This window comes from Belliella kenyensis (genome assembly GCF_022549675.1).
GTDB classification, from domain to species: domain Bacteria; phylum Bacteroidota; class Bacteroidia; order Cytophagales; family Cyclobacteriaceae; genus Belliella; species Belliella kenyensis.
Genome location: NZ_JAKZGR010000017.1, coordinates 1 through 57,671, shown reverse-complemented (window position 1 = coordinate 57,671; position 57,671 = coordinate 1). Strand labels below are relative to the sequence as shown.

General features: G+C 37.8%; 46 protein-coding genes and 1 riboswitch. Of the genes, 16 read left to right on the top strand and 30 right to left on the bottom strand.

What is annotated here, in order from left to right; all coding sequences use genetic code 11:
* Positions 1 to 19 precede the first annotated feature (19 nt).
* Entirely contained in the window at positions 20 to 1,072 is a 1,053-nt protein-coding gene (locus MM214_RS16175) for a M42 family metallopeptidase (protein ID WP_241297007.1), read from the top strand.
* A 408-nt stretch (positions 1,073 to 1,480) separates the two neighbouring features.
* On the opposite strand, the gene MM214_RS16170 is transcribed toward MM214_RS16175, so the two are convergent.
* From MM214_RS16170 to thiS, 10 genes are all read right to left on the bottom strand, one after another.
* Positions 1,481 to 1,687 carry a helix-turn-helix domain-containing protein gene (locus tag MM214_RS16170; protein WP_241297005.1) on the bottom strand — a complete coding sequence of 69 codons (207 nt, stop codon included), beginning with the start codon at positions 1,685 to 1,687 and terminating at the stop codon, positions 1,481 to 1,483.
* Between the two features lie 2 nt (positions 1,688 to 1,689).
* Positions 1,690 to 2,253, bottom strand: a complete 564-nt coding sequence (locus MM214_RS16165; RefSeq protein ID WP_241297003.1) for a DUF2975 domain-containing protein — start codon at positions 2,251 to 2,253, stop codon at positions 1,690 to 1,692.
* 254 nt (positions 2,254 to 2,507) lie between these two features.
* The gene (locus MM214_RS16160; protein WP_241297001.1) at positions 2,508 to 4,265 is read right to left on the bottom strand and encodes a glycoside hydrolase family 9 protein; all 1,758 of its coding nucleotides are present in this window, start codon (positions 4,263 to 4,265) and stop codon (positions 2,508 to 2,510) included.
* A gap of 102 nt (positions 4,266 to 4,367) precedes the next feature.
* Positions 4,368 to 5,420, bottom strand: coding sequence for a HesA/MoeB/ThiF family protein (gene moeB, locus MM214_RS16155; RefSeq protein ID WP_241296999.1), 1,053 nt, complete (start codon positions 5,418 to 5,420; stop codon positions 4,368 to 4,370).
* Positions 5,421 to 5,422: 2 nt separating this feature from the next.
* On the bottom strand, positions 5,423 to 6,547 hold the full coding sequence (gene thiH, locus MM214_RS16150; protein ID WP_241296997.1) for a 2-iminoacetate synthase ThiH: 1,125 nt from the start codon (positions 6,545 to 6,547) through the stop codon (positions 5,423 to 5,425).
* The gene (locus MM214_RS16145) at positions 6,540 to 7,307 is read right to left on the bottom strand and encodes a thiazole synthase (RefSeq protein ID WP_241296995.1); all 768 of its coding nucleotides are present in this window, start codon (positions 7,305 to 7,307) and stop codon (positions 6,540 to 6,542) included. Before MM214_RS16145 ends, thiH begins: the two co-directional genes overlap by 8 nt.
* Positions 7,295 to 7,945 carry a thiamine phosphate synthase gene (locus MM214_RS16140; RefSeq protein ID WP_241296993.1) on the bottom strand — a complete coding sequence of 217 codons (651 nt, stop codon included), beginning with the start codon at positions 7,943 to 7,945 and terminating at the stop codon, positions 7,295 to 7,297. The genes MM214_RS16145 and MM214_RS16140 overlap by 13 nt, the downstream gene beginning before the upstream one ends.
* 142 nt (positions 7,946 to 8,087) lie before the next feature.
* A complete protein-coding gene (locus MM214_RS16135; protein ID WP_241296992.1) occupies positions 8,088 to 8,696 on the bottom strand; it encodes a thiamine phosphate synthase in 609 nt (202 codons plus the stop codon).
* A gap of 1 nt (position 8,697) precedes the next feature.
* On the bottom strand, positions 8,698 to 10,581 hold the full coding sequence (gene thiC / locus MM214_RS16130) for a phosphomethylpyrimidine synthase ThiC (RefSeq protein ID WP_241296990.1): 1,884 nt from the start codon (positions 10,579 to 10,581) through the stop codon (positions 8,698 to 8,700).
* Between the two features lie 95 nt (positions 10,582 to 10,676).
* Positions 10,677 to 10,880, bottom strand: a complete 204-nt coding sequence (gene thiS, locus MM214_RS16125) for a sulfur carrier protein ThiS (protein ID WP_241296988.1) — start codon at positions 10,878 to 10,880, stop codon at positions 10,677 to 10,679.
* 91 nt (positions 10,881 to 10,971) lie between these two features.
* A riboswitch (TPP riboswitch) is annotated at positions 10,972 to 11,064 on the bottom strand.
* Between the two features lie 269 nt (positions 11,065 to 11,333).
* On the opposite strand from thiS, the gene MM214_RS16120 reads away from it, so the two are divergent.
* From MM214_RS16120 to dinB, 3 genes are all read left to right on the top strand, one after another.
* Complete coding sequence (locus tag MM214_RS16120; RefSeq protein WP_241296985.1) at positions 11,334 to 12,056, top strand: YceI family protein; 723 nt, start codon at positions 11,334 to 11,336, stop codon at positions 12,054 to 12,056.
* A 91-nt stretch (positions 12,057 to 12,147) separates the two neighbouring features.
* A complete protein-coding gene (locus tag MM214_RS16115) occupies positions 12,148 to 13,404 on the top strand; it encodes an anthranilate synthase component I family protein (RefSeq protein ID WP_241296983.1) in 1,257 nt (418 codons plus the stop codon).
* Between the two features lie 2 nt (positions 13,405 to 13,406).
* Positions 13,407 to 14,486 (top strand): DNA polymerase IV, encoded by a 1,080-nt coding sequence (gene dinB, locus MM214_RS16110; protein ID WP_241297069.1) that lies wholly within the window; start codon positions 13,407 to 13,409, stop codon positions 14,484 to 14,486.
* A 172-nt stretch (positions 14,487 to 14,658) separates the two neighbouring features.
* Here the strand turns inward: dinB and proC are convergent, their stop codons facing one another.
* The 17 genes from proC to MM214_RS16025 all read right to left on the bottom strand — a co-directional run bounded on the left by proC (position 14,659) and on the right by MM214_RS16025 (position 31,699).
* A complete protein-coding gene (proC, locus tag MM214_RS16105) occupies positions 14,659 to 15,462 on the bottom strand; it encodes a pyrroline-5-carboxylate reductase (RefSeq protein ID WP_241296981.1) in 804 nt (267 codons plus the stop codon).
* A gap of 111 nt (positions 15,463 to 15,573) precedes the next feature.
* Positions 15,574 to 16,791, bottom strand: a complete 1,218-nt coding sequence (locus MM214_RS16100) for an ATP-grasp domain-containing protein (RefSeq protein ID WP_241296979.1) — start codon at positions 16,789 to 16,791, stop codon at positions 15,574 to 15,576.
* Positions 16,792 to 16,794: 3 nt separating this feature from the next.
* On the bottom strand, positions 16,795 to 18,228 hold the full coding sequence (locus MM214_RS16095) for a leucyl aminopeptidase family protein (protein ID WP_241296977.1): 1,434 nt from the start codon (positions 18,226 to 18,228) through the stop codon (positions 16,795 to 16,797).
* 42 nt (positions 18,229 to 18,270) lie between these two features.
* Entirely contained in the window at positions 18,271 to 19,395 is a 1,125-nt protein-coding gene (locus MM214_RS16090; RefSeq protein ID WP_241296975.1) for an alpha/beta hydrolase, read from the bottom strand.
* A 160-nt stretch (positions 19,396 to 19,555) separates the two neighbouring features.
* Complete coding sequence (locus MM214_RS16085; protein WP_241296973.1) at positions 19,556 to 20,047, bottom strand: hypothetical protein; 492 nt, start codon at positions 20,045 to 20,047, stop codon at positions 19,556 to 19,558.
* Positions 20,044 to 20,760, bottom strand: a complete 717-nt coding sequence (locus tag MM214_RS16080) for a 16S rRNA (uracil(1498)-N(3))-methyltransferase (RefSeq protein WP_241296971.1) — start codon at positions 20,758 to 20,760, stop codon at positions 20,044 to 20,046. The genes MM214_RS16085 and MM214_RS16080 overlap by 4 nt, the downstream gene beginning before the upstream one ends.
* A 118-nt stretch (positions 20,761 to 20,878) precedes the next feature.
* Complete coding sequence (locus MM214_RS16075) at positions 20,879 to 22,633, bottom strand: DEAD/DEAH box helicase (RefSeq protein WP_241296969.1); 1,755 nt, start codon at positions 22,631 to 22,633, stop codon at positions 20,879 to 20,881.
* Between the two features lie 204 nt (positions 22,634 to 22,837).
* Positions 22,838 to 23,098 (bottom strand): acyl-CoA-binding protein, encoded by a 261-nt coding sequence (locus tag MM214_RS16070; RefSeq protein ID WP_241296967.1) that lies wholly within the window; start codon positions 23,096 to 23,098, stop codon positions 22,838 to 22,840.
* 129 nt (positions 23,099 to 23,227) lie between these two features.
* Positions 23,228 to 24,517 (bottom strand): citrate synthase, encoded by a 1,290-nt coding sequence (locus tag MM214_RS16065; protein WP_241296963.1) that lies wholly within the window; start codon positions 24,515 to 24,517, stop codon positions 23,228 to 23,230.
* Between the two features lie 301 nt (positions 24,518 to 24,818).
* Positions 24,819 to 25,238: a BrxA/BrxB family bacilliredoxin gene (locus MM214_RS16060; protein ID WP_241296961.1), complete on the bottom strand. Its 420-nt coding sequence runs from the start codon at positions 25,236 to 25,238 to the stop codon at positions 24,819 to 24,821.
* Between the two features lie 28 nt (positions 25,239 to 25,266).
* On the bottom strand, positions 25,267 to 25,605 hold the full coding sequence (locus tag MM214_RS16055; RefSeq protein WP_241296959.1) for a DUF59 domain-containing protein: 339 nt from the start codon (positions 25,603 to 25,605) through the stop codon (positions 25,267 to 25,269).
* Positions 25,606 to 25,618: 13 nt separating this feature from the next.
* The gene (locus MM214_RS16050; RefSeq protein ID WP_241296957.1) at positions 25,619 to 26,047 is read right to left on the bottom strand and encodes a SufE family protein; all 429 of its coding nucleotides are present in this window, start codon (positions 26,045 to 26,047) and stop codon (positions 25,619 to 25,621) included.
* Positions 26,044 to 27,270, bottom strand: coding sequence for a cysteine desulfurase (locus MM214_RS16045; RefSeq protein ID WP_241296955.1), 1,227 nt, complete (start codon positions 27,268 to 27,270; stop codon positions 26,044 to 26,046). Before MM214_RS16045 ends, MM214_RS16050 begins: the two co-directional genes overlap by 4 nt.
* 8 nt (positions 27,271 to 27,278) lie before the next feature.
* On the bottom strand, positions 27,279 to 28,556 hold the full coding sequence (sufD, locus tag MM214_RS16040; protein ID WP_241296953.1) for a Fe-S cluster assembly protein SufD: 1,278 nt from the start codon (positions 28,554 to 28,556) through the stop codon (positions 27,279 to 27,281).
* A gap of 32 nt (positions 28,557 to 28,588) precedes the next feature.
* Positions 28,589 to 29,347: a Fe-S cluster assembly ATPase SufC gene (gene sufC / locus MM214_RS16035; protein WP_241296951.1), complete on the bottom strand. Its 759-nt coding sequence runs from the start codon at positions 29,345 to 29,347 to the stop codon at positions 28,589 to 28,591.
* Positions 29,348 to 29,521: 174 nt separating this feature from the next.
* On the bottom strand, positions 29,522 to 30,967 hold the full coding sequence (gene sufB, locus MM214_RS16030) for a Fe-S cluster assembly protein SufB (protein ID WP_241296949.1): 1,446 nt from the start codon (positions 30,965 to 30,967) through the stop codon (positions 29,522 to 29,524).
* 255 nt (positions 30,968 to 31,222) lie between these two features.
* Entirely contained in the window at positions 31,223 to 31,699 is a 477-nt protein-coding gene (locus MM214_RS16025) for an Lrp/AsnC ligand binding domain-containing protein (protein WP_241296947.1), read from the bottom strand.
* A 691-nt stretch (positions 31,700 to 32,390) separates the two neighbouring features.
* Here MM214_RS16025 and MM214_RS16020 point away from each other — a divergent pair.
* The 4 genes from MM214_RS16020 (at position 32,391) to MM214_RS16005 (ending at position 39,794) form a co-directional block, all read left to right on the top strand.
* Complete coding sequence (locus tag MM214_RS16020; RefSeq protein WP_241296946.1) at positions 32,391 to 32,870, top strand: hypothetical protein; 480 nt, start codon at positions 32,391 to 32,393, stop codon at positions 32,868 to 32,870.
* Between the two features lie 405 nt (positions 32,871 to 33,275).
* Entirely contained in the window at positions 33,276 to 36,113 is a 2,838-nt protein-coding gene (locus MM214_RS16015; protein ID WP_241296945.1) for a S9 family peptidase, read from the top strand.
* A gap of 279 nt (positions 36,114 to 36,392) precedes the next feature.
* Positions 36,393 to 38,036 (top strand): sodium/sugar symporter, encoded by a 1,644-nt coding sequence (locus MM214_RS16010; RefSeq protein WP_241296944.1) that lies wholly within the window; start codon positions 36,393 to 36,395, stop codon positions 38,034 to 38,036.
* A gap of 234 nt (positions 38,037 to 38,270) precedes the next feature.
* Positions 38,271 to 39,794 carry a GH3 family domain-containing protein gene (locus MM214_RS16005; RefSeq protein WP_241296942.1) on the top strand — a complete coding sequence of 508 codons (1,524 nt, stop codon included), beginning with the start codon at positions 38,271 to 38,273 and terminating at the stop codon, positions 39,792 to 39,794.
* Positions 39,795 to 39,796: 2 nt separating this feature from the next.
* Here the strand turns inward: MM214_RS16005 and MM214_RS16000 are convergent, their stop codons facing one another.
* Entirely contained in the window at positions 39,797 to 40,369 is a 573-nt protein-coding gene (locus MM214_RS16000) for a hypothetical protein (RefSeq protein ID WP_241296941.1), read from the bottom strand.
* A gap of 310 nt (positions 40,370 to 40,679) precedes the next feature.
* Between MM214_RS16000 and MM214_RS15995 the strand changes: the two genes are divergently transcribed.
* The 6 genes from MM214_RS15995 to MM214_RS15970 all read left to right on the top strand — a co-directional run bounded on the left by MM214_RS15995 (position 40,680) and on the right by MM214_RS15970 (position 53,101).
* Entirely contained in the window at positions 40,680 to 44,762 is a 4,083-nt protein-coding gene (locus MM214_RS15995) for a hybrid sensor histidine kinase/response regulator transcription factor (RefSeq protein WP_241296940.1), read from the top strand.
* Between the two features lie 202 nt (positions 44,763 to 44,964).
* On the top strand, positions 44,965 to 45,837 hold the full coding sequence (locus MM214_RS15990; protein WP_241296939.1) for a PKD domain-containing protein: 873 nt from the start codon (positions 44,965 to 44,967) through the stop codon (positions 45,835 to 45,837).
* A gap of 72 nt (positions 45,838 to 45,909) precedes the next feature.
* Positions 45,910 to 48,846 (top strand): SusC/RagA family TonB-linked outer membrane protein, encoded by a 2,937-nt coding sequence (locus MM214_RS15985; protein WP_241296938.1) that lies wholly within the window; start codon positions 45,910 to 45,912, stop codon positions 48,844 to 48,846.
* A gap of 12 nt (positions 48,847 to 48,858) precedes the next feature.
* Positions 48,859 to 50,469, top strand: coding sequence for a RagB/SusD family nutrient uptake outer membrane protein (locus MM214_RS15980; protein ID WP_241296937.1), 1,611 nt, complete (start codon positions 48,859 to 48,861; stop codon positions 50,467 to 50,469).
* Between the two features lie 40 nt (positions 50,470 to 50,509).
* Positions 50,510 to 51,598 (top strand): endo-1,4-beta-xylanase, encoded by a 1,089-nt coding sequence (locus MM214_RS15975; protein WP_241296936.1) that lies wholly within the window; start codon positions 50,510 to 50,512, stop codon positions 51,596 to 51,598.
* An 87-nt stretch (positions 51,599 to 51,685) separates the two neighbouring features.
* Entirely contained in the window at positions 51,686 to 53,101 is a 1,416-nt protein-coding gene (locus MM214_RS15970) for a hypothetical protein (RefSeq protein WP_241296934.1), read from the top strand.
* Positions 53,102 to 53,225: 124 nt separating this feature from the next.
* Here MM214_RS15970 and MM214_RS15965 read toward each other — a convergent pair whose 3' ends face one another.
* Both MM214_RS15965 and MM214_RS15960 read right to left on the bottom strand, forming a co-directional pair.
* A complete protein-coding gene (locus MM214_RS15965; protein ID WP_241296933.1) occupies positions 53,226 to 54,299 on the bottom strand; it encodes an endonuclease/exonuclease/phosphatase family protein in 1,074 nt (357 codons plus the stop codon).
* A gap of 127 nt (positions 54,300 to 54,426) precedes the next feature.
* Positions 54,427 to 54,744: a HesB/IscA family protein gene (locus MM214_RS15960; RefSeq protein WP_241296931.1), complete on the bottom strand. Its 318-nt coding sequence runs from the start codon at positions 54,742 to 54,744 to the stop codon at positions 54,427 to 54,429.
* Positions 54,745 to 55,227: 483 nt separating this feature from the next.
* Here MM214_RS15960 and MM214_RS15955 point away from each other — a divergent pair, with 483 nt between their 5' ends.
* Both MM214_RS15955 and MM214_RS15950 read left to right on the top strand, forming a co-directional pair.
* Positions 55,228 to 56,391 (top strand): pyridoxal phosphate-dependent aminotransferase, encoded by a 1,164-nt coding sequence (locus MM214_RS15955; protein ID WP_241296929.1) that lies wholly within the window; start codon positions 55,228 to 55,230, stop codon positions 56,389 to 56,391.
* A 3-nt stretch (positions 56,392 to 56,394) separates the two neighbouring features.
* Positions 56,395 to 57,537 carry an AEC family transporter gene (locus MM214_RS15950; RefSeq protein WP_241296927.1) on the top strand — a complete coding sequence of 381 codons (1,143 nt, stop codon included), beginning with the start codon at positions 56,395 to 56,397 and terminating at the stop codon, positions 57,535 to 57,537.
* Positions 57,538 to 57,671: the final 134 nt, after the last annotated feature.

Sequence of the window (57,671 nt, the reverse complement as noted above, 5' to 3'; positions counted from 1 at the left end):
AAACTTCCTGAAAAATACTATGAATGTAAATATCCCATTATTAAAAAGTATTTGCGAAATCGCTGGAGCACCAGGTTTTGAAAAACGCATTAGAGATTTGGTCATCGAAACAGTTCGCCCTCATGCAGATGAGGTCAAGGTGGACAATATGGGGAATGTGATTGTTGTTAAAAAATCTAAAAAAAATCCTGACCAGAAAAAGATTATGGTGGCCGCCCATATGGATGAGATTGGATTTATTGTAACCCATATTGATGACAATGGATTTGTGAGATTTCATACTTTAGGTGGATTTGATCCAAAGACACTTACAGCTCAACGTGTAATCATACACGGTAAAAAAGATTTGGTAGGAGTGATGGGTTCTAAACCTATTCATGTTATGAGCCAAGAGGAGAGAGGCAAACTTCCAAAGACCACAGATTTCTTTATCGATCTCGGGATGAATAAGGAAGAGGTTCTCCAATATATATCTGTCGGAGATCCTGTAACTAGAGATAGAGAGCTGATAGAAATGGGGGATTGTGTGAACTGCAAATCTATCGATAACCGAGTGGCTGTTTATATTTTGATTGAGACATTGAGGACTATATCTGATCCAGCTTATGATTTGTATGCTGTCTTTACTGTTCAAGAAGAAGTAGGTATAAGGGGTGCAAATGTAGCTGCTCATGGAATCAACCCAGATTTTGGTATTGCTTTAGATACTACTATTGCATTTGATGTGCCGGGGGCTCAGGCTCATGAGAAAGTGACAGAGCTGGGGAAAGGTACAGCAATCAAGATCATGGATGCCATGACTATATGTGATTACAGAATGGTAGATTTTATGAAAAAGACAGCCAATGATCACCAGATTCAATGGCAACCAGAGATATTGACAGCGGGTGGGACGGATACAGCTGGTGTACAGCGAATGGGGAAAAATGGTGCTATCGCAGGAGCCATATCAATCCCGACAAGGCACTTACATCAAGTAATCGAAATGGCGCACAAGAATGATATTGTCGAAAGCATCAAACTTCTCAATGCGTGCATTGAAGATTTGGATCGATACGATTGGAGTCATTGATCGTGTAGATTGATAGAATGAAAGTTGCCTACCAGAAAGTGCTTAATTGTCCTTAATAGGAATAGGCACTTTCTCCTTTTATGGAGTCAGTTTTACAGATTTTTCAAAATCTGTCCACCTTACTATTTTTGTTTCTGATTATACGCTTTTTGCCAGTAATTTCAATTCATTGGCTCAACAGGTTGTTAATGGTCAATATCCATAAGTATCCAATATCAATTTATATCGGAAGTTAGATAAATCGGAATTTTGTAATGTTATTGGCAAAGTTCCGTATATCCAAAAAAAAATAAGCCCAAAGGGGATTTTGAAAGTTACAAGACCCCTCTTGGGCTTAAGTTGTTTATTGGAATAGCCGTGGCAAAACTGCAGAATGGCGAGGAAGTTTGAATTATCAAGATGGAAACTTTAATCTTCCTCAAAAACCAAAATATCTCCTGGTTGGCAATCCAAGGCTTTGCATATAGCTTCCAAAGTCCCAAATCTAATTGCTTTAGCTTTTCCAGTTTTCAAAATCGATAAGTTAGATAAGGTAATGTCTACTTTTTCGGATAGTTCATTCAATGACATTTTCCGTTTTGCCATCATGACATCTAGGTTTACGATTATAGGCATGATTAGACAGTTAGTTCGTTTTCATTTTGGATTTCTATACCTCTCTTGAATACTTGAGCAATCGCTATGATGATAGCACCCATGAAAAGGTACTCAAATCCACCAATAAAGTAAACTTGATGAACAGGCGGTATGTCAAATGCTCGTTTTGCCAACCATTTATAATATGATCCTGAAATGAAAATAGCAATACCTATTTGAAAGGCTACTGAGCTAATGTGCGTAATGATCTTAGCTACTTCTTGACTGAATGGGTGCACCAAATTGATCTTAAGAAATACCCTGATTACCAAGTAAAAAAGGTAAGCTTTGAGCCCCTCAATGCTAAACATCAAGCTTATCACAGCTAGGTAATGCATATAGGATTCGTTCAACAAACCATAGAGATTCAATCCCTCATACAGATCCTTTGCAACTATGGGATTGAAAAGACTGTAGACTGATGTGAACAGCAGAGTTCCAGCTTTTATACAAAGCCCAATAAATATTGACCAAATCACTACAGTGATTAACATTAGACCTGGCTGATTAAGCCATTTTTCTTTCCATTGATTTTTTAGATTCATGATTGTGAAGATTTATTTTTCAAATATTGATAAATATTTATTGTAAAACAATAAAAAAATAATTTTTAACAATAAAAATTTATTGTTGGGTATTTGGCTTTGTTATAAAAAAACGCTTTCATAGCCTTTCTCAAAGGATATTGAGAAGGATAATGAAAGCGTTTAATGATGGTGATTGATCAATTTATCTAAGTAAGACTCATTCTTTTGAGTTTTGCTTTTAGGGATTTATCCTTGGAATAAATGTGTGAAGTTTATTGTTTGTATCCACTAATATGATTCAAAACATTGACCAAGTATACAAATGGTGCGTTCCAATTGATGGCAATTTCATTGGAAGCATAAGAGCATGCATCGTCAACGTAGGATTCATCGGGTACATCACTTGGATAGTCGCATCCATCTTGTTGACCTGGGTTAGGCCCTCCAGCAAGAAATCCTGGAAGTGGTGCTTTTTCTGGTTCTGCCTCCGCAAGTCTATGATGAGGTCTTAGTGGACTATGATGTCCAAATCCTGTCACAAAACTATAGCCTGTGGCATTGATTCCAAGTATATAATTCAAGTTTCCCTGGGCTGCTAAGAGATAGTTCTGATCATTTGTTAGCCTGTAGGCATACAATAGGGCTATACCTTGGTTGGAAACTACTGCATTGCTGCCCCAAACGAAATCTTTGATAGATGATCCCATACTTGTCAGATAAGGATTCTCCAAATAAAATTTCACATATTGACTAGCTTTCTCTAAAAGATTTGCTTTGATAGCGTTGATCAATTTAAGATCAAGTTGGGGTGATTCTTGCTCAAACCTCAATAAGGTATAATAGCCAAGCCAATTTACTTTATTCCAGCTTGGGAGGTTAAAGTTTGTGGGAATATTGATGTATTTCAAATACACCTCATCTTGAGTACTTACAAATAGTTCTGAGGCTGCCCAGACCCATTCATCCTCAAGACTTTCATCTCCATATGCACCAGTTTGTATAGCAGGTTCATATTTTTTATTGAGTTCGTCCTGTCTATAAAATATTTTTGGGTTTGCTTCTGCCCATTTCCAAGCTTTGATACTAGCTTCTAAATAAGCACTAGCTAATTCAGCATTGAAGTTCTTCAAAACTCGGGAAGCCTGTGCCATTACCGCTGCAAAATCTAAAGTTGCCGCAGTACCTTTAGCTACAACATACCTCTTGCTGGTAGCAAACTCTGGTAATACCATGCCTTCAAACGCTGCTGTGGTGAGTTTATGATAAACACCTCCATCGGTCGGATCTTGCATGGTGGCCATCCACTCCAGATTCCAAAGAATTTCATTGAGAAGATCGGGAATATTGTCTCCAGATTCTGGAATATCCAAAGACAATGAAGCACTGAGGTGTGGGTAGTCTTCCAGTAAGGAAAGTAAAGTACCCATCGTAATGCCACTATTTACAATGTATTTATTGTAATCACCAGCATCATACCAACCTTTTGGTGAGCTGATCACAGTTCCCTCGGGGCGAAGCCCACTTGCTGCTGATGCATGAATATATACTTTATCATCGGGGTGCCCTAAGTTTCTAGACCAAATGCCAGCATATTCCTCTGGCATTGATGTAGATGCTCTTTGAAAGTAAAATGCTTTAGCACTGGCTTTCCCTAGTTCTTCGTAAACATTTTTCTTGATTGCGAAAGGAGGGGAATATCCTAGACCTTCTACATAAACGCTGTATTCACCTTCTTGGTGAAAAGCTGAAAAATCAGCTTTTCTAAGCATCTTATCTGAAAAAGGGCTCTTAATTGCAGAACCAATTTCACTGGTATAAACTTCAGAGTTTGTGTTAAGATCGATTAAATGGAAAGAATTTGTGTTAATTTCATCGCTAATTAATGCGACCTTCTGACCTTCTGGAAGATACCCTACTTGATTGACTCGTATGGAAAGGTTGATTTGGTCTTTTATTTCACTGTGTTTATTCTGACAAGATAAGATAAGTGTCAGAAATAGAAGAAATGTGACAAGCGTAAACTTTTGCATGGAGAGGTTAATTAGGTTTTCAAAAATGTTTTGTCAATCAATTTATTCCTACAGGTCAAGTAGACGATGGGAATTCAATTCAGAATATCAGGTTTGATTTTTTTACTCATATATAGCTTCAATGCCCCCCGAAAGGCTGTAAATTTTACCTTGATACATATTGCTGAGAAAGCTAGCAGCTGATCTACTTCTTATGCCTCGCTGACAGTACAAAACGATAGATTTTCCAATAGGGATATCTTTATAGCGTTGTGACAATGAATTCAAAGGGATGTTTATGCCGCCCAAGTTGTGTGCGAGATGTTCATGAGATTCTCTTACATCCACCAACAATATATCCTTAGAAGCATTATTCCTTATCCTGAGAAACTCTTCTGCTTTGATTTCAACATAGGGGGGCTGCTCATCAATATGTGTTTTGATTTCAGATAGGTTATTTTTTTTCTGAATATTGAAAAGAAAATGTTGGTTTTTGAGCGTATTGATTACCAGCAATTTCCCAGAAAGCGTTTCTCCTAATTTACATATCACTTTGATGGCTTCATAGGACATGTACATGCCAATGAGACCAGGTAGTATCCCTATCACACCGATTTCTGAACAATTGGGAACTTCATGCTCAGCTGGTGGGTCTGGAAACAAATCTCTGTACTGGGGACCATTTTGGTAATTGAAAACAGATACCTGGCCTTCAAATTTTAGTATAGAGCCGAATATCAGAGGTTTACCTAAAGCCACACAAGTATCATTGACAAGGTAACGGGTGGTGAAATTGTCAGAGCCATCTATGACTAAGTCATATTTTACAAATATATCTTTTGCATTGTCTTGAGATAACCTGATGCCATGACTATCTATTTTTACAAAAGGGTTTAGTCGGGTCAGTTTTTCTGCTGCTACTACCACTTTGGGTTTTCCTAAATCACTATCATCGTACAATATTTGCCTGTGCAAATTGCTTTCAGATACTTGATCATCATCGACTATACCAATATGACCTACTCCTGAAGAGGTCAGGTATTGGAGAATTGGACAACCAAGTCCTCCAGCTCCAATTATCAGTACTTTAGCATTTTTCAATTGGTGCTGTCCTTCTAGTCCAAATTCTGGCAAAATGATTTGTCGACTATAGCGATTCATTTCAGAAGTTTCCATGTTTAATTAGTTTTAGGATTCAAAATGCTGTCCCAATCTTTCCATACAGGTTCATATCCTTGAGATTTGATCAATTTAGCAATTTGTGATGGACTTCTTTCATCTGAGATTTCAAATTGTTCGAGAGCTTCTGGTTCTACAGCATATCCACCAGGATTTGTTTTGGATCCTGCACTCATGGTTGTGATACCAAGCTTAAGCACATTGTTTCTGAATTTTTCAGATTCTCTAGTTGATAGTGAAAGTTCGACTTCTTCATTGAAGATTCTATAAGCGCAAATAAGTTGGAGAAGCTCACGGTCACTCATATCAACTTTTGGCTCCAGACCTCCAGAAAAAGGCCTAAGCCTAGGGAAAGAAATACTATATTTACTTTGCCAGTATTTTTTCTCTAGATAGGAGAGGTGTAGTGCTGTAAAGAATGAGTCTGTCCGCCAATCTTCTAGACCAATCAATACACCGAGACCCATTTTGTGGATTTTTGCTTTTCCTAACCTGTCTGGGGTATCAAGTCTATAGTCAAAATTTGATTTTTTCCCTTTAGGATGATGTTTTTTGTAGTCTTCTCTATGGTAGGTCTCCTGATATACTAAGACAGCGTGAAGGCCAAGGGGTATTAATGCTTCATACTCTGGCAGATCTAGAGGTTGTACTTCTATAGATACATTTGCGAAGTATGGATTGATCAATTCAATTGCTTTTTTGAAGTAATCGACGTGTACAGTTTGGTTTGCTTCTCCAGTTACCAGCAGAACATGATCATATCCCATACTTTTGATGACTTCGACTTCTTGCAATATCTCACGTTCGGTCAAGGTTTTTCTTCGTACTTTATTATCGAAACTGAATCCGCAATAAGTACAGATATTATTACATTCATTGGAAAGATATAAAGGAGCAAATAGTTGGATAGTATTTCCAAATCGTTTTAAACTGATTTGCTGGCTTAATTTAGCCATTTGTTCAAGATAAGAAGCTGCTGCGGGTGAAATCAATGCTTTAAAATCTTCCAAATCTCTTTTTGACTTTTGCAAAGCGCTGATCACGTCAGCCTCAGTTTTATTGTATATGCTAGCCTTTACATCTTCCCAAGCATAAGTGTCAAATAATTCTTTGAAACTAGTCATCTAAAAACGAGGTTAAGGGACTACTTGCAGAGGCTCCTGTATGTTGAGGAGCTAATTTGGCTTCAAAGGCGATTCTTCCAGCCTCTACGGCTAGCTTGAATGCATTTCCCATGGCTATAGGATCTGGTGATACTGCGATTGCAGTATTGACCAAAACGGCGTCAGCTCCAATTTCCATTGCTTTCGAGGCATCAGATGGAGCTCCTATCCCAGCATCCACAATCACAGGTACATTACTTTGGTCAATGATGATTTCGAGAAAATCTATTGTTTTCAATCCTTTGTTGCTGCCAATTGGAGAGCCTAAAGGCATGACAGCGGCAGTACCGACTTCCTCCAGCCTTTTGCAGAGTACTGGATCGGCATGGATATAAGGAAGTACTACAAATCCTAATTTTGAAAGTTCCTCGGTAGCCCTGAGGGTCTCGATTGGATCTGGCATCAAGTATTTTGGGTCTGGATGAATTTCCAATTTGATCAAATCAATCTCTAAAGCTTCCCTTGCAAGCTGGGCAGCAAAAATAGCTTCTTTTGCATTTCTTACACCAGAAGTATTCGGTAGCAGCTTGATATGTGGGTGGTTGAGTTTATGTAAGAGATTATCCTGTATTTGATTTTTCAAATCTACCCTTTTCAAGGCCACAGTCACTAGCTCTGATCCAGATGCCAGTATGGAATCTTCCATAATAGAAGCGGAGCTATATTTTCCAGTTCCTGTAAAGAGCCTTGATTCAAATATATAATTTCCTATTTTGAGCATTTTTGTATTGATTTTTCGATTTCTTCAATTTTAAGCTTAGGTTTTTCTGCTTGATTGATATCGCTTGATATAGCTACTCCATAGACTCCAGCTTTTATTAAATCCTCAACATCCGTTGATTTGATTCCGCCGACAGCTATGATGGGTATGTTAATATCAAGATTCTTAAGGTCCTGTATTGTCTTTTGATAACTCTCTAGCCCTAGCACTGGACTTAATTTCTTTTTTGTTACTGTAAACCTAAATGGACCTAAGCCTATATAGTCAGGAGCATGATGGGCATGCTGTGAGATCTGTTCTATGGTATTAGCAGTAGCGCCAATGATCTTATCAGCTCCAAGCAGTTTTCGGGCTTCAGACACCCCCATATCCTCCAGTCCTAAATGAACCCCTTCTGCATCGACGGCTTTGGCTATTTTCACATGATCATTGATGATGAGTACAGCTTCATGTACCATGCACATGGCTTTTGCATCTTTGGCGATGTTTAGGATTTCTTCCTCTGGTAGGTCTTTGACTCGAAGTTGTATCCATTTGCATCCACCTAATAGCGCATTTTCAATTGCTTCTTGATGGGTCTTGAATGGATTGACTTGAGAGATGTATTGGAGTTGAGAGATTTTTTTAGTTGCTATCATAATGATTGTTGGTTAGTTTTTTTTAATAAATGCAAAGATGTCTTGCCAGATTTATTTGCTCTATCGCCTAATTGGAAAATAGGCCCTTGACCCTATGTGAAATTTTATAGATTGAGGGAGGTCATCTTCTGAGTCTTTCACTTTAGCTCTGATCATAACAGGCAGTTTGGAGCTTTTGGAATGTGGTAATTCTATCATTGCCATGTTTCTGCCAGATCGTTCCTAATACGGCAATTCCATCAAATCCCATCGATGTGACTATTGATAAATTGGATAATTCAATTCCACCTAAGGCAATCACTTTGGTATTTATCAAATGACTGGCCAAATTAAAGTTTTTGCCTACTTTACTTAAATAACCTTTTTTTGAAATGCTGTCGAAAACTGGACCGTAGAACTTATAATGAAATGGGACAAGGTCAGTCAGATCACTAATTTGATGAGCTGATGTTGAAGTAATAAACCCCATTTTTTTCAAATTGGCTAGATGTATTTTGCTTGTATTTTTTCTTTTCAACTCCGTGAAATGGAGTCTTTTGATTTCGAATTCATCTGATAGATCATGGTGATGATGTAAGGCAATTTGATGGTGATATTTGGAATTGATATTAGTCAACAGCTTGGCTGTTTGTTCATAGCTCCAGTCAGGTTTCCTCAAATGAAACACCCCCATGCCTGCGTCAAAAAGCTCATTGATAGCTTCAGCTTCTTGAGCTACAGGCAGGGGAGAAGAGATGATGATTAGTTCCAATTTACAAGTAGATTTCGCTGCCTTTATCTGTAAACTCCTTAGCCTTCTGCTGAAGTCCTATCTCCAAAGCCTCAGTTTCGTCTAGGTTATTTTCAGATGCATATTTTCTTACATCTTGAGTGATTTTCATAGAGCAGAAATTAGGTCCACACATGGAGCAGAAGTGTGCGATTTTGGCGCCTTCTGCTGGCAAAGTTTCGTCATGAAATGATTTTGCTGTATCTGGATCTAGAGAAAGGTTGAATTGATCCTCCCATCTAAATTCAAACCTGGCTTTGCTTAAAGCATTGTCCCTATATTGAGCTCCTGGATGTCCCTTGGCGAGATCTGCTGCGTGAGCGGCGATTTTATAAGTGATGACACCATCTTTTACATCTTTTTTGTTGGGTAGGCCGAGATGTTCTTTTGGTGTTACATAGCAAAGCATAGCTGTACCATACCAGCCTATCATAGCAGCACCTATAGCGGAGGTAATGTGATCATAACCTGGCGCAATATCGGTCGTCAAAGGGCCTAATGTATAAAATGGTGCTTCTCCGCAGTGAGCGAGTTGTTTGTCCATATTTTCTTTGATCAAATGCATAGGGACATGACCTGGTCCTTCGATGATAGTTTGGACATCATGCTTCCATGCGATCTTGGTAAGCTCTCCTAAGGTCTCTAATTCCCCAAATTGGGCTGCGTCATTAGCATCTGCTATGGATCCTGGCCTCAGTCCGTCTCCAAGGGAAAAAGTCACATTATAGGCCTTCATGATTTCACATATCTCCTCAAAATGGGTGTAGAGGAAGTTTTCTTTGTGATGGGCGAGACACCACTTTGCCATTATCGAACCACCCCTAGATACGATACCTGTGGTTCTTTTGGCTGTAAGTGGTATATAGCGCAGCAATACTCCCGCATGTATTGTAAAATAATCCACTCCTTGCTCAGCTTGCTCTATCAAGGTGTCTTTAAAAAGCTCCCAAGTCAAATCTTCTGCTTTTCCGTTTACTTTTTCTAAAGCCTGATAGATCGGAACAGTACCGATGGGTACTGGTGAGTTTCTTAGTACCCATTCTCTTGTTTCATGTATGTTTTTACCTGTAGAAAGGTCCATGATGGTGTCCGCTCCCCAGCGACATGCCCATACAGCCTTTTCTACTTCCTCTTCTATGTTAGAACTGACAGCTGAATTTCCGATATTTGCATTGATTTTAACTAGAAAGTTTCTCCCTATGATCATAGGTTCTACTTCTGGATGATTGATGTTTGCAGGAATCACTGCTCGGCCCAATGCAATCTCTTTTCTTACAAATTCAGGTGTAATGTATCCTTTTGGAGTATTAGCTCCAAAGCTGAAGCCTTCATGCTGATGAAGCAATGCCTCATGGCTTGATTTCTTTTGAACTTGCTCTGCAATACGTTGATTTTCCCTAATGGCGACATATTCCATTTCTGGAGTGATGATTCCTTGCTTGGCGTAGTGCATTTGGGAAACATTCTTTCCAGGAAGTGCTTTCAGTGGTTTTCTAATATTCGGGAATCGAATAGCATCTAAATCAATGTCATTTTTTCTCTGCAAACCATAGGTGGAGCTAATTTCATCTAAGTATCCTACATCAGCTCTTTCAAGAATCCACTTCTCAAAGTTTCTTGGTAAGCCTTCTTTTAGATTGACAGTATAATGAGTGTCTGTATAAGGACCACTTGTATCATATACCGTGACGGGCGGGTTTGATGTTGGCTTCATCCCTTTGATTTGAGGTTGGGTGTCATGAAGAGATATTTCCCTCATAGGAACTTGGACCTTATACATAGTTCCTTCAAGATATACCTTTTTTGATGCAGGGAAAGGTGCAGTAGAAATGATCTGATTGTCGGGTGTTTTTTCGGCTGTTTTCATTGGTTTGGAAGTAAGAAGTTTACGCTAACTTTTCGTTTTTAGAAAAGTCGGAACGGCAAAGGGTGATTTTAAGGGCGCAAAAGCCAAAAAGAAGTTTATCCTCCTTGAGTGGCTTTGATAAGGATTATGTTGTCCCCAGCTGAAATTGCTGTATTATCCCATTCGTTTTTAGGAATCACAGTTTGATTGATCGCTATAGCTATTCCTTTGGGAGATTGATTGAGGTGATCTTGCAGCAATTGGGTGATCGTACAAGTCTCTGAGATGTGAACTGCTTCACTGTTTACGGTAAAATCCATTCTTGAAACTATTAGATTGAACATATAACTTCAGGAGTGGGTCGCTACTGCGAATCAAAAAACAAATAAGTAGAACTTACCTAATAAGTCCAGCTATTGTTTCACTTTTCCCTTCGGCAGTACTAACTGCATCAGGTTCATAGGGTATGATCTCAGTCCGTATCGGACACCCCTAAAGTTATTCAAACCTATGCAAAACATTTTTGAAATACAAATTAAGTAGATTATATAGATGTTCATAGAGTTCATTTTTCTTGATTTATTATTTTGTTTTTGATCGTATGAGCCAATGAATGTGTTTATTGTGTCTAAATATTACAAATTTATGTGTTTTATACACAATATTCGTTCGCTCATTTTTTTGAAAATTATTGCGTTTGTTTGAACTTTTTTATCCAAAATCAGTTTTCGTGTATATACAATTAAATCAGAACTAAAATCAAACACTCAATTATGAAACTAGTTAAACAAACAGGTTTTTTCATTGCAGCAGCAATGATAGCAGTATCATGTGGCAAGCCAGGTGAAACTGTAGAAGCTACAGACGCAGTAGAAGTAGGAGAATCTACAGGGACTACTTTGACTATCGATGCAGCTACATCAAAAGTGAACTGGAGGGGATATAAGCCAGCAGGTGAGCACTATGGTTATATCCCGGTGACTTCTGGTGAATTGACAGTGGATGGCGATGCTATCACAGGTGGGAAATTCGTATTCGATATCCCAGGTTTGAAAATCGAAGATATTGAAGAGTCAGACGAAAACTACGGTAAGCTATATGGTCATTTGCAGTCAGCGGATTTTTTTGATGCAGAAAATCATCCTGAAGCGGAATTTGAAATCACTAGCATCGAAAAGTATGGTAGCAGTGACTCCATTGAAGATAAGGAAGAGTTCAAAACTGACAACACGCCGAAAAAAGATTCTGAATTGATCGATGGAACTCCTACGCATTGGGTTTCTGGTAACTTAAAGATGAGAGGAAAAAACAAAAACATCAAGTTCCCAGCTGTCGTATCAGTAGCTAACGGTACAGTATCTGCAAAAGCAGGATTTAACATCAACAGAACTGATTGGGGTCTTTCATACGGTGACGAAAGTAGCGTAACTGACAAAGCCAAGGATCAGTTTATTTACAACACTGTAAGTGTGAAATTAGATATCAAAGCAAACTAAACCAACTTCTATTTGTCACATACCCACAAATAGATCGAAGAGGGAAGCCAATAGGCTTCCCTTTTTTCATTTCTATTTTTACTTTTGCCTCATGGTTCGATCTTATGAAATTTCCGAGAGTGATAATTTGAATATAAAAAGGCGATTTGTCCATTGGGCAAGCCACAATTTTTCTCATTTTGCACTTTTTCAAAACCACGATGTAACCTATCCCTATGGTGGGTTTCAAGAAGTTCTCTACGCATCTTCCCACTCGCTTTCTATGGAAGAGATTGCGTCTATAGATAAAAATGATCCATTGATCGGCTTGATTTCCTATGATTTTAAGAATAATATTGAAAAACTGGGTAGTGAAAATCGAACAGTGATTGATTTGCCAGACGATTTGTTTTTTGTACCAGAGATTTCAGTTTCTTTCACAAAGAATCAAGTCATCATAATGTCTACTAACCCTGATCGCTTGTACGAAGAAGTTGTCAACTGGGAATTGAACCCCAAACAAAATCACCCAGTTATGATTAAGAAATTGACTTCTCGAGAAGAGTATGAGAATAATGTGCAATCAATAAAAAATCATATTTTGGAAGGGGATATTTATGAGATGAATTATTGCATGGGCTTTGAGTTTGAAGCGAATTGGGATCCTATCCAGGGATATTTTGATCTTGTGGGTCATTCCCCCATGCCTTTTTCGGCATTATTTCATGCTGCGGGAAAATATGTGCTTTGTGCTTCTCCAGAAAGATTTCTCAAAGTTGAAAATGAAAAAGTAATTGCTCAACCTATCAAAGGAACAATTAGAAGGAGCGATGATAAGCAGACTGATGAAGAATTAGCAACTCAACTTTTCACTAGTGAAAAGGAAAGGGCAGAGAACCTAATGATAGTAGACTTGATGCGAAACGATCTTTCCAAAATAGCCCAAACTGGAAGCGTGGCAGTTGAAGAGCTATTTGGAGTGTATCCATTTCCAAAAGTTCATCAAATGATCTCGACTGTAAGTGCTAGATTGAATTTTCCAATAAGTTTCAGGCAAATACTCTCGGCTACTTTCCCGATGGGAAGTATGACAGGTGCACCAAAGATCAAGTGTATGGAGCTCATTGAACGATATGAAAATTTCAAAAGAGGTTGGTTTTCAGGAAGTTTAGGATATATTTTGCCAGATGGAAATATGGATTGGAATGTGATCATAAGGAGTATCATCTATGACAGCAATAGCAATAAGGGATATTTTGCAGTGGGAAGTGCCATCACAAGCGATGCAGATGCAGCTTATGAATACGAGGAGTGTATGCTTAAGGCAAGCGCAATCATCTCTACATTAGAATCACCGTTGGAGTTTTGATGATGGGCTCCTTTCGGAAGATCATACATGTGGATATGGATGCTTTCTTTGCATCGGTGGAGCAGCTGGACAATCCTGACCTAAGAGGTAAGCCAGTGGCTGTAGGGGGAAATGAAGTGAGAGGAGTAGTAGCTGCCGCTTCTTATGAAGCGAGAGAGTATGGAGTCAGATCTGCCATGTCAGGAAAGATGGCTGCTTTAAAATGTCCACATCTTATCTTTGTCAAACCAAGATTTGAAAGGTATAAGGAAGTTTCTAATCAGATCAGGGAGATATTTTTTGAATATACTGATTTGGTTGAGCCTTTGTCATTGGATGAAGCATTTTTGGATGTGACAGAGAATAAGTTTGGTAATCCTTCAGCTTCTCTTCTTGCTCAAGAGATCAGAGACAAGATCAAAGCAACCACGGGACTGAATGCATCAGCAGGGATTTCCTACAATAAGTTTTTGGCAAAAACAGCATCTGATATCAATAAGCCCAATGGTCAGGCTGTCATTCTACCGAAAGAGGCAGAGGCATTTTTAGAAAAAATGCCAATTGAAAAATTCTTTGGGATCGGCGCGGTGACGGCTGAGAAAATGAAAAAACTTGGCATCCATCAAGGGAAGGACTTAAAGGAATATAGTTTGCAATTTTTGACCAAGAGGTTTGGTAAGTCAGGTCTTCATTTTTTCAACATCGTCCGTGGAATACATAATAGTGAAGTGCAACCTCATCGAGAAAGAAAATCCTTAAGTGCTGAAAGTACTTTTGAAAATGATCTATTGAATCAAGATGAACTTGTCAGTGCTCTGAAAAAAATATTTCAGGAGTTAGTAAGAAGAATGGAAAGGACTAAGATTCAAGGTAGGACTGTTACTTTGAAGATCAAATATAAAGATTTTAGTCTTCAGACACGGAGCAAAAGTTTTGAGCAATTTCCCAATCAAGATAAAATATGGGAAACTGTCATTGAATTACTAAATCAGACACCGCTTACTATGGCTGTTAGACTTTTTGGAATAGGTGTATCCAACCTCAATATCCTAGAGGATAGAGCACTCTATGGAAAACAATTATGGCTTGATTTTGAAGAGTAGTGCTTAGGCTAGAAGAGTAGTTCTTAGGCTATTTGATAGATTGGATTTTTTCATAATGATGTACTCATAAAATTCTGAAAATTACATTTTAGCTTGCTAGAGTGCTCTGTAAGAGATGAATTTAGAGCCAATTTCAGCTCAGAATAAGGAGGTGCCATATTCAAGTTCAGACTTAATCTTTTGCAATTTTCTGATAAGATGCTAGTACCCCTCTGACCATGGCAGAAGAAAATCCTTGATGCTCCATTTCATTAAGTCCGACTATGGTACATCCTTTAGGAGTTGTTACTTTGTCAATTGCTTGCTCAGGGTGCATGTCTTTTTGAATCATTAGTTCTGCTGCGCCTTTTACGGTCTGATTTACGATGAGAGAGGCTGTCTTCGCATCGAAGCCTATCTGAATACCTCCTTGTATCATTGCCCTCATAAATCTCAGTACATAGGCAATCCCACATGCGCCCAACACCGTAGCGGCTTCCATCAAGGCTTCGTCGATGGTGATGGAGAATCCTATACTATTGAATAAGTTTTTAACTTGTTCATCAGCGATAAGCGTATTATTTCTACCGCATATGCAAGTAATAGACTCGTTTATGTCTGCTGCAATATTTGGCATAGCACGGTATACTACCATGCTTGGATCTACGACTTCATACATTTCATCTAAGGTGATTCCCGTTGCTAATGAAATGATTGTATGTCTTTTAGGATCTAATGCTGGATTGATTTGCCTAAGAATACTGGCTACATTATAAGGCTTGACGCCGAGAATAATAATGTCTGACTCACTTGCAGCGATTACATTATCACTATGGACTCTGACACCTTTGTCTTGAAGATATAAAAGATTGCTAGGATTCCTTTTGGTTATGTGGAGGTTTTGAGCGGCAAAGTCAGTCTGCTCTAGTAGTCCATTAGCAATAGAGGTACCTAAGTTGCCACACCCAATGATGGCTATTTTTTTATGCTGAATCATTTTTTAAGAGAGATAATTTATAAGCAGAGCCAAAGGTAGTTATATTTTACCTTGGCTCTATGATACTTCTAGAAATACCTTGATTTAGCTCAAGAATCGAAATTTTATTTCTTAATGTAGCTTTGTGAGTTTTTCAGGGGCAACTACAGAGGAGAAATTGTCACTTAATCTTTCTGCGTAATTATCTAGAAGTTCTCGAACTCTACTTTGGCTTTTAGATCTTACGATCATTCCTGCGTGATATTTGAGAGGTACCCTGAAGCAAATTTCCTCATCAGAGAAGTCAGATAGATCAGGGTGCTCATACTTTGATAAGGTTAGTACTATTCCCGCATATTCTTTTCGAGCCTTTGGTAGTTTGTATTCGTAAGATTTGGCGATTGAATCTTCGATTTTGGCCCATTCTGCCCACAGATTGATACCAGTAGCGGCTTCTACCATTTCGGCAAGATGTGCTCCACCCACACGGCTGGAAGTCTCCAGGAAATACATTTTTCCATCTTCTCTATTTTTTATAAATTCTGTATGAGAGGCACCGTTTTTCATGCCGAAAGCCATCATTACTTCCTTATTGGCTTTTTGGATGGCTTTGTCATCATCAGAACCATAAGCTACATTAGCACTTCTAAAGACTCCACCTCCTTGGGATATTTCCATAGGAGTAGCAAGATACTGAGAGACAGTGCAGGAAAGTACCTTTCCATTTACATTTAATCCATCTGCATGATACACATCTCCGGGTTTGAATTGTTCTACGAGGTACTTGATTCGTTGATCACCGAGCTCATGGATATGTTTCCATAGACTTTCTTTATCATATACTTTTATGATACCATTGGCTGAAGCCTCTGATCGGGGCTTCAATACCCAAGGAGCAGCTACTGTGTCTGCAAATTGGTTGATTTCATCATCGTTGAAAAGTCCAGAAAATTCAGGTACTAATACGCCTTCTTCTTTTGCTTTCATGCGCATGGCTAGCTTATCCCTGAAATATCTACCTGTCGTCTGTCCCATGCCAGGTATGCGTAGATTTTCTCTTACAAATGTGCCCTTTTCTACGTCATAGTCATCTAGTGCAATGATAGAGGAGATTTTGTTGGTCTTCATCAATCCAGCCACTCCAAGTAGCAGGTGATCCATATTCCATTCCAAATCTAACCCTGGCATATAAAATATTTCCTCCAAATGCTCATGAGGCCAATCTGCATCCTTAAGACTCTCTGTAGTGATAAGGTATACTTTATTTCCTAATTTGTTCAATTGGATCATGAAATCTTTGCCCTTAAAGTAGTTGGACAAGCAAATAAAAGTTTTTGAATTAGATTGCATAGCTTATAATTTTTCGATGAATTTAATAATTAAATGGACACCAAATGCAGTTGCATGTTTTGTTTTTGCAAATTCCGAATCCCCAAAAGCAGTACCAGCAATATCGATATGTGCCCATGAGACATGGGAGTCCGTGAATGCTTCAAGGAATTTAGCAGCTGTAATGGCTCCAGCAAATGGTTTTCCGTGGTAGTTTTTGATATCTGCAATTTCACTGTCCATTTCTTTGCCGTAGCTATCCCACATAGGCAAGGGCCATGTTTTTTCACCGACTGCCAGGCCTGCCTCTTGAATTGCGCTTGATAAGGATTGATCTTTGCTAAAAAGAGCTGCACATTCGTACCCAAATGTTCCTACTGCACTACCTGTTAGGGTAGCCAAATCAATGATTGAATCAGGATTATAATTTTTTACTAGATAACTTAATCCATCTGCTAAGATAAGCCTCCCTTCTGCATCAGTATCAATTACCTCTATGGTCTTGCCACTATAGCTTCTGATGACATCTGATGGTAAAAATGAGTCATTGTCAATGCTGTTTTCTACGCAAGGCACGATTGCTGTCAAGTTGATAGGTAAAGATAAGCTTGCAGCTGCTGTAAATGAACCCAAAACAGCTGCTGCACCTCCCATGTCACACTTCATATGCACCATGCCGGCTGTTTTGATGTTGAGACCTCCAGTGTCGAATGTCACCCCTTTACCCACCAATCCAAGGTGTTTTTTAGCCTGTTCATGTCTATACTCGGCGATGATAAATCTGGGGGATTTTTTGACACTGCTTCCTTGACTTACAGCCAAGAATGCATGTAAGCCAATCTCTTCTGCTTCCTTTCTTTCTAGTATGGTCACTTTGAAGCCTAATTCTTTGCTTTTTTCTTGTGCCCAGTTGGCTAAGTAGGTAGGAGTTACTTCATTGGCTGGAAGATCTACCAACTTCATCGTTTCTATCTGAGCAGACGCCAAGGCTATACTGTCTTTAGCAATCTTTTCAAGATTTGAGTTCTCTGATATTAGGGTCAAATTAATTTTATTCCAATCTTTTTTTTCTTTTTCAGTACTCTTGAAATGCGAAAGTCTATAGGTGCCGAGCTTCAACCCCGTAATAGCTGCTTGTATGTGTTCGTTAGAAAAATCGTTCGAGAAAATGATGTTAAAATCCTCTTCGAAAATAGATTCATGCTTGGCAGTCACTCTTCTAAAAGCTGTTTGAATACTTTTGAAAGTAGCATCTGAATTACCTAGACCAATGAAAAAAAGTAAGTTTTTTTCATCTTCAAGCATGTAAATACTGTCCTTTTTCCCATTGAATACTCTAGAAGAAATGGTACTGTGGCTGAGGTTCTCTGGCAATTTGACCTCATTTTCACTTTCAAAAAATGGTAAAATTATCAGACCTTGTAGATCGGATAGGGATTTCTTTATACTGATTTTCATTGCTTAGGATTTAGCGATTTTAAATAAAAGTTTTAATAATTATTACTCAGATTTATCACTGAAGAATAGCCATTCCATTGCTTTTGGAAATTCATCACTCCAGTAGCTTTCATTGTGCTTTCCCTCTTCATTGATCGAAAGTCTGATTTTCATTCTACCATCAAAATTATTTTTTTTCAAGAGTTTCTTTTTGAATTTTTTGACGTGTTTGATCATTTTTTCACTCTCTTCACCTCCTGCATAGAGGTAGATTTTTGTGTCAGATACATCATCCATATCCAGAAATGAAAACTTAATTTTGGGAAGTACCCATAGAGAAGGGGAGAAGATCATGAGCTTACCATATACTTCTGGATACATCAGTCCGCTGAAAATACTCACAAGTCCCCCCATCGAACTTCCTCCTATACCTGTATATTCTCTTTGCGGTCTTGTTCGGAAATTTTTGTCTACAAATGGCTTCAAAGTATCAGTAATGAACCTGATATATTTCTTCCCCTGGCCTTTTCCGAGACGGGTATTGCCGACATTGTATTCTATTACTCTTTCACTTTCAGCGTGTTCTATGGCAATGACTATGAGTTTTCCGATCCCATAGTATGCCATTACAGCTAATTTTTTATCTATCTGCCAGTTGCCATAGGCAGCATTTTCATTGAAAAGATTTTGAGCATCGTGCAAATATAAAACAGGGTAGGTGTCATCAGTCTCCTCATAGTCATTTGGAAGTAATGCCCAGATTTTCCTTTTTTTGTTGAGTTGTGGAATTTCAAATTCTTCCGAGATTAGGTGAATCTTAGGAAGATATTCTTCTTTGAATGGAAGCCAATTTTTTCTCCACCTGGGAACATTTTCCTCAATTATTTGCTCGGGCTTTTCGAGTTTTCTATTAGGGGTTTTGTTACCGTATCTGTCTATTTCCACTTCAGACCAATCTCCTTTGGTGAATTTATATTCCATTGGATAGCTCAGCTGTAATTCATCTGGAAATTGATAGGTGTACTTACCTTCTTCTAATTTACGCATGCGAAACCTCTTGTCTTGGGTAGCCCAAGCATTAAAGGTGCCCGACAAATAGACTGGTCTTTCATCATCTTCGTCTGTCGTTAATACTATCGTCAAACCTCGGCCTGAGACAGGTAGATGATCTTTAGGTTGAAAAGTCATATTTGAATTTTACTTGTGTGAAAGTTTTTTTCGTATCGTGATTTTAAATTTCAAAACGAAAGAGAGATATCAATAATAAATGATGACAGTCTAAGAATCATAGTCTAATAGTGTGATTCCTTAACTGTCAACAATGAAAATTCTGAATGAATTTTCAAAATTAAAATCTTACTGGAGATGTTCTTACTTCTGGCTCTTTGATGACGATGAAAGATTCCCCTTCTTTTGCATGACATGCATTACAGGCAGAAGTCAATGCTCTAAAGCCCTTAAGAAATTCTTCTTTATCCTCTTTTTTAATGATTTCTTCAATGTTTGGAATGGCTTCTTTCAAAAAGCTTTCAGCAGATGGAGCCCTCTCTTTTCTGCGTTTCAATCCATCCTCTAATGCCTCAAGTAAATGTTCAACTTGGTGATCAGCATAACCCCAGTTTTCATCCATCCCTGCCCAGTATAGTTCAGAATATCTATAGGAAACCTCAATCATTGTTTTGCTGAAGCCTCCAATTTGGTGAGCAACTTCTTCAAACTTTTCATCAGTGGTTCCTTCAAGCCATCCTCCGCTGCCTACAGCAGTTCTTTCTTCTTGGTGGTTTACTTGACAAGAAATCAAGGTGCCGAATGTTGCTAAAATTAGTACAGATTTTCTCATAAATTTTTCAAGTGGTTTTTGATTTGTAATGTATGTACCGCAGCTACAGCTGCTGTTTCGGATCTAAGACGACTCTTACCAAGAGAGCAAGGTATGAAATGATTGTCAAAAGCCAATTTAATTTCCTGTGGTGAAAAATCTCCTTCTGGCCCAATGAGGATTAAATATGATTGATTTGCGTGTGCTCTTGCAAATAAATGAGTGTCATTTTCTTTGTCCACATAGGCTATGAATCGCTGATAATCATTGAATTTTTCATCCTTTATTAGGTCTTTCAGTGGCCTTTGTGGATTGACAAGGGGTAGTCTAGTCTTAATGCTTTGCTTACAAGCAGCTACTATTTTTTTTTCAAGCCTTTCAAGTTTGAGATGGCTTCTCTCAGAGAAATCTGACTCCATAAAAGTGATTTCGTGTACACCTATCTCAGTAAGCTTTTCTATCATCCATTCCATACGATCTGCATTTTTGGTGGGAGATATGGCTAGATGGATGTGATAGTCATCCTCGGGATGATATTCACTACTTTCAATGCGCACAACAGCTTTTTTTGGATTAGCCTCTACTATTCGGCAATGGAAAAGATTACCATGTCCATCTGTGAAATGTACGGGATCTCCTTGAGATTTTCGGAGAACCTTTATCAAATGCTTGGATTCTTCTTGATCTAATTCTAATATATCTCCTGTGATGTTTGATGTGAAAAATAACTGCATGATTGTTTTTTTCTGAATTTGTAAAAATAATAAATCCTCGGGATAAGATTGATGCAAATCAAAAAAAGCGTGACCAAACCGGACACGCTTTTTGAATTTACTAACTAACCTTTATGAATTAACCTTTTGAAATCTCAATGTTAACTTCTTTTCCTTTGATGGTATTGTTTTTCATCACGCTGATTACGTGTTGTGCATCTTTCTGTGGAACGTCTACGAAAGAGAAATTATCGAATATGTCTATTCCTCCGATGCTTCTTCCTGGTACGCCTGTTTCACCTGCTATAGCACCTACGATATCGTTTGGACGAATCCTGTCTTTTTTACCTACATTGATAAAAAGTCTCGCCATTCCTGGCTCTCTTACACCTTTCTCTCTGCTTGGTCTTTCTCTTCTTGGACCTCTATCACCACGATCTGATTTATCTCTTCCTGAGAATCTATCTCCACGCTCTGATCTTCCCTCTGATCTTCCTCTACCTCCAAAGTCACGCTCTCTTCTTCCGCCTCTTTCTCCACCTCTTTCTCTACTTCCGAAGTCTAAGCCAAAGTTTTGGTCTTCCATTTCTTTAAGTGAATCACCAAGGTAAAGTTTAGCCATTCCAAGAGTAACCTGTTCCATGGTAATGCCTTCAGTAAGCATTTGACCAATTACCTCTTCGATAAACTGGTTGTTTTCTTCCTTGCTGATTGCTCTATGGATATCCTTTACTAGAGATGCTTTCTTTAGCTCTATCAAATCACTCACAGAAGGAGGATCCATTTTTGTAATGCTAGTCTTGATGAATTTCTCCAAGTCACGAAGTCTGTAAGTATCTTTTCTACCAGTGATAAAGCTGATAGCCATTCCTGATCTACCTGCTCTACCTGTTCTACCGATTCGGTGAACATAGTTCTCTTCATCAAGTGGAAGGTCATAGTTGAACACTGCTTCTACATCATCTACGTCAATCCCCCTTGCAGCTACGTCTGTAGCAACAAGAACTGTACAAGTACCTTTTCTGAATTTATTCATTACTTTGGTACGTTGTGCTTGAGAAAGGTCTCCGTGAAGTGCTTCTGCTCCTATACCTTTTGACATCAAAGCTTCAGTAACTTCATCTGTAGATCTTTTGGTATTACAGAATACTACACTTAGCTTGAACTGATTGATATCCATCAATCTGGCCATCAATTCTACTCTCAATCCTGGCTTTACTTCATAGTAAGATTGACTTATGTTTTCTACAGTAAGTTCTTTTCTCAATACTTTAACAATCTCTGGATTATCTTGGTATTTTCTTGTAAGATCCAAAATTGGTTTAGGCATAGTGGCGGAGAAGAAGACTGTCTGTCTATCTTCATTCATAGAGCTAAGGATAGTTTCGATATCCTCTCTGAAGCCCATGTCTAGCATTTCGTCTGCCTCATCCAATACGATCATTTTAACTTCAGATAGATTCAATGTTCTTCTATCCATGTGATCCATGATACGTCCAGGTGTTCCTACGACGATTTGAACACCTCTTTTAAGGCTCTTGATCTGTCGATCAATGGATTCACCACCATATATACATGTGCTGGTAACTCCTCTTTTAAATTTTGAAAGTTTCACAATCTCACCTTCTACCTGCACAGCAAGTTCCCTTGTAGGACAAAGGATTAGTGCCTGTGGCTTTCTTGAAGTTGGATCTACCAAATCGATGATAGGAATACCAAAAGAAGCTGTCTTACCAGTGCCTGTTTGGGCCTGTCCGATAACGTCTCTTCCTTCAAGAAGTAATGGGATAGATTGTGCTTGAATTTGGGAAGGTTGGGTATAGCCCATTTCTTCCACCGCCTTTAGGATTTCTTCTGAAATCCCAAGGTCTGAGAATAATAATTCTTGTTCCATGAAATGTTTCCTTACTTTTCTCAACCATGATTTCCTAAGAACCTCCTATTGTAAGCGACAGTAAGGAAACCCACGGCTAGAAAAATGTTATATTTTAATTCGTGTGCAAAGGTATGGGTAATTATTTGGAATTCCTAATCATTCTAGAATGTTTTTGGAATATTCTGAATTTTTACTATTGAATTTTAAAAAATAATTTGGTCATCAAAGGTATTTAGGGGCAATTTCATTAATGAATGCTATGTATTCTTGACTTGCATCTGATTTACTCTTTCCAGCTTGTGCAAGCCATGCATTGTATTTGGCTGCTGCTTTGAAATCAAATCCACCAGGTCTTTCGGTTTCGTTATCGCCTTCTGATGCTTGCTTGTACAGGGCGTAGATTTTCAAAAGCTCTTCATTTGATGGCTTAGAAGTGAATTTTTTGGTTAGTGCGATGGCCTCTTCGATCGTATTAGCTTGCATAGAAAACTCGTTTTATTTGTTTTAGTTTCCAAATATAGGTATTAAACTATTTTCTTGCTACTTCAAAAACCAAAAATCCCCCAACTTTTTCTGTTGGAGGATTTTATGTTCCTTTATTTGGTTGTTGAATTAACCTCTTTTGTTCATAGATACATAATCTCTATCAGTGGCACCAGTGTAGATTTGTCTAGGTCTTCCGATTGGTTCACCATTTTCTCTCATTTCTTTCCACTGTGCAATCCATCCAGGTAGTCTGCCGATAGCAAACATAACGGTGAACATGTCTGTAGGAATTCCAAGTGCTCTGTAGATGATACCTGAGTAGAAGTCTACATTTGGATAGAGATTTCTTTCTACGAAATATTGATCACTCAAAGCAGCCTCTTCAAGTTCTTTTGCAATATCCAATACAGGATCATTTACTCCAAGTTTGGCTAGTACATCATCAGCTGCTTTTTTGATGATTTTCGCTCTTGGGTCAAAGTTTTTGTAAACTCTATGGCCAAAGCCCATCAATCTAAATGGATCATTTTTGTCTTTAGCTTTGTCCAAGAATTTTTTGGTGTCACCACCATCAGCCTTGATTGCTTCAAGCATTTCAATTACTGCTTGATTTGCTCCACCATGAAGTGGACCCCAAAGGGCATTGATTCCAGCAGAGATAGAAGCATAAATAGAAGCTTGTGATGATCCTACGATTCTAACTGTAGATGTAGAGCAGTTTTGCTCATGATCAGCATGAAGAATTAACAATTGATCCAAAGCTTTGGATACTACTGGATCTACATCATAGCGTTCTGCTGGTAGCGCAAACATCATTTTAAGGAAGTTTGAGCAATAATCTAGACTATTGTCTGGATAGTTTACAGGATGCCCAACTTTATTCTTGAATGCCCAAGCTGCAAAAGTAGGCATCTTCGCTAGAAGTCTGATGATGCTGAGATTGACGGCATCTTCATTTCTTGTAGGATCCAGAGATTCAGGATAGAATGCTGTAAGGGAACAAATTAAAGAAGATAATACTCCCATAGGGTGAGAGTTGGAAGGGAAGCCATCAAGTATTTTCTTGATATCTTCGTGTACCAAAGTATGTGTAGTGATTTCTCTGGTGAATTTTTCGTATTCTTTTTGTGTAGGTAATTCGCCGTATATCAAAAGATATGCGACTTCTAAAAATGAAGACTTCTCTGCTAAATCTTCTATCTTATAACCTCTATATTTCAAAATTCCATTTTCTCCATCTAAGTAAGTGATGGCAGAAGTTGTTGAGCCAGTGTTTTTGAACCCTGGGTCAATGGTGATCAAGCCTGATTGCCCTCTCAATTTGGCGATATCTACTGCTTTCTCGTTTTCTGTTCCTTCAATTACTGGGAGATCGTATTCCTTCCCGCCGTATGATAACTTAGCTATTTCGGACATAGATTGATTATTAATAATTAGTTTATTGATTCTAATGTTTTATTAACTGATTTCAGCGCCTTAAGTTAGCAAAAATGAGTGTTATTTACATGTTATTTAAAACCTACGACTTCTTTTAGGCTTAGGTTTTGATAGTAATTGCTTGGACTTAAAGTAAAGAGCTTAAATGAACTTAAGTCCTTTTCGCTGATTCAAGGATTTAAGTTCGTGAAGATAATGAATTTCCAAATTTAGTTTCGAAAAAAAGTTTGAAAATTTCTATATTTTTTTAGCAGAAAAAAAAGCCCCAAAGGGCTTTTAATTACTTACAGAAGTGCTCAAATACTTCCACTAAATGTTCTCCTATCATTTGTGCATTCCTTCCTTCAATGTGATGTCTTTCTATGAAGTGAACCAATTCACCGTCTTTGAAAAAAGCCATTGCAGGTGAAGATGGAGGATATGGAAGGACTACTTCTCTGAATTTATTTACGGCAGATACATCATTTCCAGCAAATGCAGTGGCTAGGTAGGTCGGTTTTACACTACTTTTTTCGAGTGCAAATCTTACACCTGGCCTAGCAGCTCCAGCCGCACATCCACATACTGAATTGATTACCACAAGAGTGGTGCCTTTATGGTCTTTGAGGTGATTGACGACATCTTCGTCAGTTCTGAATTCTTGAAAACCTACATCTGTAAGTTCTGCCCTCATAGGAGCAATTAAATCCTCTGGATACATATTTTAATCGTTTTTTGTATACTTAAAATTATAGAAAACCAAGCTCTAGTTTAGCTGCCTCAGACATCATATCTTGTGAATATGGAGGGTCGAAAGTCAACTCTAGCTCCACATGGTTGATTCCTTGAATTTGTTGAATTTTATCTTTGATTTCACTAGGTATGAATTCTGCTGAGGGACAATTAGGAGACGTCAAAGTCATCAATATGAATACGTTGTTTACTGGGTAAACACTAATTTCATAAATCAGACCTAATTCATATACATCAACAGGAATCTCAGGGTCATAGACTTGTTTGATTGCTGTGATTACTTTTTCTTTTAATTCTTGAGCAGGGATTTCCTGAAGATTGTTCGTTTCAGACATGTTTTGAAATTTTTTAGGAGTTGAGCTTTGCCTGATATCCCAAAGCATAGAGTTTCATTTGCTTAATCATGGCTGCTAGTCCATTGGATCTTTGGGAGCCTATGATATTACCCATTCCGATTCTTTCGATGAAGTGTAACTCAGCCTTGAGGATTTCTTCTGGTGTTCTTCCTGAAAGGATTCTTATCAATAGACTAATCAAGCCTTTGGTAATATCAGTATTTGAATCTGCTAAGAAATTGATTTTACCGTCGTTTTCCCTTGCAGTGAGCCAAACTTTTGATTGACATCCTTTGATGATGTTTTCTTCGGTTTTTTCACTTTCTGGCATATCTGGCAGTTTGGCACCTATTTCCATAATGTAGAAAATGGTAGATTCTCTATCACTTCCCAGAATATCAAATTCTTCAATAATTTCTTCCTGAACCTTATCTATACTCATGATTTGTTTTTCAATTTTGCGATTTTGGCTACTGAAGCTACCAGAGCATCTACTTCTGACTTGGTGTTATAAACAGCGAATGAAGCCCTAACAGTTCCCTCTATGCCAAATCTCTGCATCAAAGGCTGAGTACAATGATGTCCAGTCCTGACGGCGATACCATTGGCATCGAGCATCATGCCAACATCAAAGGGGTGCATGCCATTGATATTGAATGAGATCACTGAAACTTTGTCCTTGGCAGTTCCCACAGGAATGAAGCCATTGATTTTTGAAAGTTCAGCACTAGCGTAGGAGAGGAGTTCATCTTCATGTGCCTTGATAGCTTTTTTGCCTAATTCGTTGATGAATTCCAATGCTTTTCCAAAAGCAATCACATCAGCAATATTGGGCGTGCCAGCCTCAAATTTGAACGGAAGCTCATTGAAGGTCGTTTTTGCAAATGTCACTTCTTTGATCATCTCACCACCTCCTTGGTATGGAGGCATGGCGTCTAGGACTTCTCTTTTGCCATAAAGTATACCAAGTCCGGTAGGACCATAGAGCTTGTGTGCCGAAAGCACAAAGAAGTCGCAGTCCAGTGCTTGAACGTCGATTTCCAAATGGGAACTAGATTGTGCTCCGTCTAGTAGTACTTTTGCACCCACTTGATGGGCTTTGGTGATGATTTTCTCAACTGGGTTGATCGTACCTAGAGCGTTGGAAGCATGGACGATGCTGACTAGCTTTGTTTTTGAACTTAGCAAGTTTTCAAATGCTTCAAAGTCTATTTCACCTGCCTCATTGATAGGGATGATGTTTAGCTTTGCGCCTTTTTCTTCACATAGTATTTGCCAAGGAACGATATTCGAGTGATGCTCAAGCGTGGAAATGATAATTTCATCACCTTGTTCAATGAACTTTTTCCCAAAGCAAGAAGCAACTAAATTGATACCTTCAGTGGTGCCTTTCGTGAATATGATTTCAGCCTCTTCCTTCGCATTGATGAAATCCTTGAGCAAAGTCCTAGTCGATTCATAATACCTCGTAGCACGATCAGCTAAAGTATGAGCACCTCTGTGTATGTTTGAGTTATCCGTATGGTAGTAGTTGCTTAAGGCATCTATTACTTCTTGTGGTTTTTGCGTCGTTGCAGCATTGTCAAAATAGATCAAAGGTTTCCCATTGACTTCTTGATGAAGAATGGGAAATTGTGCTCTTATTTTTTGAATATCTAATGCCATGAATTTTATCAAAATTGAGTTCCTAATCGCTCCTGAACCATTTCGATGCAATATGCTTTGAAAGGCTCATAGGCAATGTGATCAAGAACTTCTCCAGCAAAAGCATATAGCAAAAGTCCGCGTGCTTGATCTTTGCCAATACCCCGTGCTTGGAGATAAAACAATGCCTCTTCATCCAATTGACCTGTGGTACATCCGTGAGAACACTTCACATCATCTGCCCAAATTTCCAGTTGTGGTTTGGTGTTTATGATCGCATCCTCAGAAAGTAGGATGTTGTTGTTTTGCTGAAAGGCATTTGTTTTTTGTGCATCCTGACGAACAAATATCTTACCATTGAATACACCCCTTGATGAATCTGCCAAAATCCCTTTATAAAGCTCGTTGGAGTCTGCATGAGGTTTGGTGTGATCTACATTGGTATGGTTGTCTACGTGAGTTTTGCCATTGAGAAGATATAATCCATACATATTTCCTTCACAACCAGATTCAAGGAGGTTCAAACTCAGGTTGTTTCTCAGCATATCACCACTTAGTTGGGTAGCTACCGTAGTGAATGTAGCTGATCTATGAATGTCAGTTACAAAATTATTGGTTACAATAGCTTGTTTATTTTCATTCTGAAGTCTGTAGTAATGAGCATGCGCATTGGATCCTACTTTTACCTCCGTGACTGTATTAGAAAAGTACGCTGCTTCGTCGAGCGAAATGGTGTTTTCCAATAGCGTGACTTCTGCTTGGTCTTCTACTTCGATAAGGACACGCGCATGTATAGCTTGCCCTTCCTGGGCTTGATTGAAATGAAGGAGAAATATAGGTTTTTGAACCAAGCTGCCTTTTGGTACTTTTAGAAATATTCCATCTTCAAAGAACAGGTTGTTCAGCGCAATAAATGGATCTGCTTCAGGATTGGCGATAGTTCCTAGCAAAGCGCTAGCAGCTTCACTTAAGGTAGAAATGGTATAACCTTCATCAGACACTCTGGATAGAGAAGGTTCAAATCTACCATTGTTGAATACGATAATATCACCTTCAAAATCACTGAACAAAGCTTCGCTGACTTGATCTGCACTTAACTTTACTGATGATGCAGATCTATAATCTTGGATTTGTTGTTCTATTTTTCTGCTGATAGAGGTGAATTTGTATTCTTCTTCTTTGATATGAGGCAAGCCTTCTTGTTCAAGAATCTCCAAACCAGTTTTTCTCAAGTTTGAAAAACTGGAATGAGCAGGTTGAACTTGAAGAAATTGTTGGGTAGCCTTATTTATTTGAATAGTTTTCATTGGTTTGCATTGATTAGGAGATAAAGGGAAAATTATACAGCGGCATCTACCTCTTCTTTGATCCAGTCGTATCCTTTTTCTTCCAATTCTAAGGCTAATTCTTTTGTCCCCGATTTTACAATTCTTCCTTTGTAAAGAACGTGAACATAATCAGGTACAATATAATCTAACAACCTCTGATAGTGAGTGACTACGATAGTTGCATTTTCATTACTTTTTAATTTGTTTACTCCATTTGACACTACACGCAAAGCATCAATGTCAAGTCCAGAATCTGTTTCATCTAGTATTGATAATTTAGGTTCTAGCATAGCCATCTGGAATATTTCATTCCTCTTTTTTTCACCACCAGAAAATCCTTCATTTAGAGCTCGGCTAAGAAGTTTTTGATCGATCTCTACAAGCTTCATTTTCTCTTTCATTTCAGAGAGAAACTTGACAGCATCCAAAGGTTCCAGGCCTCTGTATTCTCTTACTTGATTTACGGCAGTTCTTAGGAAATTTGTTGAGCTAACACCAGGGATTTCTACTGGGTATTGGAATGCCAAAAAGACACCTTCTCTAGCCCTGTCTTCTGGTGCAAGGTCAAGAAGATCTTTACCTAAAAAGTCAACACTTCCATCAGTTACTTCATACTCTTCTCTACCTGCTAATACAGATGCCAAAGTAGATTTACCAGATCCGTTTGGACCCATGATGGCATGAACTTCACCTGGCTTTACTTCTAAGTTGATGCCTCTTAGTATTGGTGTGCCTTCGATAGAGGCATGTAGATTCTTTATTGATAACATAATTGATATGATGATGCTAAGATTTAGCGCAAGTTTTAATTTTATTTAATTCAAGAAAGCAGAAAATTTAGATGAATCTATTTTTCTGCTATGTAGCACTTGATGTATTACTTTTCAATCTCACAGCATTTTGCTCGTAGAGAGTGTGTTAAGATTTGTGTGTTAACGTGAATTTTAACCTACAGATCCTTCCAAAGTCAAAGCCAATAGCTTCTGTGCTTCTACAGCAAACTCCATAGGAAGTTGATTTAAAACTTCTTTTGCATATCCATTGACGATAAGTGCTACCGCATCTTCTGTAGAAATTCCTCTTTGGTTGCAATAGAAGAGTTGATCTTCACCGATCTTAGAGGTTGTAGCTTCGTGTTCAACTTTAGCTGAAGAATTTTGGATATCGATGTATGGGAAAGTATGAGCACCGCATTTGTCGCCCATTAAGAGTGAGTCGCATTGAGAGAAGTTTCTCGCATTGGTGGCTCGTTTCATTACTTGGACTTGGCCTCTATATGAGTTTTGAGATTTTCCTGCTGAGATACCTTTAGATACAATTCTTGACTTGGTATTTTTCCCAATATGAATCATTTTAGTCCCTGTATCTGCTTGCTGGTAGTTGTTGGTTACCGCAACGGAATAAAACTCACCCACTGAGTTGTCACCTTTGAGAATACAAGAAGGATATTTCCAAGTCACAGCAGAACCTGTTTCTACCTGAGTCCAGGAAATTTTTGAATTATCTCCAGCACAGATTCCTCTTTTTGTTACGAAATTATAGATACCTCCTTTGCCATTTTTGTCACCTGGAAACCAGTTTTGAACAGTCGAATATTTTACTTCAGCATTTTTCGCAGCATATATTTCTACTACCGCAGCATGTAGCTGATTTTCATCTCGTTGTGGAGCAGTGCATCCCTCAAGGTAAGATACATATGAACTGTCCTCCGCCACGATCAGTGTTCTCTCAAACTGTCCTGTGTTGGCAGCATTGATTCTGAAATACGTAGAAAGCTCCATTGGGCATCTTACTCCAGCTGGTATATAGCAAAACGAACCATCAGAAAATACAGCTGAGTTAAGCGCTGCATAGTAATTATCCGTCATTGGTACTACAGAACCAAGGTATTGCTTAACCAAATCTGGATGTTCTTTGACAGCTTCAGAGAATGAGCAGAATATAATCCCTAATTTGGAAAGTGTGTCTTTAAAAGTCGTGCCAACAGATACAGAATCTAAGACCGCATCTACTGCGATTCCTTGTAGTTTTTTCTGTTCGTTGAGTGAGATACCTAATCTTTCATAAATTTGAAGCAACTCAGGATCTATTTCATCTAAACTTTTAGGTTTTTTAGATTTCTTAGGAGCTGAATAATATCTTAATGCTTGTAAATCAATCTTTGGGTAGGTGACATTAGCCCATTCTGGCTCAGTCATTTCCGACCAAGTTTTGAATGCTTTGAGCCTCCAATCTAAAAGCCATTGTGGTTCTTCTTTTTTGGCAGAAATCCATTTGATTATTTCTTCATTGAGACCAGGAGGGGCTTCATCCACTTCCATGTCTACAGACCACCCGTGCTCATATTCTTTGGAGGTAAATTCTTCTAATATTTGGTTGTCTTTGCTCATGATGTGAGTTATTTAGACTAATTATATTTTGTTCTGCGAAGATACAACATTTATCTAAAATATATTGTTCAATCAGATTTCAAATATCTATGAAAGATTGATAAAATCAATGGTAATAATCTTATAATGTGTGGGTTGAATAAATTTCCGGGTCAAGAATGAAAAACTTGACCCGGTGATTTTGATTATAAAAAATATTGGAATAATTATAAAAATAATTTATTTAGATTTAATCTAAACTAACGTTGCAAATTCTTATTTGCCAGTTTTGTCAAAAAACTGAATTGGTCGATTGATACTTTCTTCTAGTACGATCAATGTCTCAGTACGATCTATTCCATCCACTTTTTGAATATTATCCAAAACAGTCCTTAAATGATTGGTATCTTTACAAATGATTTTTGCAAAAATGCTATAATTCCCTGTGGTATAATAAGCATTGATAACTTCTGGAATTTGCTTGAGGTTTTCGATGACAGCATCGTAAAGAGAACTTTTTTCTAGATAAATTCCCAAAAATGCCGAAATGTCATAGCCTAATTTTGAAAAATCAATGTTAAGCGTAGCACTTTTGACTATTCCAAGATCTTCCAACTTTCTCATTCTCACATGCACTGTTCCAGAAGAAACGAATACTTTTTTTGCTATTTCTGTGTAGGGAGTTTTAGCATCCTCATTGAGAAGAGAGATGATCTTCAAATCTACATTATCAATATCTAAATTTTTATCCATTATTTTGAGTTTTTATTATTACTATCGTAATGATTATGCCGTTAAATTATGAAATACTTAAAATAATGCAAAATTTATTTTTCAATTTGTAAAATTGATTAAAATGCTTTTATTTTGGCATTTAAGAATTAAGAGTAAATTTAATTTGGCTTTGTCTTAATTGAGTCAAATTTTCATTTGAAATTCCCATTTATGGTTTTTATTTCAAGTGTATAATGTTTGAAAACTTTTAATCTCTAAAGTTATATTTGGGTTTATATTCTGAAAAGGGTCTTGCTGTTGGCAAGACTTTTTTATTTTTTATCACTCGAATCACTGCATCTTCCCAAATCATACTTTGAAATTATGCATTAATAAAGCTCTACCAGATATGAAATAAAAATGTTTAAGAAACATAGCTTTGGTATTGTGATGGTGTGAGATACTTGGTTCTTTTTTCCTAAGAATTTTGGAGAAATTACATTTTCTCGTTTTTACTGTTTCTCTCTTTATATTTTGATCAAATAGCTTTTTTGAGTTGTAAATGTGCAAATGGATATTGAAATTTTATTGGTTTTAAGAGTTTGGGAAATAGTCTCATTTTCTTATGGAATACATTAAATAGCTCATTTCTCAATTAAAGTGCAAAAAACACATTTCAAAATAGAAAAAGATGTATATTTGTGCGTTGTGTATTAACCATTTACGTTTCATGAAATTCATTTTACCTGCTTTGACCACAGTTTTTCTATTGATAACTATAGCTGGTCATGCTGAAAAAAACCTACGTTTTGACAAAAATGACGAAGAGAGGGCTGCTTTAAAAGTAGAGTTGTTGCCTATAGCCAAAAGCAAAACACTTAGAAATTCCTCAAATTTGTTTATTAAAGTTTCAGACTTGAGTGAAGATTTTGGATGCGCTTGGGAGTGGCCTGAAGGTACCTCTGAGCTGATAGATAGCTATATACCTTTTCTTTTCAGGACTAAGGAAAGTGCATTGCTAGACGAAGTAAGTGTATTGTTGAATGTGAACAACAATGGGAAACTTATAGGTTATGAAATGATCACTAAAGTGGACAAGGGAATGGAACAGCGTGTAGGACATATGTTAAGGAAGCTTCCTAAGTGTGATCCTATACCAGGTTATCCTAATTATGATGCAGTAGACTTTGTGTTATTGATCAAAAAGTAAAATAGAATTTTTCACTTGTAGGAAAGAAAAAAATATCTGCAACCAAAGAATTAAATGTTTTCAATTTACTGATAGTAAAAGAATATCAATTGAAGGTAGAAGGATAATTTAAATACTGTTTCATAAAAAAGGAGCCCTTTTGTATATACAAGAGGGTTTTTTTTGTCCCTAAATCCACCATCAACCAAAATTTTTGTAAAGCATTTAGAAGTTTGAACCATCTAAGTATTCCTATGATCCTTGTGACTTCCTAGAACTGAATCAGAATATAATTTTTAGTTTAAAAATTTTAAAAGATAATTGAAATGCCTAATTCTTTTTTTATCTCATTTATTTCCCTTTGGTATAAAAGTAAGTCCTAATCCGCTTTATGTTTTTTTATATTGTATTCAAATTGTGAAAACTATGATATTGAATACAAAACAGTGTCTGTGGATACTATGCTTTTTTGTAGTGTTTGTAGCAAATGCTCAGGAAAAGCGTGCATTGACACATACGGATTACGATGGTTGGGAGTCTTTGTCATCAGACAAAATTTCAAAAGATGGGAAATGGATTGGTTTTGAAATCAATCCTCAAGAAGGAGACGGTAGATTAGAAATAGTTAGCCATCGACCTGGAGATACTCGATTTGTTCTTAATAGAGCCGACAGGTGGTCATTTTCTAATGATAGCAAATTTGCTGTGGGTAGAGTAGTGGCTCAATATGATACAGTACGACACCTCAAGCTTAAGAAGACTAAACCAGATGAAATGCCAAAGGATAGTCTATTTATTTTAGACTTGACTTCAGGATTGGTAGAGAAATTGGCAAAAGTGAAGTCTTTTGCCATGCCAGATAAAGAAGGAAATTGGCTTGCGGTACTTTTTGAAAAGGAAGGAGCAAAGAAGCAGACAAAGCAAACTGAAGGTGATTCTACTCAAATTGAGAAGCCAGAGAAGCCAAAGAAAACAGATGGCACAAAATTGTTGGTAAGATCATTTGATGGAAAGACGGTTTATGAGTATGATCGGGTTAAGTCATATGGTTTTTCTGATAATGGCACCCAATTATTTTACATAAAAGCAGAAGAAGATACTTTGAAAAATGCAGGTGTCTTTATTTTAGATCTTAATACTGGTGTTTCCCAGATTGTAGATATGGGCAAGACTGATTACGTTTCCCCCAAGATTTCTGAGTCAAACAAATACCTTGCATTCTTAGCTACAGAGGATTCATTGAAGGCAAAGAAGCCATATTACGATCTGTACCTTTATGATATTGCGAAGAAAAGCAATCAGAAAATTGTCTCAAAAGATACGCCAGGTATTCTGAAAAATGGCATGATAAGCAAGTCAGGGAGGATTAGCTTTGCACATGATGACAGTAGATTGTTTTTTGGAACTACACATGATTATGTGACTTATGCTTATGAAGATGATACGACCATACTAGATGAAGAGCGTGTCAAATTGGATATTTGGGGTTGGCAAGATGCTGAAATTCAACCTATGCAGTTGAAGAATAAGAGTAGAGAATTGAATAGGAGCTTGTTAGCTACCTATAATCTTAAAGATAAGAAAGTGATTCAACTGGCAGACGATGAGGTGAGTAATGTTATTTATGACACCAAGTCTAAGCATAAATTGGCGTTAGGTTTTGATGACTCAGCATACAGGAGAGCTTACAGTTGGGACACACAAGTCGGTTCTGATATTTACTTGATCAATGTAGAGACTGGAGCAAAAACACTCATTCAAAAGAAGCTCTCTGGAAGACCATCCCTCTCCCCATCTGGTAAATTTGCCTACTGGTATGATAGCTACGATAGTGCTTGGTATGTATATGATGTGGCGAGCAAAGTTTCAAAAAATGTATCAAAAGATCTAGGCGTTTTGGTCTATAATGAGCAGCATGATTCTCCTTCATTACCGGGTAGTTATGGTTCTGCGGGTTGGCTTCTTGAAGACAAGGCATTTTTGGTGTATGACAAATATGATATTTGGAAAATAGACCCAGCAGGAAAAACTGCTCCTCAAAACATCACGAAAGGAGAGGGTAGGACACAAAAGATCGAGTTTAGAAGACAGCGTATAGAAATAGAAGAAGAAGAAGGAATAGATCCGAAATCTCCTTTGATTCTGACTGCATTTCATGAATTCACGAAGCAAAATGGATTTTACAAAGGTGATATCAATGGTTCCAAAGCTCCAGAGGAGATCTTGATGACAGATCATAGGTATATGGGATTGAAAAAAGCTGAAAATTCCGAGGATATTATTTTAAGAAGATCTACCTATCAGCAATATGCAGATGTGTATGCCTCGGACCTATCGATGAATAAGTTAGAGCAAATATCCTTTGCAAATCCTAAGCAGGCAGAAGTGAATTGGGGGTCTGTAGAATTGGTTGATTATTTGGCCAATGATGGCACACCATTACAAGGGTTGTTATTCAAGCCTGAAAACTTCGATTCTAGCAAGAAGTATCCAATGATGGTTTATTTCTATGAAAGGAATTCAGATGGTTTGCATATGTACAGATCGCCTGCACCAAGTGCTTCTACCATCAATATTCCTTATTTTGTGAGCAACGATTACTTAGTTTTTGTTCCAGATATCAAATATGACCTAGGTCTTCCAGGGCCAAGTGCTTATAATTGTATCATTCCTGGGGTACAGTCTATTGTTGCGAGAGGATTTGTGGATGCTGAGAATATGGCCATTCAAGGACAAAGCTGGGGAGGATACCAAGTAGCTTACCTTATTACTAGAACTAATATGTTCAAAGCAGCGGGTGCAGGAGCACCGGTAGTGAACATGACATCTGCCTATGGTGGTATTCGCTGGGGTACAGGGATGAGCAGGATGTTTCAATACGAAAAAACGCAAAGTAGAATAGGGGGGACCCTCTGGGAAAAGCCGCTTTACTATATCGAAAACTCCCCTTTGTTTTTTATGGATAGGGTAAATACGCCGGTTTTGATCATGCATAATGACGAAGATGGGGCAGTTCCATGGTATCAAGGCATAGAAATGTTTATGGCTTTGAAGAGATTGGATAAACCGGCTTGGCTTCTTCAGTATAATGGCGAGGATCATAATCTAGTTCAAAGAAAAAACAGAAAGGATCTTTCGATCAGACTTTCTCAGTTCTTCGACCATTACCTCAAAGGAGCACCTGCTCCACTATGGATGATCGAAGGTCTACCAGCAGTGGAAAAAGGAAGAACATTGAAATATGAATTGGAAGAGGATAAATAATCTTGTTGAGAAGCATAATTAGAAACTTATCACATTAAATTCACAAATTAGATTTCAAGCTTGATTTCCTCTTTAGAATACAATGAGTTTGTAAAAACAAGAGAAAGTTAAGCTTGAAGTTTTTCAATAAGTGTGAAAAAAACAGTTTTTCATAGAATTAATTTTTCAAATGAAAAGATACTACCACACATTTTTGCAAAATGCATATATTAATAAGTTGAAAAACTTATATTTGAGCCTCTCAAACAAAATTAAACCCCAATTAATCAAACTCAGCGTATGTTATTAGAACCTTTAGACCTTATAGTATTTATCGGCTACTGTTGCCTTATCATAGGCATGGGGCTTTTTGTCTCTCGTGAGAAGAAAGGTCACGTTAAAAATTCACAAGATTACTTCTTAGCATCCAAAGCTTTACCATGGTGGGCAGTGGGTGCTTCATTGATCGCTTCGAATATTTCAGCGGAGCAGTTCATAGGAATGTCTGGTTCAGGCTTTGCGCTTGGATTGGCTATATCAACTTATGAATGGATGGCAGCGATTACCCTTATCGTGGTCGCTATTTTCTTTTTACCAGTATATATCAAAAAAGGAATCTATACCATGCCAGGCTTCCTTTTGGATAGATATGATACTAGAGTAAGGACAACTATGGCTATATTTTGGCTTGCACTTTATGTGTTTGTCAATCTTACTTCGGTTTTATATCTTGGTGCCTTGAGCCTTAATACGATTCTAAATTTAGATATGACCTATGGTATTATAGGTTTGGCTTTATTTGCGATGATATATTCCATCTATGGAGGTCTTAAAGCCGTTGCTTGGACAGATGTAGTTCAAGTTTTCTTTTTGATAGCAGGTGGACTGGCTACCACATACATTGCACTTTCTATGGTAGGAGAGGGTAGTGCTTGGGAGGGTCTGGGTATGCTGAGAAGAGAAGTTCCAGGGCACTTTTCCATGATTTTATCAAGGGGAGAAATGATGGCGCCAGATGGCCAAGGAGGAGTTAGAGATGCTTATTTAGATTTACCAGGTATCAGTGTATTGGTAGGAGGGATGTGGATCACAAACTTGTCCTATTGGGGATTCAACCAATACATTACCCAAAGAGCTTTGGCTGCAAAAAGCTTAGATGAAGCACAAAAAGGGATGATTTTTGCAGGTTTCTTGAAGCTTTTGATGCCACTCATCGTTGTGATTCCAGGTATTGCAGCATTGGTGATAGTAAATAATGGCATAGATGCTGGATTTGTTGAGTCTATGAAAGATCCTGTGACTGGTATTATCAAGTCAGATAGAGCATACCCTACACTTCTACAATTACTTCCGGTGGGATTGAAAGGACTGGCATTTGCTGCATTGACAGCGGCAATTATTTCTTCTCTTGCCTCTATGGCTAATAGTACATCGACTATTTTCACCATGGACATTTACAAAAAATACTTCGGTAAAGATGCCTCTGAGTCAAAACAAGTAAAAGTAGGTAGGATTACAGCCGTAGTAGCCTTTATCATAGCTGCGGTCATAGCTCCTGCCCTAGGACAATTAGATCAAGCTTTTCAATTCATACAAGAATATACAGGTTTTGTTTCCCCTGGTGTATTTGCCATTTTCTTCTTTGGCGTATTCTGGAAAAAAACCACATCGAATGCAGCACTTACAGGTGCAGCATTGAGTATTCCGCTTTCTGTAGTGTTGAAAGAATTTTGGCCTTCTCTTCCATTCCTTGATAGAATGGGTGTAGTATTCTTGGTACTAGCTGCTTTGATGATCATCATCAGCTTAGTAGAAGGAAAAGGAAAAGATCATCCTAATAGCATTGATGTAAGTGGAGATATGTTCAAAACAAGTGCTGGATTCAAGGTAGGTGCATTTATTATCACCTTGATTACAGCTGCATTATACATTGTATTCTGGTAAAATCAGCTTTGATAGGAAGTTAATGGCATTTATTAAAAATTCTATTTATTCTTATTAAAGTTAAAATTGAGATAAGACTTTGTTCTTATAACTTACAAACCCTCAAGATTTTCATGTTTTCTGTGAAATTTTGAGGGTTTTTTTATGGAATGGCTTGAAAGTTGCGATGGAATACAAAAGCAAATATTTTTCATTTTGCCAAAACAATTAATCACCTTTTACCACAAAACGATTATGCCAATAATAGGAGAAATTATCAAAAGATCTGTTGAGACTGTAGATAGAATTTTTACCAATCCAGACCCGAAAGAAGCACAGCAAAAAGTTTTAGAAAACCTGTTGTCTAAGGCAAAAAATACAGCATTCGGAAAGTACTATCAGTTCGAAAACATGCTTAAATCAACAGACATCAGAGCTTCCTTTGCTGCCGAGGTGCCATTTTTCAATTATGATCAACTTCGCGAGGAATGGTGGCAAAAGGTAATAGATGGAGGCGAAGATGTCACTTGGCCTGGTAAGGTGAAGTATTTTGCTGTATCCAGTGGGACGACATCGACCAAAAAGCACATACCAGTAACCGAAGAAATGCTACAGTCTATAAGAAGGGCGGGAATGCAACAGATCAAGGGTATTGCTGATTTTGATCTTCCAGCAACTTTTTTTGAAAAGGAGATACTCATGTTTGGTAGTAGTACCAATTTGAAAGAAGTAAATGGGCACCTAGAGGGAGAGATTAGTGGAATTAGTGCAAGTCAAATTCCTTATTGGTTTGAAGGATTCTATCGACCAGGCAAAGATATTTCAGCCATAGATGATTGGGATGAACGTGTGGAGGCTTTGGCACGAGAGTCTGGGAATTGGGATATAGGAGCTATTTCTGGGATTCCTTCTTGGATAGAGCTTATGCTCAAGCGTGTGATTGCGCATCATAATGCAGAGACAATACATGATGTGTGGCCAAATTTTCAGGTGTATACATCAGGGGGTGTGGCATTTGAGCCATATAGAAAGTCTTTTGAAAAGCTTTGTGGAAAAGAAATCACTGTGATTGATACATACCTCGCTTCTGAAGGTTATTTGGCAACACAGCTGCGAAAAGAGACAGATGCTATGGCGTTGATCACTGATAATGGTGTTTATTTTGAATTTGTACATTTCACACCTGAAAATATGAATGAAGACGGAAGCATCAATCCAGAAGCCAAGGTAGAGAACATAGAAAATGTGGAGGAGGGGAAAGATTATGTGTTACTGATCAGTACAGTGTCTGGGGCATGGAGATATATGATTGGTGATACGATTACTTTTACAGATAAAGAGCGTGCAGAGATAAAGATCACTGGGAGGACTAAACACTTCTTGAATGTCGTTGGCTCTCATTTGTCAGTAATTCAGATGAATCAAGCCATGGAAAAGCTTAGCGAGGAGTTTGACTGTCAGATTAAAGAGTTTACAGTGGCAGCGGTAGAGGAGGATGATGAGTATAGACACAGATGGTACTTGGGAGTAGATTGTGAGAAGTCTTTGGATGAAAATCAGATCGCAGAGCGACTAGATGATCTACTCAAGGAGAATAACAAAAACTACAAAGTAGCCAGAGGTAAGGCACTGAAGCATATAGAGGTCAGAATAGTGACTGACGAAATGTTCAGAAAGTGGACGGAAGACACCAAGCAAAAGGGAGGTCAGGTAAAGGTACCTCGTGTGATGAAAGCGGAAGATTTTAAAGAGTGGGAAGCCTATGTATCTGAACACTGAGGTTAGTCAGCCACGGATTTGTTTTCCATAAGATACATGATCTCTTCTGGCGGGAGATAGAGCTTTTTGATTTTTTCTATATACGCCTCTGGCATACCTGCCTGATGAAGTATAAAATCCTTGGTGGCTAAGATGTAGTCGCCAAGGCCATGATCTACAGCGTAGGTATCGGCTACTCTTTCTGCCGATATGATGAAGGACTTAGAGGTCAAATATCCAATTCCAAAAAGTATCATTGACCAATTACTTCTATTAAGGTAGTCGGATATGTGTCCAAGTTCATGGCCAATCCATCCTATAAGTACATCTTCGGGAAGGTCTTCTATGGGCATGGTGACACCCTTGAGGGTAAAGCACCTACTGATATTGATGAGATAGGTTCGGTTTTTTCTTCTACCAAACATGGTAGTGAACTTTGGTTGAGCTTGCATGACAGATTTTCTAATGTTTTCATTGAATCGAAATTCAATAGTAACATCTGCCAAGTCAGGATAAAAATCAAGGGTTTTGATGATCACATGCTTAAGTTCATCAGGCATGCTATTTTGTATGTATTTGGTCTCTGTGATTTTCATATCTTCTTAGATTTAATTTTAATAACTATGAACTGGGTTCAATGTTAATCTTAATTTCATACTCCGAAATTTTCAAATTGACTGTTACTAATTTTTTTTAATAATGTTCTGATGTTCAATTAAGTGAATTCAAAATTCTTGGAACATCCATTTTATCCTGACATTACTTAATATAGTTTTTGTTTTAAACATCATAATTTATTCCATATAGCGGTCCTATTCCTTATGAATTAGCTACTTAGACAATAATTCACTTTCTTTAGACAATAATTAACGAATCTGAACTTTGTTCTGACGTTATTTGAAGACAATGAACATTAAACCCACCTTATTCTTTTTCTTACTATTAAGTTTTGGACAAAACCTACTTGCCCAACAGGATAACTATATCATCAAAAGTCTTACCATAGAAGGCGGACTATCAAATAATCATGTCACATCTGTTTTGGAGGATTCCAAAGGATTCATTTGGGTTGCGACTTATGATGGGTTGAACAGGTGGAATGGATATGGATTTGAAATTTTCAAGAAGGACAGTAATGACCCGAATTCTATTTCTGGCAATTTCATTTACAGCCTCGCTGAAGATAGAAAAGGAAATATTTGGATAGGTACCAATAATGCTGGTTTGGTAAGGTACAATTTGGCTGAAGATAGATTTTACAGATATTATACAGAACCAGGGAGTGAAAATTCTATACCGGGGAACATTATCCGATGTCTAAAGGTAGACTTAAACGGGAATGTTTGGATTGGGACTAACTATGGTTTGGCTAAATATCAGTCAGGTACTGATGACTTCAAACGCTATTCTTTTCCCACTGGTATGTCCAACGATTTGGTGCTAGATACCAGAAGAATCATTGATTCAAATTCCATAGAAATTATCGTTCAAAATAGTTTAGGGATTTTTACATTGAACACAGAAAATGATCTTGTTAATAAATTAAGTTTGAAGGTAAAAGGTTTTGATGATTTGAAAATTAGTCACACCAGTCCTATATTTTTTGATAGCTATGAGAATCTTTGGATAGCAAGCTCGAAAGGATTGATCAAAAGAGACTCTGCTGGGAGTGTTGAGGTTTTTGAAAACCAGCCAAATAATCCGAGGAGCTTAAGCAGCAATTCCATTTCACAGATTTTTGAAGATAGTAAAAAGAACCTTTGGATAGGTACGACAAACAAGGGGTTGAACCTATATGATAGATTGCAAGGTGAGTTTGTGGTTTTTCGTGAAAGTAATATTTTGGATAATGATATAAGCAATGATATCATTACTCATATTACAGAGGATTCGCATTCAAACCTTTGGGTAGCTACTCAAGAAGGAGGAGTGAATGTGTTGAGTAAAAATCAAAGCCCTTTTATGTTTTTTAGTCACAATCATCAAGACAAGTTCTCTTTGAGTAGTAATAAAATTGGTTCAATTTGGGAAGATAAAAATGGCATAGTTTGGATAGGAACCAAGGAAGGAGGAATAAACAAGTACAGCCAATCTACAAATACCTTCGATAGGTATCACCTCAACACACCAGCTCATGCATCTAGCGTATTAGGCATTGTCTGTGCGGATTCAGAAAAGCTTTTTGCAGCGGGATGGGATATGGGGTTGTATAGTTTTGATAAAAGAAATGGTCGCTTTGAAGATCTCATGAAAGGTCGAGGGGCTGGTGTCAAGTCTTTGTCTACTAATGTAAAAGGCCTTCTAAGAGATTCAAAAGGCAATGTATGGTTGGCTACTCATGAAAAGAAGGGGATTACAGTGTATGATGCAAAATCTGATCAGTTTTATAATGCTGACAATGTCGGAGACTTTGATCCGATTTTGTTAGGAGTAGAATATGCGGTTTCTTTTATGGAAGACAGTAAGGGTAGACTATGGATAGTGACTTATGCTGGAATATACATGTATGATCACAAAGTCCATAATATCAAGCATGTGGAAAACAATTCTGAAACTTTAAGTTCAAATTATTGCTTTGATATCATGGAGGATTCCAAGGGCAATATTTGGGTTGGAAGTGCAGGAGGGATAGATCAGATTTTTGTAAAGGATGATGGTCTTGTAGCCAAAAGATGGAATGATGTAGAAGATCTACCTATCAATATCAAAGGGCTACTGGAAGATGATAGAGGGGATTTTTGGTTGAGTTCCAATCAAGGTTTGACAAAATGGAGTCACCAAAATAGTCAGATAAAGCATTACAGGATCAATAAAGAGATTCCAAACCAAGAGTTTTATGAACGATCCAGGCTAAAATCCAAAGCTGGCGAATTGTACTTTGGGGGAATTCATGGTTTGCTGAAATTTCATCCAGATAGCTTGATTGATCAGGAGAATAGTCCTAGAGTATACGTAGTGGATTTCCAGCTCTTCAATAAATCACAAAAAGTTGGAATGGAAGATTCTCCGATCAAGAAATCGATCATAGAAACAAACTTTATTGAGCTATCGCATGATCAGTCGGTAATGACTTTTGAGTTTGCAGGTCTAGATTTTAGACCTTTCCAAAGGCTAGAGTATGCATACAAAATGGAAGGCTTTGATGAAGAGTGGTATTTCGTTGGCGAAAAAAGGTTTGCTACTTACACCAACTTACCTTCAGGTAGCTATACATTCAAGGTTCAGTTGGCTGAAGGGTCTGAGTTGAAGGATTCTGGAGTAGCTATCGAAATACTTATACATCCACCGTTTTGGTTGACCCCTTGGGCTTATTTTGCTTATTTCTGTTTCATTATTGCTGTTTTTTATTTTTTTAGAAAAAGTATACTATATCGAGCTCAATTGAGGAATGAGCTAAAACTTGAAAAGATTCAAATCAAAAATGTTACTGAAACAAATTTGATGAAATTGAGATTTTTCACCAACGTTTCACATGAATTCCGAACACCTTTGACACTGATAAAAGCTCCTATTGAAAAGCTAAAATCAGAAAACACTTTAGGTGATGAAGAAAAGCAATATCACTTTGATTTAATTCAAAGAAATACTGATAAACTACTTAAACTGGTAGATCAGCTCATGGATTATCGAAAAATGGAAGCAGGAAGCCTTGTTCTGGAAACATCTCAAGGAGATATTGTTGCATTTGCCAATAAAGTGTGGGCAATATTTGAGGTATTAGCCGCAAAGAAGCATATTACTTATACTTTTGAGTCTAAAGTTCAGAAAATTCACATGACTTTTGATGCAGATAAATTAGATAAAATCATAAGTAATTTACTATCTAACGCTTTTAAAAATACCAAGGAACATGGACACATTACACTCATTGTAGATTTGCTAGAAGTAGAGAATGAATCAGAAAAGTTAGTTTCGATTTCGGTAAAAGATAATGGTGTTGGTATTCCAAAGAAAGACTTGAAGCGTATTTTTGAAAGGTTCTATAGTGCACAGCAAAATGAAGAGGATGCATCAAGCGGTACAGGCATTGGGTTGGCACTTTCACAAGAGTTGGCAGAATTACACAATGGCAAGATCACAGTGACTTCAAAGAAAGGAGAAGGGTCAGTGTTTTCTCTTCTGATTCCACTGAATGTTCAAAGTGTATCACAAAAACCAACAAATAAGGTCGATGTAATTCAAGAGTATAAGCAAGAGCATGATGCCAATGTCCATAACTTAAAGAAAACCTCACTTTCTCGTATACTCGTATTGGAAGATGATACTGAACTAGCTGAATTCATTGCCAATGAGCTTAAAGATTCATATGAAGTCCTACTTGCAAAGAATGGAGTTGAAGGTCTGCGAATGGCAACATTGGATATGCCTCAACTTATCATAAGTGATATCACTATGCCAGAAATGGATGGATTGGAATTTTGTAAAAAAATTAAAGAGGACGAGTTGACTAGTCACATTCCTGTGATACTACTTACAGCTCGGTATGCTCAGGATGTAAAGCTTGAGGGGTTGAAGTCAGGAGCAGATGATTATATTGTCAAACCTTTCAACCTAGAAATCCTCAAGTCCAGGGTTTCGAATCTCTTGAATTCCAGAAAAGAACTTGCTAAAAAATTCAGAGAAAGTCAAAGTTTTGAGTTTGACGCTAATTCTATTGAAGATAGTGATGGGAAACTGATTCAATCAATTATTGATATCATTTTGCAGAACATTGAGCAGGAAAAAATCAATGCAGATTTTATTGCAGAGCGAGTTAACATGAGCAGATCTTTGGTGTATTTGAAAGTAGAAGCTTTGACTGGCCAGTCTGTCAATGAGTTTGTAAGAAATATTAGGTTAAAGAAGTCAATGCAGCTTTTAAAAGAAAGCTCAAAGAATATTACTGAAATTGCGTATGCTGTTGGATTCAGCAGTCAATCATATTTTTCAAGATCTTTTGTCAAGCAATTTGGTATTTCTCCAAAAGAATATAAAAACAAACAAGGGTAAACAGGATAAATCTGAATTGTATTTTTGATTAGTAACTATTTTTCTCAATTCAACCCCTTGCATTTGATCTTAAATTACTCTTAATGAGGTGTTTAAAATGTTTAGGACAATAATGAATTAAATTTAAACAATATTGAATCCCTTTTTTTGCATGACAAATTAAAATTGTACCAATATAATTTTAACAATAAAACCTAAAATAATGAGTACAATTACTAAACATGCAAGACTTCTTGCCATGGCACTGATCACTACGCTGGTCTATGGTGCATGTGTAGAAGAGGGGGGAGATCTCCAGCTTCCAGAACCAGGAGAACTGATTGCCACGTCAAGCACAAGTAGTGTGATGGCGGGAGAGATAGTGACCTTTAGAGATCAATCTACTAAAGTTCATACCAGAAGATGGAGTTTTCAAGGAGGTACTCCAGCGGTATCAGAAGACGAAGAAGTTGATGTGATTTTTGAAAGAGGTGGCACATTCATAGCTACATTAGAGGTGACTTATATAGATAACCTCACTGACTCCAAAACTTTTACCATAGAAGTGGAGGGATTGCCAGAGCCAGAAGTACAGCGGATAGGATTTTATACAGAAAATCCAGCGATTACAGAAATGGTCAGTGTAAATATTCAAAGGAATAATCAGTTTACTATTACTGAAGTGGAGACTAATGCCTTTGAAGGAACCAAGGCATTGGCACTTACGATAGATGGATCTTCTGATTGGGCTATGGCATCGATTACTCCACAGTCTGGACCTGTAGATCTTAGTGATTACGAGGATGGTTTTTACAATGTAGCGATGAAATCTACTAGCAATGGAGAATTTTTGATTAGGTTTCAAAGTGCAGGGCAAAATGCAATCTTGAAATTTACCGCATCAGGAGAAGAATACGGATTCAAAAGAGATGGCAACTGGCACAAACTTTCCATACCTATTGCAGACTTTAAAGCTGCCAACAATAGTTTGAATTTGAGCGCAATCAACAACTTGCTAGTATTCAGAAGCGAGGGGGATGTTAGAAATGCCAATAACTATGATTTTTATATTGATGATTTCTATATATCTAAGTAGAATGAGCATTGAATTGTCCCGGATTGCAAATCCTTAAAAATAGAAATAAGTAAAACCAAAATAACCAATCCAATGAAGTTAAAAATACTCACGATGATCTGTGGGCTGATATGCTTGCTTGGTCAAGCATACGCTCAGCAGAGTAGAATAAAAGGAAAAGTGATAGATCCAGATGATGGGTTAGGAATACCAGGAGTCAATGTAGTGGTGGAGGGTACTAACACAGGGACGGTGACTGATATAGAAGGGAACTATGAAGTAAGTGCTGAATCTAATGCTGTTTTAGTTTTTTCTTTTGTAGGCTACCTTACTCAGAGAGTAGAAGTAGCAAGTCGATCTATTATCAATATAGAACTAGGGACAGATTTACAAGCATTGTCTGAGGTAATCGTAGTGGGGTATGGTACTCAGAAGAAAAGTGATATCACTGGAGCTGTCGCATCATATAAGGCTGAACAGCTTGAGACAATGCCCACAGTTTCACTTGGCCAAGCATTACAAGGAAGGGTGGCTGGCTTAGCAATAACTAATTCAGGGGCAGGTGTAGAAGGAGATAATATAAGCTTGCAAATTAGAGGAAGAAACTCCTTGGCAGCAAGCAGCGAGCCATTTATCGTATTGGATGGAATACCTTATAATGGCCGAATTTCTGAAATCAACCCCATGGATATTGCATCTTTAGAAGTATTGAAAGATGCATCTTCAGCGGCGATTTATGGTGCTAGAGCAGCAAACGGTGTTGTATTGATCACAACCAAAAGGGGGACTACGGGCAAAGCGAAAATTTCATATGATACTTACTTTGGAATAGATCAGATTGCAAATATTCCTGATTTGATGGATGGAAATACTTTCTACCAAACCAAAGTAGATCGGTATGGTCTTGGGTCAATCTCTCAGTCAGAGCAGATTGCTTTTGAGAATGGAGTAGACACTGACTGGTTGGGTCTTGCAACTAGAATGGGAACAAGACAACAACACAACCTTTCGATCTCAGGGGGTACAGAAGATACAAAGTACTTTATTTCTGGAAATTTAGTAGATGCTAAAGGTGTCGCAAAGAACGATGATTTACTTAGAACTACATTGAGACTTAATGTAGATACAAAGATTGCACCTTGGTTGACTTTGGGTACGAGTAACCAGCTTCTATATACAGATAGAAGTGCAAATGCAGCAAATTTCGGATCAGCATTCAACATGAACCCACTGACGACACCTTTTCAAGAAGATGGAGAGACGCTGACGATTTTTCCTTGGCCAGAGGATTCATTCTATTCTAACCCACTAGAGCCTTTCAATATTCTCAATGAGGATAAAACTAGGAGAATCATTACTCAAAATTATTTACAAGTCGATGTTCCATTTGTGGAAGGGTTGAAGTTTAGATTGAATACTGGGTACGATTATAGGTACAGAGCTATAGACACTTATTCTGGTAGAAATACCCGCTCAGGGTTGCAGCAAGGTGGAGTGGCAACTACAAATAACTGGCAGGAGGAAGATTGGATTGTAGAGAACATTCTTACGTATGACAAGAGTTTTGGAAAACATACGATAGGATTCACTGGGCTATACAGTGCACAGCAAAGATGGAGTAAAAACCATAACCTAACAGCGAGTGGATTCCCCAGCGATATCATGACTAATTTTCAAAATAATTTAGCTACTGTGTGGAATCCAAGTGACAATTACACACAATGGAACTATTTATCTCAAATGGCAAGAGTCAATTATGGATTTGACAGCAAATACTTACTGACACTGACAGCTAGAAGAGATGGATATTCAGGATTTGGAGATGCTACAAAATTCGGTTTGTTTCCTTCTGTTGCCCTTGGTTGGAACATTGACAGGGAGTCTTTTATGGAGAGTGTGGCACTGGTTACCGCATTGAAAATCAGAGTGTCTTATGGGGAAAATGGGAATCAAGCTATTGCACCTTATTCTACCTTACCTGGTTTGAGTGTTCAGAATTATTTAGATGATTTGAGAGGAACTGCATTTGGATTTTACCCTTCTGGAATTGGAGATCCAAGTTTAGGGTGGGAGACTTCAAAATCAACTAATTTGGGTATTGATTTTGGTCTTTTCGAAAATAGGATACAAGGTTCAGTAGATTACTTCATGACCCAAACAGTAGATTTACTTTTAAATAGAAATATTTCTCAAGTAAACGGGACAGGAATCATCAGACAGAATATTGGTTCGACAAGGAACAGAGGTCTTGATCTGCAAATATCATCGATCAATGTAGACCAAAGAGATTGGAAATGGACAAGTGATTTGACTTTCTCATTTTTCAGGAATGAAATTGTAGATGTGGGACTTCGTGATGAGTTAGGTAATCCAGCTGATGATTTAGCCAATAGATGGTTTATTGGTCAGCCATTGAATGTGAATTTTAGCTATTTGTTTGATGGAATATGGCAAATAGGTGATGATATAGTGAATTCCGCCCAGCCTACAGCAAGACCAGGAGATATTAGAGTCAGAGATGTAAATGGTGACGGAACTATTAATGCTGACGATCGAACCTTCATAGGTAGCGCTATACCAGATTTTATTGCTGGATTAAACAACACAGTCTCTTACAAAAACTTATCTCTACAGTTTTTTATAAGTACTGTTCAAGGCTTGACTAGAGGGAATGAGTTGATGAATCCATTTTTTGATGGCCGTACTAGAACACTGAATAGAAACTGGTGGACACCTGAAAACCCAAATAATGAATGGCCAGCAAACAGAGATGACTCTAATGCTTTTCAAGTTCAATATTTTGGAAGATCAAACAACGCCAGCTATGTACGGCTCAATGATGTGACCTTGAGTTATAGGTTGAACTCTTCACTTTTGTCTAAGTGGAAGCTGGGTAGGGCAGAAGTTTATGTCAATGCTAAGAATTTGGTAACAATAACAGACTGGGAAGGAACAGATCCAGAGTTAAGCAGCCAGAGATCTATTCCTTTTGTGAAATCATATATTGCTGGATTTAGAGTACAATTTTAACTGGTCAAAAACATGAAAAAGATATTATATACAATCATCATATTGATCCTTGTGGGCAGTACAGGATGTGATGAAGAGCAATTCTTAAAAGAAGACCCTAGAGATAACCTGTATGCTGATAACTTGTTTGGGACTTTTCAAGGTTTTAGGTTAGCTACCAATGCTTTATTGGATTTTGTCCGTGATGAGCGAGAAGATAAAATCCAATCTGCCGAGCTCGGTTTTGCATGGAAGATTGGGGTGGATAATGGATGGGCAAATACCGAACTATCATGGACTAGAGGACTCAATCAATATAATATAGAATTGAATCCAGAGATGCAGCTACTCAATGGAGACACAGCTGGCAATCCTGGTATATTTTTATTGATGTATCGAGCGATCAACTCCGCAAACATGATCATCGCAAGAGCTGAAAACCCAGCAGTAGATTGGGAAGCTACTTCTCCAGAAATGGAGTTGCAAAACAAGCAATTGATTTTGGGCCATGCTCATCTTATCAGAGCCTGGGCGTATAGACACTTGGTTTATAGCTTTGGGGATGTTCCTATATCTACAGAGGAGATCAATGGGTTGAATTACAAGAATGACTGGGAGCGAAGACCTGTTAGAGAAGTCCAAGAATTGATCGTAGAAGATTTGCTTCTGGCAGAAGAGTATTTGCCACATGTGTCAAACAGCGTTTTGAACTTATCCGGTGCTATAGCTTCGCATTATCTAGCAGAAATGTACTTATGGATGGATATGCCCGAACAGGCAAGAGATAAAGCGTCTACAGTGGTTTATGGTGGTGATTTTTCACTCACAACTTCACGCTTTGGAGTAAGAGCCAATGAACCTGGAGTACCTTTTATGGATCAGTTTTATGATGGAAACATCACAAGAGATCAGGGTAACAGAGAAGCTTTATGGATTTTCCCAAATTCAGATGTTTTAAATCTTCCAGGAGCAAGTTCTAACTCTATGAGAAGGTCTTGGGTGATCAATTATAATGGATATGCTCCATACACTCCGGAAAATGGTGGGAGGGGAATTGGCAGACTTGCTATTTCAGCATGGGCATTTAGTATTTATGAGCCTCAAGATGATAGGTTTAGCGAATATGCTGTTAGGAAGTATTACATAGGTTTCAATGGTGATACAATCCGTACCCACATGGAGCCAAGTCAAATGAATATCAATAACAATCGATGGGCTTCTACTAGGAAATGGGATTGGACCTACAATGATCCGAATCTTTGGAATGCAAACTATGCTTTTGCAGATCAAGTCTACTTAAGAGTTGCAGAGACTTATTTATTGCTGGCAGAGGCAGAGTTTAAACTTGGTAATTTGGGTGAGGCAGCAGAGCTCATCAATCAGATAAGGAGAAGATCAAATGCTAGCGAAATTTCTCCAAACCAAGTGACAATAGACTTTATTTTAGATGAAAGATCAAGGGAATTGGTTACCGAGGAGCATAGGAGACATACTATGGTAAGGACTGGTAAATTGATAGAAAGAAATCGAGCGCACAACAGGTTTGCTGCAAACATTCAAGAATTTCAAGTTTTGTTACCGATTCCACAGCGTGTGATTGATGCCAATACAGATAGGGTAATGCCTCAGAATCAAGGATACTAAATGACTTGATCGAGGTAGTGATAAATTAAATATGATTAAAATGAAAAAATATAGCGTGATGATAGGACTCCTTCTACTAATAGGGAGTGGCATGTGGTCTTGTTCTGATTCAGGTGAAGAGCCAGTAGTAGAGATTCCAGATGACCCTGATGAAGAGGAGGACAATATTCGGTTAAAAGCCAAATTTGATATTGGCGCGGCGGTGACTAATAGAGAGCTATCAGGTGCTCAATATGCAAATACACTTCGTACGCATTATTCTCAAATTACAGCTGAATTTGAAATGAAAATGGCTCACATCTGGAAAGGTGAGAATAATTATGACTGGGCAGCAGCTGATGAAATGGTCAACTTTGCCCAGACCAATAACATGAAGGTTCATGGACATACTTTGGTTTGGTATAGCTCATTTCCGAATTGGTTCAAAAGTGCAAACTATGATTCAGCTGCATTTGAATCTAGAGTGAAAACATATATCGAAAGAGTTGTCCAAAGGTATAAAGGTAAGGTGGTGAGTTGGGATGTCGCTAATGAAATATTTAATGACAATGGTACATTGAGAAGTGAGAACTGTCCTGTATATCAGACATTCCGTGATCCAATTGCTTTTTATGGAAGGTGCTTTGCTTATGCAAGAGCTATAGATCCTGATGCCAAACTATTCTATAATGATTACAATGTTGTGTTAGCTTCTGGTAAAAGAGGGGCTATGAGACAGATGGTCAACCGCTTTCAAGCAGATGGATATCCAATAGATGGTTTAGGAGATCAATTCCATTACATGGTGTCTACGAATAGGAACACAATTAGAAATGGCCTTACTGATATGGCAGGATCTGGATTATTGATTCATATTTCCGAACTGGATATTAGGGTCAATGTGAACAGGGAAGATGACTATGTATATCTGCCCTCAGAGCAAGCAAAGCATGCAGAAGCATATCGAGATATAGTTAGTTTTTACGAATCTATTCCACAAAATCAAAAATTTGCAATTACTACTTGGGGAGTTGCAGACAATGGGACATGGTTGAGGGATTGGTGGCATCCAAAAGAATACCCTTTGTTGTTTGATGATAGTTTTCAAAAGAAAAGGGCCTATGAAGGCTTTCTAGAAGGATTGAACTGACTAAGGGAAAGTAAATTTTTCGAACCTATTTTATAACACAAAGCAAGGGGGACAATTAGACAAGTTTCCCTTGCATAATCTTGAAAGATGAATCATTTCAAATACACACTTACAATTATACTGATCACTACTGTGATTTTCGGTGTACAAGCCCAAGACACGAATGGGTTTTATGAAGTAAAAGCAAGAAAAAATGCTGATGATACTGTATGGGGTACTTACCAAGCCAAAACAGTAGATCATATACCTGCATTGAGAAAAAAGAAAAAAACTCCGGTACAAAGTAAGTATGGAGGGTGGGAGTTTATGCAGTCAGAGGGGACAGGATTCTTTAGGACAGAGAAAATTGATAATCGATGGTGGATCATAGATCCAGATGGATACCCGTTTATACATAAGGGAGTTGCAGTCTTTCGGCCTGGTAAATCTGAAAAGCAAAGGGCATCAATGAAAGACAAATACAATGATATCCAGACCTGGGCAGAAAAGGAATCGACCTTGTTGAAAGAGCATGGGTTCAATGGTACTGGAGCTTGGTCTGATGTGGATTTATTAAGACAGGTCGAAGATCCACTTGTCTACACAGTGATCGTCAACCCTATGGGGAATTACAAAACTGATCATATTAAGAAATATGGTGGTGAATATAAACAAACTGGCTGGCAAGGTTTTAGGTTTGATTTGATCATGGTATTTGATCCAGAATTTGATGAATATGTAGATAAAGCTATCGCACCAATTAGCAAATATGCTGAAGACAAGCATTTACTTGGTTATTATACTGATAATGAATTGCCTTGGAAAAATGATGCTCTTGATAGGCACCTGATGTATTTGGCTAAAGATGAGTATGGTTATCTTGCTGCAAAAGCATGGTTAGATGAACGAAAGGGAAAGAATGCGAGTATAGACGATGTTAATGATGATGACAGGTTAGCTTTTACTGCATTCTATTTTGAAGAGTACATTTCAAAAGTAAGTGCAGCTATAAAGAAATATGATCCTAACCACATGTTTTTGGGCTGTAGGTTCAACCAAGAGAAAGAGGAATTGCAGAATCCTGCGATTTTTGAGGTAGCTGGAAAATACATAGATATTATTTCAGTCAATCACTATAGAAAATGGGAACCAGACTTGGCAATGCTTGAAAACTGGGAGAAATGGTCAGGAAAGCCTTTCATTATTACCGAGTGGTATGTCAAAGGAGAAGATTCTGGTCTGCCCAATAGAACTGGAGCAGGCTGGAATGTCCCTTCCCAAAAGGATAGAGGGATTTTTTATCAAAATTTCGCAATGAAATTACTTGAAAGTAAGTCTTGTGTGGGTTGGCATTGGTTTACTTACCAAGATAATGACCCATTGGATCTTACCACAGATTATTCCAATAGGGATTCAAACAAGGGTATAGTAGATAGTGAATTTAATGCATACAAGCCTCTTATGGAATCGATGAAAACCTTTAATAATAAGGTTATTGATTTGATACAAATAATGGATAATTAATTGGGTTTATTGTTTTGACACCCTAGAGACATAGTTTCTGGGGTGTTTTTATTTTTTGCCTCAATTTTTATGGAGTAATTTCCCGAAAACCTCAATTGACTTTTATAATTCACTAAATCTTAACCTACTCAATTTCTTCACTTTCCCTCACCAGTGGCGTGCTCCACTTGAACTTAGCCGATACTGGATAATGATCAGAGTAGTCGACCTCATTGTGTGTTCTGAATTCTAATATTTCTAATGGATCGTCATAGAAAATATTGTCAATTCGTAAAAAGAAAAGAATCTTGTTATAAGTAAATCCAAAACCACGTCCGGCTTTTTCAAAAGCATTATTCATCAGTTTTCTCAACGAAAAGTAAGTGTAGCTGTAAGGTACATCATTAAAATCTCCCACTAAGATATTTGCATACGGGCTATTATTCATGTGCTCTTTCAAAACACCAAGTTGAGAAGCTCTTACAACTTGACCTCTCTTGAGTTTACCGAGGGTTTCTCTGTAGTTTTCCTTGATCCCGTCAATATCTGTCAAACCTTCTGAGGATATGGCCATCGATTCAAGGTGGGCATTATATATTCTGATAGTATCTTTCTTCACCACGATGTCTGCAAAAATTACTCCGTTATTTCTCTTTGTGTCAAACACTTTCCCCTCATTGATAATAGGATATCGACTGAATATGGCAAGTCCGAAGGATCTTTTGGAGATATTTCCATCAACTACCTGATAGGTGAATTCATATCCTCTTTCTGTGCCTATGGCTTTGATGGCATTTCTGGAAGGTGTGGTGTAGTCTTGGTAGAATTCCTGAAAACATTTGATGTCAGAGTTGTCGTCCTGAAGCCATTTGGTGATGTTTTTAGTGACCTCCTGCACGTTTTGTCCAGGCCTTGTATAATTGAGCATATGTACATTATAGCTCAATATGGTGAGGTTTGGTTCTGATTCTTTTGGAGTATTCAGCTGGAAAGTGATACCTATAAATTTCCAACCTATTGCTAATGCGATTAAGGGTAAAAAGGCTAATTTCCTTTTGGCTAAAACCAATAATACAAACAAAATAGCATTGATCACGATCAAAAAAGGGATCAATAGTGTGAGTAATCCTGCATAAGGAAAAAACTCAGGAGAGATATATACGCTGACAAAAAGGAAAACAGATACAAAAAAGATAAATCCTGCAATGAATCGCAACATAGGTAGATGATTTTAAGATCCGAAATTATGCTTAATACTCATCCTATGCAAGTATTTAGGAGTCCTTTGCATTGGTATTATCAAAAATTAAGATTTTCTATATAAATCTCATGTCTGAATAAGACTATCATTCAACATCATGTCTCTTGGGGATATCTGGATTGATAAATGTAAAACCTCTTGCATCATTGCCTTCATAAAAATCAATTTGCATCCCCATCAAAAACATGAAGTGTCGCTTTTCGATCAAAACCGGAATATCATCAAGTTCAAATTTTTGGTCTCCATCTTTTAGCTTGTCAAAACCTAATGCGTAAGACATCCCGCCACATCCACCGCCTCTGACGCCTACTCTTAAGCAGTAGTCAGCTGGGATGTTTTTTGTTGAAATGATGTTTTTAATTTCAATCTGGGCTTTCTCTGTAATACTTATCGGAATGATCATGATGTATAAATCGAATTTTTAAAGAATCGGTTCATTTGCTTCTTCAAAATTAGGAAATCCATCTTTATTTTTTCGGAATGGGGAATATTTATGATGGTCATGTAATTTTCAAACCTATTTAAATAAAAAATTAAACAAAAAATAAAAATATGGTTTTATAATAGACTAAATATCCATAGATTAACAGAAAATTTCAAAGATATGGTTTGAAATATAAGACCGTTTTAGAATATCACCCAAATATAACCTTTTTGAAGACCTCTGTGATGGGGAAGGAGATGATCTATAATACCTGCAATATTCAATATTGAATCTTTGATGAGCTAGTTAATACTCTGATATGGACAAAAACTTGTAATGAACTTATCAGACTAGACCAAAAGGCAAGGTAGCGAAATGCTGTATCAGAGATCTATTGCGTCATTTCAGTGTGTTTTCAGAAAGGTAACTTAAGACTCTATCCAAAAAAAAAACTATAAACTAATGAAAAAGTCAATCAACCGAAGATCATGGATTAAGAAATCCTTTCTTGGAATAGGTGCTATAGCATCAATGCCGAAGCTTGTAAGTGCCATGGATGTAAATGCAGCATTCCCAAAATCCAGCTTTTATGAAATCACTCCTCGGGAAGATTTCAATGCACCAAGAATGCTTGCAAGATTGTCAGCAAATGAAAATCCATATGGTCCGTCACCAGCAGTTGTCGAAGCGATAAAGGAGGCAGTAGTAACTGGCAATCGGTACGCCCATAGAGATGCATCAGACTTGATCGAAATGATCGCTAAGAAAGAAGGAGTAAGCCCGAAACACATCATGCTTGGTCCAGGGTCTTCAGATCTATTGGAGAAGATGGCTTTTGTATCATTTCCTTCTGGTGGTAATATCGTGTCAGCAGATCCTGCATACATGTCTATCATCAGTACAGCAAGAGCTTTGGGTGCAAGTTGGAAGCCTGTAAAATTAAAGTCAGATTATTCTCACGACCTCATGGCTATGAAATCAGCCATAGATAATGATACCAAGCTGGTCTATGTTTGTAACCCAAATAATCCTACGGGATCAATTACAGCTTCAGATAAGCTAAGAACTTTTTGTTCTGATGTCTCTACAAAAGTTCCTGTTTTTGTAGATGAAGCATACTTGGAGTTCTTAGATGACAGTCAGTCGCACTCTATGGTAGACTTGGTGACCAAAGGGGACGACGTGATAGTAGCGAGGACATTCAGCAAAATTCATGGTATGGCCGGCTTGAGAATAGGCTATATAGTGGCTCAACCAGAACGTATTTCAGCAATTACAGATAAGGTAAGAAGTACCATGGGATTATGCTCTACTTCTCTCAAAGGTGCTATCGCAAGCATGAGTGATGCGCAATTCACCGCAGAGTGTAAGAAGTTGAATACCGAATGCAGGAATTATGTAGTAGATAAGATTACCTCATTGGGGTACGATGTGATTCCTTCCTCTACTAGCTTTGTGTTATTTCCTATTGCAATGGACGGCATGGACTTTATGAAAGCGATGAATGAGTCAGGGGTAAGTATTCGAGTTTTCAGTATAGATGAAAAGCCATACTGTCGGGTGAGTATGGGCACGATGGAAGAGATGGAATATTTTGTCGAAACTTTCGAAAAAGTAACAGCTTAGGCCATGAGTATAGCATTACAAAAAACACTTTCTTTGATTCTACTAATTGTCCTAGGACTCATTCTAAAACGGAAATTTACCCAGCCAGAACAGCAAAAAGGGCTTAAAATGATAATATTGGATATAGCTCTGCCTGCGATGATATTCGTAGCTTTGCTTAAGATTGAGATCAATCCAGATTTATTGATTTTGCCCATTCTTGCCTTACTGTTCAATATTTTATTTTTGGTAATTTCAAAGTATGCACTACCAGTATTAGGGATAGAGCAAGGAACAGCATCTATGAGGACACTATTGCTATTGTTGCCATCATTGGCTCCTGGGCTTACATGTTTTCCATTTGTGGTTTCTTACTTAGGTGAGGATGTCCTCGCATGGGCAGCTTTGGCGGATATAGGGAACAAGTTTTTTGTATTGGTATTGGCGTACTTGTTGGCGATATCGTGGTATTACAAGCATCACCAGCTCAAAAAGGCATCAACAAAAGACAGGGTCAAACAATTATTGCTGGCGATGCTCAAAGAGCCTATCAATCTAGTGATGATATCTGCCATCATTTTGTTAAGCTTTGGGATCAATATGGAGGCACTTCCAGTATTTATTTCGGAGGCAATATTGATGATGAAGGACATGATGACCCCACTGGTGCTTTTGTTTATTGGCATAGCTGTGGTATTCAAGTGGGATCAGTTGAGGATGCTTGCTGGTATGTTATTATTTAGGGCCGGAGTGACATTTACTATTAGTGGGATTTTTGTTGCAATGGTCCCAATGCCGATTGAAGCGATTCTATTGGCTGTAGTATTTCCTCAAAGTGCGGTTAGTTTTTGGCCATTTGCACATATGTCAGCCATAAGATCAATGGAACTTGGAGATGAGTCAAAGAAAACTAAACCAACTTTTGACTTAGAGCTAGGGGTGAATTTACTAGCGCTTTCTATGCCATTTAGCACACTCTTAATTTTGGGGATATTTTCTTCTGGAACATATTTCACCAACCCATACCATATTTTCTTATTTGGAGGGATCATGTTAATCCTTTCATTCTTACCTAAAATCTCCAAATGGATCAGTACATTAGCTATGGAGGAAGAGTTGGGGAGTTTGAGCGAGCAAAAATTGAATAAAAATAACTCGATTGAGTAATTAAGTGGGGCTTATTGGAAAATTCGTCAGGAATTAGAAAGTAGGGTTTAAACTAAGCTCTACTTTCTTTTTTTATGTATTTGACCCTTGATCCACGAGTCAATTTCGGATTGAAAAAGTACAATTTAGGATTA

What these genes read in the sequence shown, in the direction of transcription:
- MM214_RS15980 (WP_241296937.1), top strand. Translation starts at nt 48,859, where the DNA reads ATGAAAAAGATATTATATACAATCATCATATTGATCCTTGTGGGCAGT.
- MM214_RS16070 (WP_241296967.1), bottom strand. Translation starts at nt 23,098, where the DNA reads ATGCAAGCTAATACGATCGAAGAGGCCATCGCACTAACCAAAAAATTC.
- MM214_RS15975 (WP_241296936.1), top strand. Translation starts at nt 50,510, where the DNA reads ATGAAAAAATATAGCGTGATGATAGGACTCCTTCTACTAATAGGGAGT.
- dinB (WP_241297069.1), top strand. Translation starts at nt 13,407, where the DNA reads ATGGGCTCCTTTCGGAAGATCATACATGTGGATATGGATGCTTTCTTT.
- MM214_RS16170 (WP_241297005.1), bottom strand. Translation starts at nt 1,687, where the DNA reads ATGCCTATAATCGTAAACCTAGATGTCATGATGGCAAAACGGAAAATG.
- thiH (WP_241296997.1), bottom strand. Translation starts at nt 6,547, where the DNA reads ATGACTAGTTTCAAAGAATTATTTGACACTTATGCTTGGGAAGATGTA.
- sufD (WP_241296953.1), bottom strand. Translation starts at nt 28,556, where the DNA reads ATGAAAACTATTCAAATAAATAAGGCTACCCAACAATTTCTTCAAGTT.
- sufC (WP_241296951.1), bottom strand. Translation starts at nt 29,347, where the DNA reads ATGTTATCAATAAAGAATCTACATGCCTCTATCGAAGGCACACCAATA.
- MM214_RS16175 (WP_241297007.1), top strand. Translation starts at nt 20, where the DNA reads ATGAATGTAAATATCCCATTATTAAAAAGTATTTGCGAAATCGCTGGA.
- thiC (WP_241296990.1), bottom strand. Translation starts at nt 10,581, where the DNA reads ATGAAAACAGCCGAAAAAACACCCGACAATCAGATCATTTCTACTGCA.
- MM214_RS16085 (WP_241296973.1), bottom strand. Translation starts at nt 20,047, where the DNA reads ATGAGAAAATCTGTACTAATTTTAGCAACATTCGGCACCTTGATTTCT.
- proC (WP_241296981.1), bottom strand. Translation starts at nt 15,462, where the DNA reads ATGATTCAGCATAAAAAAATAGCCATCATTGGGTGTGGCAACTTAGGT.
- sufB (WP_241296949.1), bottom strand. Translation starts at nt 30,967, where the DNA reads ATGAGCAAAGACAACCAAATATTAGAAGAATTTACCTCCAAAGAATAT.
- MM214_RS15970 (WP_241296934.1), top strand. Translation starts at nt 51,686, where the DNA reads ATGAATCATTTCAAATACACACTTACAATTATACTGATCACTACTGTG.
- MM214_RS16065 (WP_241296963.1), bottom strand. Translation starts at nt 24,517, where the DNA reads ATGTCCGAAATAGCTAAGTTATCATACGGCGGGAAGGAATACGATCTC.
- thiS (WP_241296988.1), bottom strand. Translation starts at nt 10,880, where the DNA reads ATGGATTTTACCGTAAACAGTGAAGCAGTTCACATCTCAGAGACTTGT.
- MM214_RS16115 (WP_241296983.1), top strand. Translation starts at nt 12,148, where the DNA reads ATGGTTCGATCTTATGAAATTTCCGAGAGTGATAATTTGAATATAAAA.
- MM214_RS16140 (WP_241296993.1), bottom strand. Translation starts at nt 7,945, where the DNA reads ATGATAGCAACTAAAAAAATCTCTCAACTCCAATACATCTCTCAAGTC.
- MM214_RS16120 (WP_241296985.1), top strand. Translation starts at nt 11,334, where the DNA reads ATGAAACTAGTTAAACAAACAGGTTTTTTCATTGCAGCAGCAATGATA.
- MM214_RS16100 (WP_241296979.1), bottom strand. Translation starts at nt 16,791, where the DNA reads ATGCAATCTAATTCAAAAACTTTTATTTGCTTGTCCAACTACTTTAAG.
- MM214_RS16050 (WP_241296957.1), bottom strand. Translation starts at nt 26,047, where the DNA reads ATGAGTATAGATAAGGTTCAGGAAGAAATTATTGAAGAATTTGATATT.
- MM214_RS16160 (WP_241297001.1), bottom strand. Translation starts at nt 4,265, where the DNA reads ATGCAAAAGTTTACGCTTGTCACATTTCTTCTATTTCTGACACTTATC.
- MM214_RS16165 (WP_241297003.1), bottom strand. Translation starts at nt 2,253, where the DNA reads ATGAATCTAAAAAATCAATGGAAAGAAAAATGGCTTAATCAGCCAGGT.
- MM214_RS16090 (WP_241296975.1), bottom strand. Translation starts at nt 19,395, where the DNA reads ATGACTTTTCAACCTAAAGATCATCTACCTGTCTCAGGCCGAGGTTTG.
- MM214_RS16060 (WP_241296961.1), bottom strand. Translation starts at nt 25,238, where the DNA reads ATGTATCCAGAGGATTTAATTGCTCCTATGAGGGCAGAACTTACAGAT.
- MM214_RS16045 (WP_241296955.1), bottom strand. Translation starts at nt 27,270, where the DNA reads ATGGCATTAGATATTCAAAAAATAAGAGCACAATTTCCCATTCTTCAT.
- MM214_RS15985 (WP_241296938.1), top strand. Translation starts at nt 45,910, where the DNA reads ATGAAGTTAAAAATACTCACGATGATCTGTGGGCTGATATGCTTGCTT.
- MM214_RS15965 (WP_241296933.1), bottom strand. Translation starts at nt 54,299, where the DNA reads ATGTTGCGATTCATTGCAGGATTTATCTTTTTTGTATCTGTTTTCCTT.
- moeB (WP_241296999.1), bottom strand. Translation starts at nt 5,420, where the DNA reads ATGGAAACTTCTGAAATGAATCGCTATAGTCGACAAATCATTTTGCCA.
- MM214_RS16015 (WP_241296945.1), top strand. Translation starts at nt 33,276, where the DNA reads ATGATATTGAATACAAAACAGTGTCTGTGGATACTATGCTTTTTTGTA.
- MM214_RS16005 (WP_241296942.1), top strand. Translation starts at nt 38,271, where the DNA reads ATGCCAATAATAGGAGAAATTATCAAAAGATCTGTTGAGACTGTAGAT.
- MM214_RS15960 (WP_241296931.1), bottom strand. Translation starts at nt 54,744, where the DNA reads ATGATCATTCCGATAAGTATTACAGAGAAAGCCCAGATTGAAATTAAA.
- MM214_RS15950 (WP_241296927.1), top strand. Translation starts at nt 56,395, where the DNA reads ATGAGTATAGCATTACAAAAAACACTTTCTTTGATTCTACTAATTGTC.
- MM214_RS16055 (WP_241296959.1), bottom strand. Translation starts at nt 25,605, where the DNA reads ATGTCTGAAACGAACAATCTTCAGGAAATCCCTGCTCAAGAATTAAAA.
- MM214_RS16075 (WP_241296969.1), bottom strand. Translation starts at nt 22,633, where the DNA reads ATGGAACAAGAATTATTATTCTCAGACCTTGGGATTTCAGAAGAAATC.
- MM214_RS16000 (WP_241296941.1), bottom strand. Translation starts at nt 40,369, where the DNA reads ATGAAAATCACAGAGACCAAATACATACAAAATAGCATGCCTGATGAA.
- MM214_RS15995 (WP_241296940.1), top strand. Translation starts at nt 40,680, where the DNA reads ATGAACATTAAACCCACCTTATTCTTTTTCTTACTATTAAGTTTTGGA.
- MM214_RS16095 (WP_241296977.1), bottom strand. Translation starts at nt 18,228, where the DNA reads ATGAAAATCAGTATAAAGAAATCCCTATCCGATCTACAAGGTCTGATA.
- MM214_RS16080 (WP_241296971.1), bottom strand. Translation starts at nt 20,760, where the DNA reads ATGCAGTTATTTTTCACATCAAACATCACAGGAGATATATTAGAATTA.
- MM214_RS16025 (WP_241296947.1), bottom strand. Translation starts at nt 31,699, where the DNA reads ATGGATAAAAATTTAGATATTGATAATGTAGATTTGAAGATCATCTCT.
- MM214_RS15990 (WP_241296939.1), top strand. Translation starts at nt 44,965, where the DNA reads ATGAGTACAATTACTAAACATGCAAGACTTCTTGCCATGGCACTGATC.
- MM214_RS16145 (WP_241296995.1), bottom strand. Translation starts at nt 7,307, where the DNA reads ATGCTCAAAATAGGAAATTATATATTTGAATCAAGGCTCTTTACAGGA.
- MM214_RS16010 (WP_241296944.1), top strand. Translation starts at nt 36,393, where the DNA reads ATGTTATTAGAACCTTTAGACCTTATAGTATTTATCGGCTACTGTTGC.
- MM214_RS16020 (WP_241296946.1), top strand. Translation starts at nt 32,391, where the DNA reads ATGAAATTCATTTTACCTGCTTTGACCACAGTTTTTCTATTGATAACT.
- MM214_RS15955 (WP_241296929.1), top strand. Translation starts at nt 55,228, where the DNA reads ATGAAAAAGTCAATCAACCGAAGATCATGGATTAAGAAATCCTTTCTT.